Origin of the sequence: Rubrivivax benzoatilyticus JA2 = ATCC BAA-35, from assembly GCF_000190375.1 — a bacterium.
GTDB classification, from domain to species: Bacteria; Pseudomonadota; Gammaproteobacteria; order Burkholderiales; family Burkholderiaceae_C; genus Rubrivivax; species Rubrivivax benzoatilyticus.
The window spans coordinates 1-55,519 of the sequence record NZ_AEWG01000148.1 but is presented as its reverse complement, the minus strand read 5'-3'; the positions used below and the strand labels follow the sequence as shown (position 1 = coordinate 55,519).

The window sequence follows — 55,519 nt, the reverse complement described above, 5'->3', positions numbered from 1 at the left end:
ACCCGGCGCGGGCCGACGAGCGGTACTTCGGCCCGTTCCGCCGCATGTGGCGCGCGGCGCTGAAGCGCCCGTCCGAGGGCGCGCAATGGACCGGCATCACGACGCGGCTGGCCGAGCGCCTGCTGGAGACCGGCGCCGTCGACGCCGTGCTGACGATGGCCCCCGACCCCGAGGACCGCTGGCGCCCGGTGCCCACGCTGGTGACGAAACCCGGCGACCTGGCGCGCTGCCGCGGCATGCGCATGGGCTACGCGCCGCTGCTGTCGCTGCTGGAGCCGGCGGTGGCCGCCGGCCACAAGCGGCTGGCGGTGATCGGCATCCCGTGCCAGGTCTACGCCTTGCGGGCGCTGGAGCAGGAGCTGGGGCTGGAGCAGCTCTACGTCATCGGCACGCCGTGTTCGGACAACACGACGACCGAGAACTTCCACCGTTTCCTCGGCCTGCTGACGCCGAAGCCGGAGTCGATCACCTACCTCGAGTTCCGCGCCGACTACCACGTCGAGATCCGCTTCGACGACGGCCGCCAGCGCCGCGTGCCCTTTCTGCAGCTGCCGCTGTCGCAGCTGCCGACCGACTTCTTCCCGCTGACCTGCCGCACCTGCGTCGACTACAGCAACGTGCTGGCCGACATCACCGTCGGCTACATGGGCGGCGAAGGCGAGCAGTGGCTGCTGGTGCGCAACGAACGCGGCGAGAAGATCCTCGGCCTGCTCGGCGACGAGGTGACGCTGGCCGAACCCGGCAGCGCCGGCAAGCGCGAAGGCCCGGTCAAGGGTTTCCTCGCCAACACCGAACGCGCCGCCGGCGGCCTGCCGCTGCGCCGCATGCCGGCCTGGCTGCGGCCCATCGTCGGCTGGCTGATGCCCAAGGTCGGCCCGCGCGGGCTGGAATTCGCACGCGCGCGGCTGGAGATGAAGGCCGTCGAGACCGTGCTGCACCTGCGCCGCGAGCAGCCGGCGAAGATGAAGAACATGGTGCCGCCGCACGTCTGGGAGCTGGTGCAGCCCTACGGCCTGACGCCGGCGCCGGGCGAGCGCAACGAAGTGCGCCGCTGATCCTTCGAAGAGGGGGTTCCGGGCGGACGATCCCCCTAGAATCCGGACGTGCCCGAACGCTCCGCCGTCGCCGCCTCGTCTGCCGCGACCTCGCACGACCGAGGGCGCCGCCGCGTGCTTGCCGCCGGTGCGGCGCTGGCGCTGGGCTCGTGGTGCGGCGTCGCGGCGGCCCTCGAGGCGCCCGCCGGCGAGGTGGTGCTGACGCTCACCGGGCGCGTGCTGTCGCCGAACGCCGGCACCCGCGCCGACTTCGACATGCCGATGCTCGAGCGCCTGCCGCAGACGAGCTTCGTGACCCGCACGCCCTGGTACTCGACGGCGCGCCGCTTCACCGGCCCGCTGCTGCGCGACGTGCTCGCCGCCGCCGCGGCGCGCGGCAGCCGGCTGCGCGCGATCGCGCTGAACGACTACTGGGTCGACATCCCGTTCGACGACGCCGCGCGCCATGACCTGATCGTCGCCCGGCTGCTCGACGACCGCCCGATGGCGGTGCGCGACAAGGGTCCGCTGTTCGTGATCTACCCGTTCGACTCGGACGAGGAGCTCCGCACGCCCGTCTACTACAGCCGTTCGGCATGGCAGCTGCGCACGATCGAGGTTCGCTAGAACCCACCGTGCCGCATGCGCGGCGCGGCCGCGCGACGTGGCTGGGCGTGCTCGGCGTCGGGCTGATCCTGGCTCTGCTGGCCGTGGCCTGGCTGCAGGTGCGCCAGGCCGCGCTGCTGCGCCAGGCGGTCGAGGTCGCCGACGACGATGCCGTGCTGCTCGTCTACCAGGCCGAGACCGAGTACCTGCGCCTGCGCGACGAATGGGGCCGCTCGGTCGACCCGCGCCGCGTGCTCGACCCGGCGGCGCTGCAGCTGCGCTACGACATCTGGATCAGCCGCGTCGGCCTGCTGCACAACGAGCGCATCGGCCGCATCCTGGCCGACGAGACCGAGTTCGCCGCCACGCTGGCCCGCATGGACGGCTTCATCCGCCGCGCCGACGCGGCCTTCGGCGCCGGCACCGCCGGCGGCCCGACTCGCGAGGCGCTGCGCGAGCTGGAGTCCGAACTGGTCGCGATGGGCCCCGAGATCCACGGCCTGTCGCTGCGTGCCGCGCACCACGTCGGCGAACAGGTGGCGGCACGCAACGCCACGGTGCAGAAGCACAACATGGTCGGCATCGGGCTGACCGTGTCGCTGTCGGCGCTGACGCTGGCCTTCGCGCTGCTGGCGCTGCGCCAGATGCGCCAGCTCGACCGCCGCCGCGCCGCGCTGGAGGAGCTCGCCGAGCACCTGCGCCAGGCCCGGCGCGACGCCGAGGCGGCGAGCGAGGCCAAGAGCGCCTTCCTCGCCAACATGAGCCACGAGATCCGCACGCCGTTCCACGGCCTGCTGGGCATGCTGTCGCTGCTGCGCGAGACCGGGCTGAACCAGCAGCAGGTGAGCTATCTGCGCACCGCCACCGAGTCGGCCGACCATCTGCTGGCCATCCTCAACGACATCCTGGACATGTCGCAGCTCGAGTCCGGGCGCATGGTGCTGATGCCCGCGCCGGTGGAGCTGCGCGCGCTGCTGCGCGACGTCGAGGCGCTGATGCGGCCGCAGGCCCACGCCAAGTCGCTGGCGCTGCACATTGCCGCCGACCCGGCGCTGCCCGAACGTGTGCTGTGCGACGCCACACGCGTCAAGCAGGTGCTGTTCAACCTGCTGTCCAACGCGATCAAGTTCTCCGACCAGGGCGCCGTCGTGCTTGACGTGCAGGCCGAGGGCGGCGACGGCGCGGCCGAGCTGGTGTTCACCGTCAGCGACCAGGGCGTGGGCATCGACGAGGCGACGCTGGCGACGCTGTTCCACCGCTTCGTGCAGGCCGACAGCTCGCGCTCGCGGCGCCACGGCGGCGCCGGGCTGGGGCTGGAGATCTCGCGCAACCTGGCGCGGCTGATGGGCGGCGACATCACCGTCACCAGCCAGCCCGGCCAGGGCAGCAGCTTCCGCCTGCGCATGCCGCTGAAGGCCGTGCCGGCCGGGGCGTCGCCGCGCCCGCTGCCCGGCGACGCGCCGCCGCCGCCTCGTCCGCTGCACGTGCTCGTCGCCGAGGACCACTTCGTCAACCGGCAGTACATGGCGGCGCTGCTCGAGCGCCTGGGGCATGGCGCGGTGTTCGCCACCAACGGCCACGAAGCCGTCGACGCGATGCGCGCCGCCGGCGCCAAACCCTTCGACGTCGTGCTGATGGACCTGCACATGCCCGAGATGGACGGCATCGCGGCCACGCGCGCGATCCGTGCGCTGCCCGATCCGGCCGCGGCCACCGTGCCCATCGTCGCGCTGACCGCCGACGCCTTCACCGAGACCCGCGACCGCTGCCTGGTCGCCGGCATGAACGACTTTTTGACCAAGCCGGTGAGCCCGCCCAAGCTCGCGGCCTCGCTGCGCCGGCTGTTCGGCAACGCGGGCACGGCCGACTTCGGGCCCGAGCCGTCGCCCGGCGAGGCCGAGCCCCAGGCCGACGGCAGCCCGCCGCTGCTCGACGCCGCGGCGATGGCGCTGGCGCTGCAGGCGATGCCGCGCGAACGTTTCGCGGCGATGGTGCACGGCTTCCTCGACCAGGGGCCGCTGCTCGTGCAGCGGCTGCGCGCGGCGATCCGCGACGCCCAGCCGCTGGAGCTGCGGGTCAGCGCGCATGCGGCCCGCGGCGCGGCGCTGAACCTGGGGCTGGCCGCGCTGGCCTCGACCGCCGAGTCGCTGCACGAAGGTGCGACCCACCTGCCGGCGCACGAGATCGCGCGCCACGTGCAGCGCTTCGAGGAGCTGCTGCCGGCCACGCGCGAGGCGGTCATCGCCGCCGGCCTGGCGCAGCCCGCGGACGCCGACGCCAGCGCCTGACAGGCCGCCGACGCCGCGCGGGCGACGGATTCGTCCGCCTCTTGTTTTGCAAATGCGACTTATTCTCATGTAGCATGGTTCATGGCGTCACCGAAGCCGCCAACCCGAACCCTGCCCGCCGGCGTCCAGGCCGGCCCGGTGCCCACCCGCCGAGGAGCTCGCGATGAGCGCATCCGCTTTCCCCACCATCCCACGCCGGAGCCGCTGAGATGTGCCCGGCCGAAACCCAGGCCGCGCTGCGGCATTGGCAGCGCATCGCGATGCACATCCGCCTCGGCCTCGAGCCCGACGAGCCGCGTCTGCTGTGCGCCTTCCACCACCAGGGCGAGCGCCTGGTGGCGGCCTACGGCCAGCGCGCCTTCACGGTGCACGAGCGCATGCTGCGGCTGCTGCTGGACAGCGCCGAGGACACGCTGCTGCCGGTGTGCTGGCGCCTGACCTGCCTGGACGCCGCGAGCCGCCCGCTGGCGCGCCTGGGGCCGCTGGTGGCCGACGACGAGCAAGCCGTGCGGCTGCAGACGCTTGCCGCACGGCTGGCACGCTTCACGCTGCGGCCCCTGGACCGGGCCGAGCCGTGAACAGGGCCGGCACGCGCAGGCTGCTGCGGCCGGCGCAGTGGCTGGGCGTCGTGCTCTGCGCCGCGGGCGCGGCCATCGTGCTGGCCGACGTCTGGCACGCGTTGGCCACGGCGCCGGCGGTCGCCCACGCCGGTGCGCTGGGTGCCGCCGCGGCGCTGGCCACCGCGCTCGGCGCGATGCCGCTGCTGCTGGCCCGCGCGCCGGCCCAGCGCACGCAGGACACGCTGCTCGGCTTCGGCGCCGGCGTGATGCTGGCCGCCACCTGCTTCTCGCTGCTGAACCCGGCGCTGGACGCGGCGCAGGCCGCCGGCCTCGCCCCCGGGCCGCGGGCCGCGGGCATCGGCCTGGCGCTGCTGGGCGGCGCCGCCGTGCTGATGCTGCTGGAACACCTGCTGCCGCACGCCCACGCGCTGGGCCGCGACGCCCGCCCGCGCCGGGTGCTGCTGTTCGTGCTGGCGATCGTGCTGCACAACATCCCCGAAGGCCTGGCGATAGGCGTCGCCGCGGTCGGCGCCGAGGCGGCGCGCGCCACCGCGCTGGCCGGTGGCATCGCGCTCCAGGACGTGGCCGAAGGCCTGGTCGTCGCGCTGGCGCTGCACGCCGCCGGCATGAGCCGCGGCCGCGCCGCGCTGCTGGGTGCGGCCTCCGGCCTCGTCGAGCCGGTGGCCGCCGTGACGGGCGCCGCGGCGGTGGCCGGCGCCGCCATGCTGCTGCCCTGGGCGCTGGCGTTCGCCGCCGGGGCGATGCTGTTCGTCGTCAGCCACGAGGTCATCCCCGAGTCGCACCGCCAGGGCCACGAGCGCTGGGCGACCGCCGGGCTGATGCTCGGCTTCGTGCTGATGATGGGGCTGGACACGGCGCTCGCGTAGAGCGCCGGGCGTTCAGACGATGACCGGCTCGGGCTCCAGGCGGATGCCGAAGCGGCCGTAGACGCTTTCCTGGATCGCACGCGCCAGCGTCACGACCTCGGCGCCGCTGGCGCCGCCGCGGTTGACGAGCACCAGCGCCTGGCGCTCGTAGACCCCGGCCCGGCCCACCGACTTGCCCTTCCAGCCGCAGGCGTCGATCAGCCAGCCGGCGGCCAGCTTGACGCTGCCGTCGGGCAGCGGGTAGTGCACGATCTCCGGGTCGCGGTCGATGATGTCGCGGCACTGCTCGGCGCTGACCACCGGGTTCTTGAAGAAGCTGCCGGCGTTGCCGATGGCCGCCGGGTCGGGCAGCTTGGCGCGGCGGATGGCGCAGACCCAGTCGAAGATCGTGCGTGCATCCGGGTGCGTGTTCCCGGTCTCGGCGATCTTGCGTTCCAGGTCCAGGTAACCCAACGCCGGCACCCAGGGCTTGGGCAGGCGCAGGCGCACGCGGGTGACGACGCTCTTGCCGGCCAGGGCCTGCTTGAAGACGCTGTCGCGGTAGCCGAAGCGGCACATCGCCGCATCCAGCGTGACGCTGCGGCCGGTGACGAGGTCGACGGCGTCCAGCGAGTGGAAGCGGTCCTTCAGCTCGATGCCGTAGGCGCCGATGTTCTGCACCGGCGCCGCGCCCACCGTGCCCGGGATCAGCGCCAGGTTCTCCAGCCCGGGCAGGCCCTGCTCCAGCGTCCAGGCGACGAGGTCGTGCCAGCGTTCGCCGGCCCCGGCCTCGACGATCCAGGCGTCCTCGGTCTCGGCCACCAAGCGCCGGCCCTCGATCTCGATCTTCAGCACGACGGCGTCGACGTCGCGTGTCAGCACGAGGTTGCTGCCGCCGCCCAGGATCAGCTTGGGGGCACGGCCGAACTCGGGGTGGTCGACGACACGGCGCACGTCGGCCTCGCTGCGCACGCGCACCAGGGTGCGGGCGACGGCGGGCAGACCGAAGCTGTTGTGCTCGCGCAGCGACACGCGCGACTCGATCTGCAGCGGGGAGGCGACGGGGGACATGGCAGAATTTTCCCATGCCCAGCTTTGATACCGTCCTCGAGCCCGATCTGGTCGAACTGCGCAATGCACTCGACCAGGCGAACAAGGAAATCGGCAACCGCTTCGACTTCAAGGGGTCGAGCGCGAAGGTCGAACTCACCGAGAAATCGGCCAAGGAGCGCGAACTCGTGCTCTACGCCGACAGCGACTTCCAGATCGAGCAGGTGCGCGACGTGCTGCTCTCGCGCCTGGCCAAGCGCAACGTCGACGTGCGTTTCCTCGACCTCACGGCCAAGCCGCAGAAGCTCGGCGGCGACAAGCTCAAGCTCGCCGTCAAGGTCAAGGCCGGCATCGACGCCGAACACGCGAAGAAGATCCAGCAGGCGCTCAAGGCCAGCAAGCTGAAGGTGCAGGGCGCGATCCAGGGCGACGCGGTGCGTGTCTCGGGCGCGAAGCGGGACGACCTCCAGGCGGCGATCGCGCTGCTGAAGAAGGAAATCTCGGACTTGCCGCTGACCTTCAACAACTTCCGCGACTGATGAACGCCGCCGGCCGTCGCCAGGCGCTGCGCATCGCGGCAACGCTCCTGGCCGCGGCCGTGCTGCCGGCCGCGGCGCAGGACGTCTCGCTGGCCGGCCAGATGGGGCGCAAGGCGCTGCTCGTCATCGGCGGCCAGCCGGTGACGCTGGCCGTCGGCGAGAGCGCGCGCGGCGTCAAGCTGCTGCAGCTGGACGCCGACGCTGCGGTCGTCGAGGTCGGCGGCCAGCGCCTGGTGCTGCGCCCCGGCGGCGGCACCTCGCGTGTGGCCGGCAGCGGCGGTGTCGTCTCCGGCGCGCGCGAGATCGTCATCCCCGCCGGCCCCGGCGGGCATTTCGTCACCCAGGGCGCGATCAACGGCCGCCCGGTGAACTTCATGGTCGACACCGGCGCGACGCTGATCGCGCTCGGCCAGGCCGACGCCGAACGCCTGGGCATCGCCTGGCGCAACGGCGAGCCCGGCCTGGTGCAGACCGCCAACGGCACCGCCACCGCGCACCGCGTGACGCTGTCGCGGGTGCGTGTCGGCGAGGTCGAGATCACCCACGTGCAGGCCGTCGTCGTGCCGCAGGCGATGCCGATGGTGCTGCTCGGCAACAGCTTCCTGTCGCGCTTCAAGATGCAGCGCGACAGCGACGTGCTGCGCCTCGAGGCCCGCTGACCGCGCTGTCCCGGCAGGGACAAGGCGGCCCGAAACCCGCGTGCTACAACGAGCCGGCCACGAGAGCCGGCCGTTCACGGCCGCGAGGAGACGACGATGGACCTCGATTTCACCGAGGAAGAACAGGCCTTCCGCCAGGAGGTGCGCGCCTGGGTCGGCGAGCACCTGCCGGCGGACATCCGCGACAAGGTGCGCGCCGCGCGGGCGCTGACACGCGAGGACAACCAGCGCTGGGCCCGGATCCTGGGCCAGAAGGGCTGGCTGGCCGCCGGCTGGCCGCGCGCCTTCGGCGGGCCGGGCTGGACGGCGGTGCAGAAGCACCTGTTCGAGGAGGAATGTGCGCTCGCCGGCGCGCCGCGCATCCTGCCCTTCGGCCCGGTGATGGTCGCGCCGGTCATCATGGCCTTCGGCACGCCCGAGCAGCAGCGGCGCTTCCTGCCGGCCATCGCCAGCGGCGAGGTCTGGTGGAGCCAGGGTTACAGCGAGCCCGGCGCCGGCTCGGACCTGGCGTCGCTGAAGACACGCGCCGAGCGCCGCGGCGACCACTACGTCGTCAACGGCCAGAAGACCTGGACGACGCTCGCCCAGCACGGCGACTGGATCTTCTGCCTGGTGCGCACCGCCAGCGACGGCAAGCCGCAGGCCGGCATCAGCTTCCTGCTGATCGACATGAAGAGCCCCGGCGTCAGCGTGCGGCCGATCGTCATGCTCGACGGCGAGCCCGAGGTCAACGAGGTCTTCTTCGACAACGTCGAGGTGCCGGCGGCCAACCTGATCGGCGAGGAGAACAAGGGCTGGTCCTACGCCAAGCTGCTGCTGGCGCACGAGCGCACCAACATCGCCGAGGTCAACCGCTCCAAGCGCGAACTCGAACGGCTGAAGGCGCTGGCCCAGGCCGAAGGCGTCTGGGACGACGCCCGGCTGCGCGACCAGATCGCGCTGCTGGAAGTCGACATCGTCGCGCTGGAGATGCTGGTGCTGCGCGTGCTGTCGGCCGAGAAGAGCGGCAAGCAGAGCCTGGACATCGCCGGCCTGCTGAAGATCCGCGGCAGCGAGATCCAGCAGCGCGCGGCCGAACTGCTGATGCTCGCCGGCGGCCCCGGCACCGTGGCGCGCCGCGACGAGGCCGCCGACACCGCGGCGGCCGGCTGGCAGCACGACGCGCTGGCACCGCTGATGGGCAGCTACTTCAACCTGCGCAAGACGACGATCTACGGCGGCTCCAACGAGGTGCAGCGCAACATCGTCGCCCAAACCGTGCTGGGGTGAACTCCATGGACTTCGATATCACCGACGACCAGCAGGCGCTGCGCGAAGCCGTTCGGCGCTGGGTGGACAAGGGTTTCGCCTTCGAACGCCGGCACGCGCTGGCCAAGGCCGGCGGCCGTTCGCGCGCCGTCTGGGGCGAACTGGCCGAACTCGGGCTCGCCGGCCTGGCGGTGCCCGAGGCCCACGGAGGACTGGGCCTGGGCCCGGTCGAGGCGATGCTCGTCAACGAGGAGCTCGGCCGCGGCCTGGTGCACGCGCCGTGGACCAACGCCGCGCTCGCCGTGCCGGCGCTGCTGGCCGCCGCGCCCGAGGCGCTGCAGCGCGAGTGGCTGCCGCGCATCGCCGATGGCTCGGCGCTCGTCGTTCTGGCACAGCAGGAGCGCGCCGCACGCTGGGCGCTGGATCGCCCGGCGACCCGCGCCGAACGCCGCGGCGACGGCTGGGTCGTCACCGGCACCAAGATCGCCGTGCCGGCCGGCGACGAGGCCGACGCCTTCATCGTGCCGGCGCGCATCGCCGGCAGCGACGGCGAACGTGCCGGCATCGGCCTGTTCGTCGTCGAAGCCGGCGCCGCGGCGATCACGCCCTACCCGACGCAGGACGGCGCACGCGCCGCCGACCTGCGCTTCGACGCCGCGCCGGCCGCGCTGATCGCCGAAGACGGCCTCGAGCGCCTGGAACATGCGGTGGACATCGCGCTGGCCGGCATCGCCGCCGAAGGCGTCGGCCTGATGGACCGGCTGCTGGCGATGACCGTCGAGTACCTGAACACGCGCCGCCAGTTCGGCGTGCCGATCGCCAGCTTCCAGGCGCTGCGCCACCGCGTCGCCGACGCCAAGATGCAGCTCGAACTCGCACGTTCGATGAGCTACTACGCGACGCTGAAGCTCGGCGCGCCGGCGGCCGAACGCCGCCGCGCCGTCGCCCAGGCGCGTGTGCAGCTCGGCCAGGCGATGCGTTTCGTCGGCCAGCAGTGCATCCAGATGCACGGCGGCATCGGCGTCACCGACGAATACGCCGGCAGCCACTACTTCAAGCGCCTGACGGTGCTGGAGCTGGCCTTCGGCGACACGCTGCACCACCTCGGCGAAGTCGCCGCACGCATGGAAGACACGGCTGGCGTCTTCGTCTGAAGCGCCGGGGCGCCGGCGGGCCGGCCGCTACAGTCGCGCCATGCCCGCGCCCCTCGACACGCTCGACGCCCTGACCGACGTCGCCGGCCTCGCCGTCGGCCACCACACGCTGGCCGACGGCCTGAGCGGCTGCAGCGTCGTGCTCTGCCCCGAAGGCTCGGTCGCCGGCGCCGACGTGCGCGGCGCCGCGCCGGGCACACGCGAGACCGACCTGCTGCGCCCGGAGAACACCGTCGAGGCCGTGCACGCGCTGCTGCTGGCCGGCGGCAGCGCCTACGGCCTGGACGCCGCCGGCGGCGTGATGCGCTGGCTGGAGGAACGCGGCCGCGGCGTCGCTGTCGGCCCGGCCGTCGTACCGATCGTGCCGGCGGCGGTGCTGTTCGACCTCTGGCTGCGCCCGGCCGCGCGCCCCGACGCGGCGGCGGGTTACGCCGCCTGCGAGGCGGCCACCAGCGGCGCCTTCGCACGTGGCAGCGTCGGCGCCGGAGCCGGCGCCAGCGTCGGCAAGCTCTTCGGGCCGCAGCACGCGATGAAGGGCGGCATCGGCACCGCCTCGCGCCGCGCCGGTGGCGTGACGGTGGCGGCGCTCGTCGCGGTCAACGCCGTCGGCGACGTCGTCGACCCGGAGCGCGGCCGCATCGTCGCCGGCGCGCGCCGCGACGACGGCCGCGGCTTGCGCGACACCGTCGCCAGCTATCTCGCCGGCGAACACGCCGCCGCGCCGCTGGCCGGCGCGACGACGATCGGTGTCGTCGCCACCGACGCGCCGCTCACCAAGGCCCAGGCGCAGCGCCTGGCGACCGCCGGCCACGACGGCCTGGCGCGCACGATCCGCCCGGTGCACACCGCCAGCGACGGCGACACCCTGTTCGGCCTGTCCACCGGCCGCGGCCCGGCGGCGCCGGCCACGCTGCTGCACGTGCTGGCCGCCGAAGCGGTGGCCGCCGCGGTGCTCGACGCGCTGCTTTCGGCCACCGGCCGGCCCGGCCTGCCGTCGGCGCGAGAATTCGCCCCCTGATGAAACTCGAACAAATCCTCTTCACCCAGGGCTTCGGCACACGCCGCGTCTGCGCCGGGCTGGTCGACTGCGGCGCGGTGCGTGTCGGCGGCCAGGTCGTCGACGACCCCTCGGCCGACTTCGACACCGCCGGCCTCGTCTTCGAGGTCGACGGCCGCGAGTGGCCCTTCCGCCAGCCGGCGCTGGTGATGCTGCACAAGCCCGCCGGCTACGAGTGCTCGCAGAAGCCCCGCCACCACCCCAGCGTGATGAGCCTGCTGCCGCCGCCGCTGCGCACGCGCGGCGTGCAGCCGGTGGGCCGGCTCGACGAAGACACGACCGGGCTGCTGCTGTTCACCGACGACGGCAAGCTGATCCACCGCCTCACCAGCCCCAAGCACCATGTGCCCAAGGTCTACGAGGCGACGACCAAGCACCCCGTCGACGAGGCCGTCGTGCAGCGCCTGCTGGCCGGCGTCGTGCTCGACGACGACCCGCAGCCGGTGCGTGCGCTGCAGGCGCAGTGCACCGGCCCGAACACGCTGCGCCTGGTGCTGGCCGAAGGCAAGTACCACCAGGTCAAGCGCATGGTCGCCGCCGCCGGCAACCGCGTCGAGGCGCTGCACCGCAGCGCCTTCGGCGCACTGACGCTGCCGGCCGACCTGGCGCCGGGGCGCTGGTGCTGGGTCGAGCCCGAGGCGATCTTCGCCGGCGCTTGAACGAGAATCCGCGGCCATGCGCGTTTTCAGAGGATTCGACCACCCCGGGCTGCGAGAGGCCGGCTGCGCGCTGACGATCGGCAACTTCGACGGCGTGCACCGCGGCCACCAGGCGATGCTCGCGATGCTGGTCAACGAGGCGCGGCATCGCGGCCTGGCCTCGTGCGTGATGACCTTCGAGCCGCATCCACGCGACTTCTTCGCCCGCCGCGCCGGCGACGCGTCGCGCGCGCCGGCGCGCATCGCGACGCTGCGCGACAAGCTGGCCGAACTGGAGCGCTGCGGCGTCGACCACGTCGTCGTCGCACGTTTCGACGAGCGCCTGGCGTCTCTGGCGCCCGAGGCCTTCGTCGAGCAGGTGCTGCAGAAGAACCTGAACGCACGCTACGTGCTGGTCGGCGACGACTTCCGTTTCGGCGCGCGCCGCGAAGGCACCTACGCAATGCTCGACGAGGCCGGCACGCGGCTGGGCTTCGACGTCGCGCGCATGCTGAGCTACGAGGTGCACGGCCTGCGGGTGTCGAGTTCGGCGGTGCGCGACGCGCTCGCTGCCGGCGACATGAAGCGCGCCGCGGTGCTGCTGGGGCGGCCGTATTCGATCAGCGGCCACGCGATCCACGGCCGCAAGCTCGGCCGCGAGCTGGGTTTCCGCACGCTGAACCTGCGTTTCCCGCACCCGCGGCCGGCGGCCGGCGGCATCTTCGTCGTGCGCGTGTACGGCCTGGCCGAACGCGCGCTGCCGGGTGTCGCCAGCCTGGGCACGCGGCCGACGGTGGAGAACGCCGGGCGTGTGCTGCTGGAGACGCACTGCCTCGAATGGCCGCTGGGCCCGGAGGCCGGCTACGGCCGCGTGCTGCGGGTCGAGCTGCTGCACAAGCTGCACGACGAGCGCCGCTACCCGTCGCTGGAGGCGCTGCGCGAGGGCATCGCCCAGGACGAGGCCGACGCCCGCGCCTGGTTCGCCGCCCAGCCGCGCTGACTCAGAAGCGCCGGCCGAGGCCGAATCCCAGGCTCCAGCCGGTCTTGCCGGTGACCGAGGGCCCGTCGGCCGCCGGCCCGAGCAACCGGCGCAGCGACACCCCGGCCAGTGCCACCCAGTCCTCGGACAGCTGGTGGCGCAGCCCGAGCACCCCCTGCAGGTCGCGCAGCCCGGCGCCGGGCGAGTAGACCGGGTAGCCGCTGGCGGCGGCCTGCTGCTCGTCGATGCCGTAGTAGCTCTGCATGTAGCGGCGGTCGGCCGCCGTCAGCCGCAGCGACGCGTTCCAGCGTGTGCGCGGCGCCAGCGGGCGCTCGCGCGACAGGCCCAGGTCGACGAAGGACCCGCCGCCACGGCCCAGCAGGTCGGGGCTCCAGCCGCCGGACAGGCGCCAGCCGTCGTCGAGCCGCCAGCTCGCGCCCAGCCGGGCCCGCACGGTCGCCCGCACGTCGCCCAGGCCTTCGAGCGCCGGTTCGTCGTCGTCGCGGCCGCGGTCGTAGCGCAGCGAGAGATGGGTGCGCAGCCGGCTGCCGCTCGTCAGGTCGAGCCCCAGGCCGCGTGTCACGTCGTCGGCGCGGCGGGTGGCGAAGGCGCCGGCGTTGCTGACGGTGAGCCGCCCCCAGCGCAGGTAGAAGCCGGGTTCGAGCGAAGCGTCGGGGCCGCCGCGGCCATGGTGCGAACTCCCCCAGGAGGCAAGCACGCCGACGACACCTTCAAACCGCCGCGGCGGCGGGCCGTCGTCGTCCGCTTCGGCCGCCGGGGCGCGGGGTGTCACCGGGGGCTCCGGCGCCTCCTCGCCCCGAGCGGAGGCGGCGACGAGCAGTGTCAGGGCCAGCGCCGGCGGACGGATGCGGAGCTTCAAAGCAGCGCCTCGGTAGAATCGGCTGATGCGATTGTCCATCGTTCGGCTCGACCCGTCGTGGCGGAACACCTCCACGCGGCGGCAGACGACGCGCGACCGAATTACGCGGACGCAGCGCCTTCGCGCCTGACCGCCCCCGCCGTCTCGCGCCGTGCCCGCACGCGCGCCTCGACGACCGCTTATGCACCGCCTCCGCACCGCCCGGTGCCGACCGACATGACCGACTCCACGAACGCCGCCGCGCCCGACTACCGCGCGACGCTGAACCTGCCCGACACCCCGTTCCCGATGCGCGGCGACCTCGCCAAGCGCGAACCGGCGTGGATCAAGCAGTGGCAGGACGAAGGCCTCTACAAGCGCCTGCGCGACGCGCGCTGCGGCAAGCCGCTGTTCGTGCTGCACGACGGCCCGCCGTACGCCAACGGCGCCATCCACATGGGCCACGCGGTCAACAAGGTCCTGAAGGACATGATCGTCAAGGCGCGCCAGCTCAAGGGCTTCGACGCCCAGTACGTGCCCGGCTGGGACTGCCACGGCCTGCCGATCGAGAACGCGATCGAGAAGAAACACGGCCGCCACCTGAGCCGCGACGACATGCAGGCCAAGAGCCGCGCCTACGCGACCGAGCAGATCGCGCTGCAGATGGCCGACTTCAAGCGCCTGGGCGTGCTCGGCGACTGGGAGCACCGCTACGCGACGATGGACCCGGCCAACGAGGCCGGCGAGATCCGCGCCTTCAAGCGTGTCATCGAACGCGGTTTCGTCTACCGCGGCCTGAAGCCGGTCTACTGGTGCTTCGACTGCGGCAGCTCGCTGGCCGAGTTCGAGATCGAGTACGCCGACAAGAAGAGCCAGACGCTGGACGTCGCCTTCCCGGCGGCCGAGCCCGACAAGCTGGCCGCCGCCTTCGGCCTGCCGGCTATCGCCAAGCCGGCCTTCATCGTCATCTGGACGACGACCGCCTGGACGATCCCCGCCAACCAGGCGCTGAACCTGAACCCGGCGCTGGACTATGCGCTGGTCGACACCGAGCGCGGCCTGCTGGTGCTGGCCGAATCGCTGGTCGAGAAGTGCCTGGGGCGCTACGGCCTGCAAGGCACGGTCGTCGCGACGACCAAGGGCGAAAAGCTCGGTGGCCTCAACTTCCGCCACCCGCTGGCCGACACCGACCCGGGCTACGACCGCCTGAGCCCGGTGTATCTCGCCGACTACGCCACCGCCGACGACGGCACCGGCATCGTGCACAGCAGCCCGGCCTACGGTCTGGACGACTTCAACTCCTGCGTCGCGCACGGGATGAAGACCGACGAGATCCTGAACCCGGTGCAGGGCAACGGCTGCTACGCCGCCGACTTCCCGCTCTTCGGCGGCCAGAACATCTGGAAGGCGGTGCCGGTCATCCTCGACACGCTGCAACGCGCCGGCCGGCTGCTCGCCACCGAGACCATCACCCACAGCTACCCGCACTGCTGGCGCCACAAGAGCCCGGTGATCTACCGCGCCGCGGCGCAGTGGTTCATCCGCATGGACGAGGGTGAAGGCGTCTTCACGAAGGACAAGGCGCCGCGCACGCTGCGCCAGATGGCGCTGGACGCGATCGAGGCCACCGGCTTCTACCCCGAGAACGGCAAGGCGCGGCTGCGCGACATGATCGCCAACCGCCCCGACTGGTGCATCAGCCGCCAGCGCAGCTGGGGCGTGCCGCTGCCCTTCTTCCTGCACAAGGAGACCGGCGACCTGCACCCGCGCACGATGGAGATCCTCGACCAGGCGGCCGACATCGTCGAAGCCGGCGGCATCGAGGCCTGGAGCCGCACGACGGCCGAGCAGATCCTGGGCGCCGAGGACGCCGCGCTCTACACCAAGAGCAGCGACATCCTTGAGGTCTGGTTCGACTCCGGCTCGACCTTCTGGCACGTGCTGCGCGGCCAGCATCCCGAGGGCTTCCACAAGCAAGGCCCCGAGGCCGACCTGTACCTGGAAGGCCACGACCAGCACCGCGGCTGGTTCCACAGCTCGCTGCTGCTGGCCTGCGCCTTGTACGGCCGCGCGCCCTACCGCGGCCTGCTGACGCACGGGTTCACCGTCGACAGCCAGGGCCGCAAGATGAGCAAGAGCCTGGGCAACGGCATCGAGCCGCAGAAGGTCTCGTCGACGCTGGGCGCCGAGATCATCCGCCTGTGGGTCGCGGCCTCGGACTACTCGGGCGACATCGCCGGCGACGACAAGATCCTCGCCCGCGTCGTCGACGCCTACCGCCGCATCCGCAACACGCTTCGTTTCCTGCTCGCCAACACCTCGGACTTCGACGCCAAGGCCGACGCCGTGGCGCCCGAGGAGCTGCTGGAGATCGACCGCTGGGCACTGGCCCGCACCGCCGAGCTGCAGGCCGAGATCCTGAAGCACTACGAGGTCTACGAGTTCCACCCGGTGGTCGCCAAGCTGCAGGTCTTCTGCAGCGAGGACCTGGGCGCCTTCTACCTCGACGCGCTGAAGGACCGGCTGTACACGACGGCGCCCAAGTCGCTGGCGCGCCGCAGCGCCCAGACCGCGCTGGTCACGATCACCCAGGCGATGCTGCGCTGGATGGCGCCCTTCCTCAGCTTCACTGCCGAGGAAGCGTGGAAGATCGTCGGCACGACCGAGTCGATCTTCACCGAGACCTACCTCGACTTCCCCGAGCCCGACGCCGCGCTGCTGGCGAAGTGGGCGCGCATCCGCGCCGTGCGCGAACGCGTCAACAAGGAGATCGAGGCCGTGCGCACCACCGGCGCCGTGGGCTCGTCGTTGCAGGCCAACGTGACGATCGGCGCGCCGGCCGAGGAACACGAGCTGCTGGCCTCGCTCGGCGAGGACCTGCGTTTCGTGCTCATCACCTCCAAGGCGCTGCTGGCCGCCGCCGACGAGCTGCAGGTGACGGTAACGCCGTCGACCGACACCAAGTGCGAGCGCTGCTGGCACTGGCGCGACGACGTCGGCCACGACCCGGCGCACCCGGGCCTGTGCGGGCGCTGCACGAGCAACCTGTACGGCGACGGCGAGGCCAGGCGCGTGGCCTGACGCCCGATCCCCGGGGGATGTCTCCGGGGGGCCTCCGTGCCGGCGCGCCGGCCCTGTGCTAGAAACGCGTCGCCGCCAAGCGCATCAGCGCACAAGGGAGGCGGTGTCGAATGGCGGAAACCAGCAGCGGCCGGCCCACCGGCTCGTCCCGACATCCCGGCGCCCGCGGCATCGTCTGGCGGACGGCGCTGGCATTCCTGGTGCTGGCCGCCGCGACCGCGGTACTGGTCCTGCGCGAGTTCCGCATCGGGCGGGAACTCGCCGCGGCGGAGCTGAAGGCCGTCGCCCGGCTTCGATCGGAACAGATCGACGACTGGCTGAACGAACGGCTGGCCCTGGGCCGCCTGCTCGAGCCCAGCCCCTCGCTGGCCCAGTTCCACCGCCGCGCGCTCGCCGGGCCCGATGCCGCGGAACGCCGCGAACTCGAGCAACGCCTGCAGCATCTGCGCGACAGCACCCGCAGCGTCAACGTCCTGCTGCTGGACGCCGACGGCCAGTTGCTCGTCTCGGCGACACCCGACGAAGCCCCGACAGCCGCCCTGCGCGACACCGTGCGGCGCGCCATCACGACCGGCCAGGCACAGCACACCCCGATGTACCGCAGCGGCGCCGATGCACAGGCGCTGCGGCTGGACATCGTCTTCCCGCTGAAGCTGAGCGGCACGCCGGCGCGCGCCGCCGTCGCGCTGCGCCAGGACCCGCAGCAGACGCTGCTGCCGGGCCTGACAGGCTGGCCGCTGCCGCGCGACGGGGCGCTGGCACTGCTGTGGCAGCGCCAAGGCGATGTCATGCATCCCTGGGCCGGGTTCACGCCCGAGTTGCAGGGGCGGCTGCCGGCGACCGTCGCCGTCACCGAAGCCGGGACGCTGCCGCTGGCTGCGCTGCGCGGCGACCCCTCGGCGCTGCAGCCGCAGCGCGCCACCGACTTCCGCGGCGAGGCCGTGACCGGCATCGTGCTGCCGCTGGGCGCGGGCGACTGGTGGCTGTCGCTGCAGGTCGACCAGCAGGCGATCGACGCGCCGGCGCGGCAGTCGGCGCTGGCCGGTCTGGCGCTGCTGGCGGTGACGCTGCTGGCGCTCCACGCCATCGGACGCAGCCTGTCCAACCGCCGCGCGCTCGCCGATGCGGAACGCGAACGCGCCGAGGAACGCGAGCGCATGCGCGCGCTGCAGCTGCTCGATACCGTCGCCGAGCACGCGGGCGAGGCGATCTTCGCCAAGGACCTCGACGGCCGCTATCTGTTCGTCAACCGCATCGCCTGCGAGCGCAGCGGGCTCAGCCGCGAGCAGTTGATCGGACAGCGTGACGTCGACGTCTTTCCGCCCGACACCGCCGCCGCCTACGCCGCCGACGATCGGCTCACGCTGCGCGACGGCAACGCCATGACCTTCGAGCAGACGATGCCGACGCCGAACGGCGTGCTCCATCTGGCGGTGACGAAGGCGCCGCTGCGCGACGGCGACGGGCGCATCGTCGGCCTGGTCGGCGTGGCCAGCGACCTCACGGCACTGCGCCGCGGCGAACAGGCCCTGCGCGAGAGCGAGGCCCGCTTCCGCTCGGTCTTCGAGGTGCTCAACGAGGGCATCGTCGTGCGCGCCCCCGACGGCAGCATCGTCGACGCCAACCCGGCAGCCGAACGGCTGCTGCTGCAGCCGGTTCAGGCCCTGCGCGGGCGCCGGCTCGACGAGCTGGGCTGGGAGCCGGTGAACGAGAGCGGCGAGCCGTCGCCCGAGGGCCTGCAGCGCCTCACCGAGGTCATCACCGCCAGCGGGGAGTGCCGCGACGCCGAGGTTCGCGTGCGCGCCCCCGACGGCCGGCAGCGCTGGCTGCGTGTCAACGCCGAGCCGGTGCGCGACCCCGACGACGGCCGGCTGATCGCCGTCGTCGCGTCCTGGGACGACGTCACCGAGCGCCGCGAGACCACCGAGGAGCTGCGTCGCCACCGGCTGCACCTGCAGCAGCTGGTCGAGGAACGCACGCTCGAGCTCAAGCACGCGATCGCCGGGCTGGCCGAAGCCGAACGTTCGGCGCGCATGATCGCCGACAGCCTGCCCGGCCTCGTCGCCTACTGGGACCGCCAGATGCGCTGCCGCTTCGCCAATCGCGGCTACTGCGACTGGTTCGGCATGAGCCAGGAGCAGATCATCGGCCTGTCGATGACGGAGCTGCTGGGCCCCGAGTTCGTGCGGACGCAGGCCGACCTGATCCGCGCCGCATTCGGTGGCGAGCTGCAGCAATACGAACGCAGTGCGCCGAGCCGCGGCGGCGAGCCGCAGGACCTGCTGGTGCACTACGTGCCCGACCGGCGCGCCGACGGCCAGGTCGACGGCTTCTACGTGATGGCGATCGACATCTCGGCGCAAAAGCGCGCCGAGGCCGGGCTGCAGCGCGCCAACGCCGAACTCGTCGTCGAACGCGACCGCGCCGAAGCCGCCAGCCGTTCCAAGAGCGCCTTCCTGGCCAACATCAGCCACGAGATCCGCACGCCGATGAACGCCATCATCGGCCTGGCGCACCTGATGCTGCGCGACGCGCACGCGGACACCGAACGCGAACGGCTCCTGAAGATCCGCGGCCAGGCCCAGCACCTGCTGCAGATCCTCAACGACGTGCTGGACCTGTCCAAGATCGAGGCCGGGCGGCTGGAGCTCGAGGCGATCCCGTTCTCGCTGGACACGCTGCTGGCGCGGGCCTTCCAGACCGTCGCGACCGAGGCCCAGCGCAAGGGGCTGGAGCTGGTGCTGGACACCGACGCGGTGCCCGACCGTCTGGTCGGCGACCCGACGCGGCTGCTGCAGGCGCTGCTGAACCTGCTGTCCAACGCGGTGAAGTTCACCGAGAAGGGCTGGGTACGGCTGCAGGCTCGACAGGCCGATCACGCCGAGGGCCGCGTGCTGCTGCGCTTCACCGTCACCGACACTGGCGTCGGCATCCCGCCCGACCGCCTCGGCGCCCTGTTCCAGGCGTTCGAGCAGGTCGACAGCTCGACGAGCCGGCGCCACGGCGGCACCGGCCTGGGCCTGGCGCTGACGCGCCACATGGCGTCGATGATGGGCGGCGAGGTCGGCGCCGACAGCACGCCCGGGGCCGGCAGCTGCTTCTGGTTCAGCGCCTGGCTGGCGCTCGAAGGGGAGCAGCCCGCGCCGGTGCCGAAGATGGCGGGCCTGCGCGTGCTGCTGGCCGACGACCTGCCCGAGGCCCGCGAGGCGCTGGCCGACCGGCTGCGGCACCTGGGCATGCAGGTCGATGCCGTGTTGTCGGGCGAAGCCGCACTCGAGCAGGCGGCGGCGGCCGGCGCCGCCGACCAGACCTACGACCTGCTGCTGCTGGACTGGCGCATGGAGGCGCTCGACGGCATCGAGACCCTCGCACGCCTGCGCGCCCTGCCAGCCGCGGCCAAGGCCCCGGCGCTGCTGGTCACGGCCTTTGACGACGACGGCATGCGCGAGCGGGCCGAGGCCGCCGGCTTCGCGTCGGTGCTGCTCAAGCCGGTGGCGGCCTCGACGCTGCACGACACGCTGCAGCGTGTGCTGCGGCACTCCGGGGCGGCCTCCGAGGCCGTGATGCCGCCGCCGCACGGCAGCGGCCAGGCCGAGGCCGCGCTGCGCGCGCGCGGTTGTCGCCGGCCGCTGCTGCTGGTCGAGGACAACCCGATCAACCAGGAAGTGGCGCTGGAACTGCTGCGCGCGGTGGGGCTGGAGGTCGATCTGGCCGTCGACGGCCGCGAGGCGCTGCGCATGGGACAGGCGCGCGACTACGCCGCGGTGCTGATGGACATGCAGATGCCGGAGATGGACGGGCTGGAAGCCACGCGCGAGCTGCGGCGCACCGGGCTGGCCGTGCCGATCCTGGCGATGACGGCCAACGCCTTCGGCGAAGACCGCGCCGCCTGCCTGGCCGCGGGCATGAACGACCACATCGCCAAGCCGGTGGACCCGCAGACGCTGTACGCCACGCTGCTGCGCTGGCTGCCGCCCGCGACGCCGGACGGCGCCAGTGCGCCGGCGGGGCCGCCGTCCGGCGCCGGGTTCGCCGAACGCCTGGGCGCGCTCGGCGAGATCGACGTCGACGCCGCGCTGCGGCTGGTCGGCGGGCGGCCCAACGTGCTGCAGCGGTTGATGCGACGTTTCGCCGAGGTCTACGCGCTCGGCGTGCCGGCGCTGGTGGCCCCCGGCGGCGACGAACGGCTCGCGGCCTGGAAATGCGCGGCGCACTCGCTGCACGGCGCCTGCGGCGCAATCGGCGCGCGCGCGCTGCAGGCCCATGCGCGCGAGCTGGAGCACGACACCGCCAGCGCGACGCAGGCCGAGCCTCTGGCCGAGCGGGCGCGCGAGCTGCACGAACGCGTGAGGGCGGTGGCAGCCCAGCTGGAGGCCCTGCTCGACTGAGGCCGCCGCGCGGGGGCCGGCGACGGCCTCGCGCTACAGTAGCGGCCCGCCCGCCGGCCCCGGCGGTCCACCCGCATCACGACTTCATGGCCACGTCTTCGCGCACGTCCAACCGCCTGCCCTTCTGGCTCGGCCTCGCCTTCATCGTCGTCGTCCTGGACCAGTTCACGAAGACGCTGATCCTCGGTTACTTCCAGGACGGCGAAGCCCGCGTCGTCACGAGCTTCTTCAACATCGTGCGCGTGCACAACAGCGGTGCGGCGTTCTCGTTCCTGGCCGACGCGGCCGGCTGGCAGCGCTGGTTCTTCGTCGGGGTCGGCGTCGCCGCCTCGGCGGTCATCGTCTGGATGCTCGCCAACCATGCGTCGCAGCGGCTGTTCAGCTTCGCGGTGACGATGATCCTCGGCGGCGCGGTCGGCAACGTCATCGACCGGCTGCTGCACGGCCACGTCATCGACTTCCTGCAGTTCCGCTTCGGCTTCCTCGAGCCGATGTTCCGCGGCGGCTACTTCCCCAGCTTCAACGTTGCCGACGCGGCGATCACGCTGGGCGCCGTGTGCCTCGTGCTCGACGAGATCCTGCGCGTGCGCCGCGGCGGCAAGTAAGGCACCCGCACCGCCACCCGGGCACGGCGAATCGCCCCGCGCCGGCCGGCGCAGGCTCAGGGAAGCAGCACCGTCGAGCCGGTCGTGCGCCGGGCTTCCAGCGCGCGGTGCGCCTCGGCCACGTCGGCGAGCGCCCAGCGCTGGTCGATGCGGATCCGGACCTCGCCGCTGGCGACGACATCGAAGAGCTCGTCGGCCATCTCCTGCGTTCGCTCGCGCGTCGCGATGTGGGTGAAAAGCGTCGCGCGGGTGACGTACAGCGAGCCCTTGGGGCCCAGCGTGCCGATCGCGAACGGCGGCACCGGCCCCGACGAGTTGCCGAAGCTGGCCAGCAGGCCGAACGGCCGCAGGCAGGCCAGGCTGCCGTCGAAGGTGTCGCGGCCGACCGAGTCGTAGACGACCTTGACGCCGCGCCCGCCGGTGATGTCCTTGACGCGGGCGACGAAGTCCTCGCGCGTGTAGTCGATCATCGCCGCCGCGCCGTGTTCGAGCGCCAGCTGGCACTTGGCCGCGCCGCCGGCGGTGCCGATCAGGCGCAACCCCAGCGCACGCGCCCACTGGCAGGCGATCAGGCCGACACCGCCGGCGGCGGCATGGAACAGCACCCAGTCGCCCGGCTGCAGGCCCTCGACCGGCAGCGTCTTCTTCAGCAGGTACTGCGCGGTCAGGCCCTTGAGCATCATCGCCGCGCCGGTCTCGAAGTCGATGCCGTCGGGCAGCTGCACGACCTGCGTGGCCGGCATCACGCGCAGCTCGCTGTAGGCGCCCGGCGTCCCGGCGGCGTAGGCCGCGCGGTCGCCCGGCTGCAGGTGCGACACGCCGTCGCCGACGGCCTCGACGATGCCGGCGCCTTCCATGCCCAGCACCAGCGGTAGCGGGTTCTGGTAGAGGCCCGTGCGCTGGTAGACGTCGATGAAGTTGAGCCCGCAGGCGTGGTGGCGGATGCGCACCTGGCCGGGTCCGGGTTCGCCGACCGGCAGGTCGACGGACCGCAGCACCTCGGGGCCGCCGAAGGCGGAGATCTGGATCGCGCGCGGCATCGTGTTCTCCTCGTGACGAGCGCGCAGGTTAAGCGATGCCGAACCGCCACACCGGCGGTGGCATGATCGCCCGCCCGATGAGAAGACTGATCCAAGCCCCCAACCTCGTGCTGGCCACCCTCTGGGCCGACCAGCTCGGCGCCGCCGGCATCGCCGCCAGCGTGCAGCGCGCCTTCGCCAGCGGCATCGCCGGCGAGATCCCGCCCGACCAGAGCCTGCCGGAGGTCTGGGTGCCCGACGACGAGCACGCCCGCGCGCAGACGCTGCTCGACGAGTGGCGGCACCCGCCGCACCACACCTGGGCCTGCGCCCGCTGCCACGAGATCGTCGAGGGGCCGTTCGAGCAATGCTGGAGCTGCGGCGCCGAGAGGCCCGCGGCATGACGCTCACACCCCGGATCGCGGCACTGCTGACCGTGCCGCCCATGCTGTGGGCGGGCAACACGTTGCTCGGCCGCCTGCTGGCGCCGGTGATGCCGCCGCTGCTGCTGAACTGCCTGCGCTGGTGGCTGGCACTGGCCATCCTGCTGCCGCTGGGCTGGCGCGCGATCGGCACACCCGAGCGCCGCGCCGAGATCCGCGCCCGCTGGCGGCCGCTGGCCGGCCTCGGGCTGCTCGGCGTGGGCGCCTACAACGCGCTGCAGTACCTGGCGCTGCACACCTCGACGCCGATCAACGTCACGCTGATCGCCTCCAGCATCCCGCTGTGGATGATGCTCGTCGGCGCCCTCTTCTATCGCGAGCGCCCGCGGGGCGGGCAACTGGCCGGCGCGGTGCTGTCGCTGGCCGGCGTGATGGTGGTGCTGCTGCGCGGCGACCTGTCCAGCCTGGGCACGATCCGGCTCGTCGCCGGCGACCTGTGGATCCTGGTCGCGGCCCTCGCCTGGGCCGGCTACAGCTGGCAGCTGGCGCGGCCGGCGGCGTCGATGCGCGGCGAGCAGCGGCCCGACTGGAACTGGGCCGAGTTCCTGCTCGTCCAGGTGATCTTCGGCGTCGGCTGGGCGACCTTGTCGGCCGTCGGCGAGGCGATCTGGATGCCACAGCCGGTGCAGTGGTCGCCGATGGCCGTCGCGGCGCTGGTCTTCATCGCCGTCGGGCCGTCGGTGCTGGCCTTCCGCCTCTGGGGCCGCGGCGTCGCCGAGGTCGGCCCGGCGATCGCCGGCTTCTTCGCCAACCTGACGCCGCTGTTCACCGCGCTGTTGTCGGCAGCGCTGCTGGGCGAGCCGCCGCACCCGTACCACGCGCTGGCCTTCGCGCTGATCGTCGGCGGCATCGTGGCGTCGAACCGGCGCTGACACTCGCCGCGCGCAGACGAAGAAAAACCTCGGTCGCTTGCGCGGCCGGGGTTTCGGTTTGGATGGGGACCGGGGTCACTCGAATTCACGAGGGAAGCCGTCTCAAAATTGCAACGAGTTACACCAAAAGTTATACACACGGTGTGCCGCGTGCATTGGCCACCGAGCATCCTCGGCCAGGCTTGCAGGCGTTCGGCAGCAGCGCAGCCACAGGGCAGAGCAGCATCGCCACGGCACCGCCCGCGGGGTCGGCCGGGCATTCGCCGCGCAGCACGAAGCGCTCGGAGCGTCGTGGCCGGAGATCAACGCCAGCCATTGCGCCGACACCGCCGACGCGCCGCTCTCCAGCGCCAACTCAGGCTTCAGCGCGGCGCGCACCGGGCGCTAGTGCATCGTGAGTGCTGCCCGACGACGTCAGGCCAGCACTCACCGCCACCCGCGTGCCGAACTTCCCGATGCCTCACGCTCGTGATGCGCGAGACGGTGCGGTCGCCGCCGTCCTGTGCGAGACTACTGACGTCGTCCAGCTTGCTGGCGGCTGGAGAGGCATCCGACGCGGGCTCATTCCCTGCACCACCGGGTGCCTCTCTTCTTTTTCAAGCGTCGGCGCGTGCGTGCTGCAGGCCGTAGACATGCTCTCGAGGCACTCGCCGCCTCCTCGATCGTCACGCAGTTGCTGGTGTCGGCGACGGTGTCATGGAAGTCGACCTTCGGCGCAGCCTCGTCCAGCGCCTCGGCCTGGGCCTTGTTCTCCAGCGCCAGGCGCTGGCGCTCCTCGAACTGTTCCGCCCACGCGCGCGCCGCGGCGGCGGGGTTGCTGAAGTCCGGCAGCGCGGCGACCTGGCGCCCGCCGCCGGCCTCGTGCTCCTTCAGGCGCTTCTCGCACTCGATGAAGTAGCGCCGCGCCTCCCGGCCCTTCGCGTTGCGCTCGACCATGGCCAGCTCTTTCGCCGTGTCGAGGGTCAGGTGGTAGTCGATGCGTGTCGTGCGGCGGGTTCCGCCTTGGTGCGGAACTTGGATTCCCGTTTCGGAAATCAAGTAGTCGACCTCGTTGGAGAACCCGTACTGGTCGATGCGCTCCTTGATCCACGCGCCGAACACCTTCCCGACCTCCAGGAACGCATGCAGCGCGCGGGCGTCGACGGTCTGCACGGTGGAGCCGGCGATCTCGTGCTGGGCCAGCGGGATCAGCTGCTGGCGGCCGGGCTCGACGTCGTTGGCGACGTGCTGGGACCGGGCCGCGGCCGGCACCGTGGCGGCGGGGTCGACCAGCGGGAGCTGGCGGTGCGGGCGGCGGTAGGGCGTCGCCGACGTGTGCAGCTCGGCGATGGCCGCGTCGACGATCTGCTCGGCAGCTTCGAGCGCGCCGGCGAAGCGGTCGGCCGGGATCGACTCGACGTAGCGCACGCTGAACCGGCTGGCCAGCTCGGACTTCGCCCGCTCGATGAACTTGCCGCGCTGGCCTTCGGGCATCGCGCACCAGCCGCGCATGAGGCGCACGTTCAGTGCGGCGAGCTGGCGCTCGTTGATGACGTGGATCTTCGCTTGTTGTGCCATGGTGGTCTCCGTTCTCAGGCGGCGTTGGGGGTTCTGAAGGCCACGGCGAGCTTCGCCAGGCCCTTGGGCGTCACGAGGAGGTTCTCGACGACCTTGTCGGTGCCGTCCGGCCGCTCGACCGTGTGGACCTTGTGCTCCAGCAGGCCGGCCTGGATGCGGTCCTGATACGCCAGCCAGCCCGAGCCGCCGGGGCGGCGGTAGATCCAGCGGTTCGCGCTCAGCCAGGAGAAGAGGTCTTTCGGGCGCACCTGCAGATCCTTCGCCGCGTCGGTCACGCAGCGCGAGCCGGCGCTGGCCTTGGCGATGCGGTGGTGCGCGTCGACGGCGACCTGCATGGTGTCGACCTTGGCCTGAAGGTCGCGGTTCACCTCGACGAGCTGCAGCGCGACGATGGCGAGCTGCTTCGGGTCGCGGATGTCGATCGCGCCGGGGTGCGGCTGCTGCGTGACCAGCGCGTCGTAGGCGCGGATGACCTTCAGATGGAAGGCCGGGCTGATCCACATCGCGTAGGCGTAGACCAGCTCCTTGGCGACGTAGGTGCCGTTGTTGCGGCCGTCGTTGACCGTGGCGAGAGGGGTCACGGAATTCCGTGAGGCCCCATCGGCGGCCAGTTCGGACACCAGCGCCTGCGTCTGCTGGTTCTGCAGCCAGGTGCTGGGGCGATGCTTCGTCTCCGCGCCGGAAGCGCGGTGGAGGTCGTTGAGGCAGTAGCGGCCGGCCGAGTCGGTGCGGATGGCGGTGTCGGCGATGACGAGGTCACGCATGGCGTTCTCCTTCGGTGGCGCCGGGCTGGCGCTGGTGCGTGGAGGGGACGGCGGAAGCCGCCAGCTCGGCGAGGCGCAGTTGCAGCGCTTCCTTCGCGGTCTCCGCGGCCACGAGCGCCTGCAGCGCTTCGCGGTAGGTCTTCGGCAGGGCCGGTGTTGCGACGCGCGGTCGCTTGACGTTGCCCTATGGATGGGCCCCGCCTGCCGATCGATTCATACCGTATACGGTATATGAGATACGTTAGAGTTCTCGCGCCGACTTCGAACGCGAACCGTGCTCAAGGCTGCGGCGGCCTTGAGCCAAGGCGGTTGACCGAGAGGTGCTGCGCCCATCGGTCTGACCACAACGCCCAACCCCGCACCTCCCAACATGTTGACGTTGCCGCACCGAGACCGCTCTGCTGATCCGACGCTCGATCACCTGCTGGTAGCACCTGCGCCCTACGTCCGGATCCCGCTGGCCGCGCACATCACTGGCTACACCGAGAAGGCGATCCGCCGGAAGATCGACGAAGGCGTCTGGCGCGTCGGGAAGGAGTACCGAAAGGCGCCAGACGGCTCGGTGCTGATCAGCATCGCCGGCTACGCTCGGTGGGTCGAGACCGAGAAGAGGCGCTGAAGCTGGCGGATTGCTTGGTCGGGCGGCCCTGACCCTTTTCGCCGTAACTGGCGAAAAGGTGCACCACGTAGTCCTGCCCCTCGGAAAAGCGTACTGCGCGATCCGATCCTTGACCCAGTTGGAGAAGTCCTTCCCGACCTCCAGGAACGCATGCAGCGCGCGGGCTTCGGGAGTGCGAATGCCGGCTGCGTCCGACCGTAGACGTCGGGGAGATCAACGCAAAACTGCGACGATGTCTTGCCGACCTGGCGCCCGCCGGACGCCTCGGCTTCCAGCCAGGTGGCGATGACGGCAGCTCGGCCGTCATCGCGCCATGTTGGGTGTTCAGCGCCTCAGCTCCGGCCGTGAAGCGCCAAAGTTCCCGCGCCAGCGACGACGAAGGGACCGATCGCGCGCCTGGTGACATCCAGGGCCGCAATGCCCGAGGTCTTTACTCCCCGCCTCCAGTCGGCTCGCTCGTCTCGGAGGTGGGATCGGGGATCCCGTTTCCTTCGGCGCGCCCCCGATCGCTGGCCACGCGGGACGTTCGACCTCGCTTCGGCCGCACCAGCCCGGGTATACGGCCCTTGAACTCCTGGAACGCCACGTCTCGGGCCGCCTTCCAGGCGCGGTCGGCTTCGCGCTGGCCATCGGGCGACGCGAGGCGGATCGCTTCAGCGAGTTCGCGCTTCTTCAGGAGGATGGCGTGTTGGTCGGGGTCGAGCCTGTCGTTGTAGTCGCAGCGCACGCACCACCAGTCGAGGTCAGGGTAGTTCCTGCGGGGGCCCTTAAGGCCGTCGGGGAGCGCGCGGGTCAGGCGGAAGCGGAAACTACCGGACCGCCAGTAGTATTGACCGGCCCCTTCGGGCCACGTCACGCCCGCAGGGAACTCGATTCCTTCGGCTTCGAGTTGTGCTCGGCTGCCCTCGATCTCCCAGTAGTTGAGGCCATGGGGCTGGATGTAGACCTTGAGCTCGCGCTCGGCGGACTGTTCGGTGGCGGAAATTGCGGCGGCGCGCGCCTGGGTGTGACGGTCGAGCATGGAACGCTCCTTTTCGAGACGTTGAGAACGTCTTGCCGGAGCGTTTCCACGCGCGCACGGCAAGATGGCCGAGAGGTTGGAAACCTGGGAAAAGCCAGGCGGGCGTATTCCCCATCGCTGGGTTTTGTATTTCGAGGAGGTTCGCTCCCCCGCCACGGGTTGCCCCGTGACAACCGCCCTCTCGGCCATCCAAAAATGAATGGCACGGACGCAAAAAAGCCGCGTGACTGACGGGTGCGGCCTCCGCTTTTCCTTGGGGTTTCCACGCCCCACCTCTTTCGAGGCGCGTTCACTTTGCCAGAGGGAGGCCGAAGCTGTCAACGCGACGCCGCGAGCGCTGGGCCAATGCGTAGACTGCCGGGGAACCATGCGCCGGGGCGCGGTCAGCGCTCTGCAGAGCAGCTCACAGAGGAAAGCGATGAACGAAGCAGGCCAGGGCTCAACCGGCCGTGATGCCGTGTTCCCGAGCGTGATCCTGTCGACCGAGGAGATCGCCGCCTTGACCGGCTTCCGTCAGCCGGCGAAGCAGCTCAAGGAGTTGCACAAGCACGGGTTCTGGAGGGCGCGACGCCTTCCGACCGGCGCCATCATCCTCGAGCGAGCCCACTACGAGGCGGTCTGTCGAGGGCACTTGGGCAGCCCGAACTCTGCCGAGGAGGCGAGGCAACGTGAGGCGGACGCGGCAGACGTCGAGGCTGAGCTTGCGCTTCAGCGATGGGCGGAAAAGCGGCGCCTGCGACTGGAGCAACTTGCCGCCGATCGCGCTCGAAAGGCTGCAGAGCTAGCCGCAGAGAGTGCCCGCAAGGCGGAGCAGCGTGCCCGCAAGGCATCCCAGAAGGCACAAGGCAGCGGGCCACGCCCACCCAGCGCCTCATCGCGATCCGGGTAGCGGCCGTACACCTGGCCGCCATCCAACGGTCAGCCGAGGTGCTGGCGAAACGAACGCGAGTCGAGCAACCGTCTGCCCGAGGTCCGACGCAGCTGCGGCCGCCAACGCGCCGCGCGTGCCGGGCGGTTCAGTTCACGCTCGAGTGCTGGCACCACCCCTGGCACCTTCTGGCACGCGTAGTTGGCGCGGCCACCTAGCCAGAAAGCCGACCGTCGTGATCCGTCCCCGCCAGCGCCGGAAAGCGGCCCCACCAGGCGAGGTGTCAGGTCGGAACATGCGACGCGCGCACCGCGCCCACCCCGATGCGGGCCGCGGCGCCGCCCCTCGTACACGAAGGACATCACATGAACGACCGCATCAAGTCGGACGCCTCCGGCCTGCTCGTTGGCACCCCGATCGACACCACCGCCGAGGAAGACAGCGAACTGCTCGGCGACATCCGGGACAACACCGGAAAGATCCTCGACGTCCTGCAGCGCCGCCCCGATGGGCATGGCACCTCCAGCCGCCAGCCCGTGGCGCCCGTGTCGCGCTCGGCTGACCGCGCCGCGCGCGCACCGTCGGTTGACTCACCCACGGCGCCACGCAAGATCGCCACGCCTGTTCCGCGCTCGGAACGAGCTTGGGGCTACCGCAACCTCGCAAGAGGAGAGGACCGCAGATTCGCGCCGCGCCGAGGCGCGGACACGTCCAGCGCTGCCGACTCGCGCGCTGCTGGCGCGGTCGCGCGCTCCGCCGAGCAGATGGCACGCACCGCGGAGGCGGCGCGCAAGGACGCCAAGGCCGACGCGCGGCGCGACCAGGCGCGCGACGCCCGCGGACGGTTCGGCGGTGGCCAGAAGGACGGCTCCGGCGTCATCGCAACGGTCGGCCGGCTCGCCGGCGGCCTGACCTCCGGCGCTGGCGCCGCCGTCACCGGCGTCGAACGCATCGACCCGATCGTGGGCGCCGCCGCCGAGGTGCGTGATGTCGTCGCGCCGCTGGGCCGCGCCGCCAGCTACTTCGCCGGCCGCCGCCGCGAGCGCGACGATCCCAGCGTTCCCTGGCTGCGCAAGCTCTGGCGCGAGATCCGCGGCGCCAGGCGCGACGACGCCGCCACCGCGCGCTCGATGCAGCGCGGGCTCAAGGACGTCAAGGACGCCGCCGGCGCCGCGCGCGGGGAGAGTGGCGGCCTGCTCTCGGCGATCGGGTCGCTGCTGCCGGCGGCTGTGGCACCCGTCATCGCAACCGTCGCCGGCATCGGGACGAAGATCAGCGGCATGCTGGGTGGGATCCGTGCCGCACTGTCGAAGCTGCCGCTCCTCGGCCCGACGCTGGCCAGTGCCGGGGACGCAGAAGCAGCGAAGGCTGCGACGTCCAAGCCCGGCGGATTGCGAGGGCTTCTCGGGAAGCTGCCGCTGATCGGCACGATCGCCACGGCTGCGCTGGCGCTGGCGGAGGACCGCCGAATCGCGAACGACGCCGGCTTGACCGACGACGAGCGTGCGCGAAAGCGGGCCGAGAACGTCGGCGGCTTCACGGGGGCCGTCGGAGGAGCTTCTGCCGGCGCTGCGTTCGGCACGATGATCGCGCCTGGCCCTGGCACCCTGGTCGGCGGTGTCCTCGGGGCCTACCTCGGCAGCAAAGCCGGCGAGATGGTTGGCGAGAAGGCTGGTCAGCTCGGCTGGGTCAGCGAGCGCTTCGAGTCCGGTGGGCGCGGTGTCGGGACTATCTCGAGCGGCAGAGGCGACCGCGGCGGTGTCAGCTACGGCAAGCACCAGCTCGCGACGAACACAGGGACGATGGCCGAGTTCCTTCGGTGGGCTCCGGAGTACGGCGCGCAGTTCGCCGGGCTGACGCCGGGAACGCCCGAGTTCAACGCCAAGTACCGTCAGGTCGTCGAGCGCGATGAACAGGCCTTCGGCGACGCACAACGGCGGTTCATGATCGCCACGCACTACGAGCCGGAGATGGCGAAGCTGAAGGCTGCGGGCTTCGACCTGTCCGGCCGCGGCGCATCGGTTCGCGAAGCGGTGTTCTCGACCGCCACGCAGTTCCGAGGCGATGCCTCGAAGATCATCGCCGCCTCGCTGAAGGGGCGCGATCTCGCAAGCATGACGGACGCGCAGATCACCGACGCGATCCAGGATCGCAAGATCCAGTTCAACGACGCCTACTTCCGCAGCAGCAGCCCGGCGGTGCGGGCCAGTCAGCTCCACCGGGCGATGTCGGAGAAGGAGTTGCTGCGTCAGGCCGCCGTGCCGTCGGTTGCTTCGCCCGCCGTCGCCCGGAGCACGGTTCAGGTGACGACGGCCTACTCGCCGACCGTGCCGCGTGTGCCGGCCGTGGCGGCGGTTCCGCCAGCGCCGACGGTGGAGCCGATTCCGGAGCGTGTCAGCAGCTCGGCGCCGGCGCCCACGACGGTCGTCGCCCAGGCCCCGCTGACGCAGGACGTGCGGGATCGATCGATCGCGCACATCTGCTGCGGCGGCATCGGGTCGCCGACAACCCACTATCACTGACGGCCAGCCGACTCAGCTTCAGCGCGACATCCAGCGTTGCAGTCGCCCTCAAGCTGCGTCGTCGGCGCCGCATCGTTCGTCCATCGTCTCAATCCGCACCGCGCCCAGGTCGCGGATGACCTGACGCGCCACCTCGTTCTCGATCGCGCCCGTGTCGCGCGTCAGCGGGTCGAACCCGTGCGCGCTGTCCAAGTCCCAGAGCTCCGCGTGCTCGTTCAACTCGTCGGGCTCGCAGGACATCCACAGCATCACACGCTGACGGCGGTCGAGTGTGGCGACGGCCCGCCGCGCCGCCATCTGCAGCTCGCTGACCAAGGTCTCGAACAGCAGGTGGCCGTCGGCCTGAACGATCATGGCCGCCTCGACCCACGCCGTCGCGGCGTCGCTCCCTGACCGTCGATCGTTGAAGTGCATCGCGGGCGTCGATGTCCCCGGAGATGCGGAAATCCTCCCCAAATCCTCACCTGAGGCGGGCACCGCTGGGGACGCGCGAATGCGGGGCGGCATCCCCAGAGGGGTCGACCCAGGATGCATCGCGCGGGAGGATCAGCGGGGCGCAGCCCCGGCTGTGCCGCAAAGGACTTGCGGTCTTGGCCGTCACCACACGGCGCGAAGCGACGCGCCGCGAGTTCCGCCCTGCGTCGTGCCTACAGGTCGCGGAGATCGCCGGCGGCGGCGCGTCTGCAGTCGAAGTCCGGCATGGGCCTGAGCTTCACCTGGCCGCTCAGGGCCGGCGGTCGCCGACGGGCACGCGTGGCCTCGAGCATGCGCGCTGCGGCGTGCCCACGGATGAGCGTGCGCCACACCGCCGTCGACATCGCTGCGTCGAGGTCTACGGGGATGCGCGGCGAGCGCCGACGCAGCTCGGCCAGCGATGTGGCGAGCTGCTCGCGCGACAACTCGGGGGCGCGGTCGCTGGACATGTCCTACTCGCCTTGAACGGGCTGCTCGCCGGCCGCGTCAAGCCACCGCGCAATGTCCTCGCGGCGGAACCGCCGACCACGAAGCCCGGCGATCACCACCGGCTCCGGGAACCTCCCGGCGGCATTCAGCCGGCGCAGCGTCCTTGCGGACAGCCCGATGACAGCCGCGGCTTCAGTCCACGTCAGAAGATGCCCCGTCAACGCGACCAGGGGCGGGCCCGAGCCGATGGCGACTTGCTTGGGCATCACGGCTACTCCACGTCTTCCGGGTCTGGAAACGCCGAGAGGGGGATGCCCCCCCACGGCGCTGATCCGAGCTCGCGTGCCTTCTGCTCGAGCTGCGCTCGCAACGACGGCTCCAAGCGCTCGAGCTGCATGTGCGGATCGCGAAGGAGCCGGGCGAGCGCCTGGCTGCATCGCGCCGCCTCTTGCACCTTGTTCGCGTGCTGGGCGACCTTGTTCGCGTGCTGGGCGAGCTTGTCGGCGCAGGCGCGATAGGAGGCTGAGTCTCCGCTGACCTGGGGGGGCCGTAGCTCACCGACGGCGGCGCGCTCCAGAACGGACTCGAACTTCCAGAACAGCGCGTACGCAGCGCGCTCGTACAGTTCCCTGTCGATCTGGCCATCGGCCGCAGAAGTGGCGCCGCGACTATGTGACGTCGTCATCTGGTCGTCCTTTCAGCCCATGGTGCCGTGGCCGCTGGCCTTGCGCTGCTCGCAGCGGAGGCGTTGACGTTCCTCGACCGCGGTCCGCGTGCTCTCGTCGAGTTGCTGCACGCGCCGCAGCGGATCGCGAAGAAAGGCATGGAGGACGTCGTACCTACGCGAGGCCTCGTTGATGCGCATCTCGGTCTGCGCGCGCTGGTCAGCGTTCTTCTCGGTCACGATGCGGTCGATCTCCGCGCTGGGAACGCCGGCCTCCCGGAGGGCCCCGCGCATGTACTTCTCGCCAGCGTCGATCACGTCGCGCATCGTCTTCGTCAGCGTGGCGAGCTCGGCATCGGCCGCGAACATCAGCTCGGTGACGGCACCGTCCAGCGCATTGCGCTGTACCGCGTCTTGCCGGCACAGCTCGTCCAGGGCGCACTTCTCGTTCTGCAGTTCGCTCCGGAGCGATTCCGCATCGGCGATCAGCGCGCGCAGCCAGCGTTCGCCGTCGTCCATGAGGGCAACGCGCAACCGCAGGTCGGACGGCTTCAGCTGCGAAACCAGCGCGCCGAGGGAGTGGATCGCGCGCCTGACCAGCATGCGGATGTCGTCGCCTTGCTGGAGAAGGAGGGTGGGTGCCTCCGGAGGAATGGGGCCGAGGGGCTCGATTTCGAATTTCATGATGTCGGTCCTTTGTGTGCAGCACGGGACTCCGTGTGACTGCGCGTGACATCCTGGGTGCTGTTCCGAGCCCGCTTTCGCGGTCTTACCGATCGCCGCACCGCGAGCCGCCCCGAGATCCAAGGGACGGCGCACGCGGCAGGGCCCGCGCTTCTTGACACGGCTCGCCGGTTGGCCAGAAGATCTAGGCCACGCTGGTGACGCGCGAAGCGAGAAGGTTCCGAACCCTCGCCGTTGGAAGTCGTCTCAGGAAGCAGCCCCTCGCGGGGCTGTTTTCCTTTCTGGGCTGCCAGCGCCGCAGCCAGGTGCTCTACACGCGCCGCGGCGGCGGGGTTGCTGAAGTCCGGAAGCGCGGCGACCTGGCGCCCGCCGGCGGCCTCTCGCTCCTTCAGGCGCTTCTCGCACTCGATGAAGTAGCGCCGCGCCTCCCGGCCCTTCGCGTTGCGCTCGACCATGGCCAGCTCCTTCGCCGTGTCGAGGGTCAGGTGGTAGTCCTTCTGGATGACGTTGGAACGGATTCCAGTTTTGGAAACCGTCACCACGTAGTCCTGTCCCTCGGTGAAGCCGTACTGCTGGATCCGCTCTTGGACCCAGGCCGCGAACACCTTCCCGACCTCGAGGAACGCATGCAGCGCGCGGGCGTCGACGGTCTGCACGGTGGCCCCGGCGATCTCGTGCTGGGCCAGCGGGATCAGCTGCTGGCGGCCGGGCTCGACGTCGTTGGCGACATGCTGGGCCCGGGCAAGCGTCGCTCTCGGCATGCCGCCGCGCATGGAGCTCACCGCCGAGGCGGCCTGGCGCTGGGCCGGAACGGGCCCGGCTGGAACTCCGACGTCACGCTGTCGGGCTCTGTCAGCCGTCCGCGGCCGGTTCCCGGAGACCTGCCGCCTCTGCCGCGATCGCCCTGCCGCGCGCCCGAGCACGTTCGCCGGCCTCGCGAGACTTGCGCATGGCCTCGTCGTAGAAGGCGTCGAGCTCGGCGACGTCGACCGTGAGGTTCAGGTCGCGTGCGTTGTCCTGCTCGAAGAAGTTGACGTGCCGGGCGAGCTGCATCAGCGCGTGGTCGCGGTCGGCCAGCTTCACCTCGATCCCCTCCTTCGTCTCCTTCACCCCACCGAACAGCGCGATGGCGCCCTCGCTGTAGGTTTCGGAGTCGCGCAGCCGCACGCGGGCCTCGCCGTCACCGCCGCACGTCGGGCAGTCGGCATTGGGCTTCAGCGCCCGCGAGTAGCCGCCGCCGCCGCGCTCGTCGAACTCGCCGGGGTCATCCTTCCCGGCCGCCACGCAGGCCGCGCGCAGGTCGTCGTGCCGGGCGCGGGCGTCTTCGAGTTCGCCGTCGGTGAACTGCCGTCGGTGGCCAGCGCCCCAGCAGTACCGGCACGCCGACACCCGGATCTCGGTCAGCTCGCGCGGGTCGGCGCGCAGCCGGGTCAGATACTCCTTCAGGACCAGCGCGACGTCGACCTCGTTGGCCTTGGCCGCGGCGGCCATGAGGTAGTGCACCCGCTCACGGATCTGGGCGGAGCTGGCCAACTCGTGAGCGCGCGTCCAGACCGTCTTGCGCTTCCAGGTGCGCGAGCGGGGGAACACCTCGAGGTAGGCGTCGGTCTGGTTTCGACCCTTTGCGAGCAGCGTCGCGAACGCCTCTTCACGCGGCGGCAGCAGCGCAGCGGTCGGTACGTCGTCGCGTCCGCCAGCGGTCGGGGCTGGCGGGCTGCCTGGGGGCTCTTGAGTCGGCAGCACCACGTCCGTGGTGGCCTTGCGCGCGGTCTTCCTCATTCACTGCTCTCTGCGGCGGGCGCCGCGTTCGTGTCGTCCGGAAGCATCGCCTGTTCACGCCGGCCCCACGCCTTGGCCTTTCCGCCTGACGTCGAAGGAGACCGGTTCCGTCGGGAGAAACTTACGCGGCTGCCCGCCGTAACTTTCCCCTGCTGCACCTGTCGCGCGCGTGAGCGCGCGCCTAGAGCAGGCCGAAACGGGCCGCTCATACAGAAGGAAATCGGCGTCCCGGGGTGCGTGTCTGCCGCGCCACTATCGCGGCCTCAGCCGTCGGGCATCTGCCTAGCCGCGCCGTCTCCAACGCTCGGTTCTTCGTCATCATCTTCTTCGCCGACGTCGTCCAAGCTGCCAGGCTCTGGAGGCAGCCAGTGCAGGTACCAGTCGAGGTTCAAGCCGCCGACGGCAGCCAGCACGGAGCCAAGGCCCCGCCGACGCACCTGGCGCTCGCGACGCTCCAGAGCCGCCATCTCAGCCTTCGCTGCATCCGCGGCCTCTCTCAGTGCCTGCACCAGCAGCGACCCGCCGCGAACCTCCTCGTCGAAGGTGGGAGCAACCGACCGAACGCGTTCCAGTTGGCCTTGCGCCTGAAGCACGAGGCTCGCGAGCCGGCGCAGCCTCGCCGCGTTGGGCCCTATCGCTCGCGCCACGTTGACGGACGCTGACGACATCGCTTCCACGACCCGGCGCAGCTCCGCCGACAGCCCGGCAGCGAGTTGCCGTTGAATGCCGAGAGCCGGGTCGCGGTCGGAGTCCGGCGCGAGCCCGCACAGGAAATCCATCGTGGTGCCGTAGAGCTGCGTGCACGCCAAGAGCACGTCCAAGGGAGGCATGCGCTGCCCCGACTCCATCAGCGAGAGCTGCACCTGCTGGCTGTACCCCAGACGGTGCGCGGCCTCGGTCTGCGACAGCCCGGCATCCTCGCGGGCCTCGGCCAGGCGGCGGCCCCACGCGCGCTTCTCGTCGGTCGGCGTGTCGTAGGCGGTCTTGCCCCTGCGGCGCTTGCGATGCGGCGGCCGCGGCGCCAGCTCGGCCTCCGCCGGCGTGGGCTGGTTCTGCACGAAGTCCAGCTGCATGGTCTCAACAGCGATGGGCGTCATCTGGTCTCCTCCCTGACCGGTTCCGCATACGCGTCCGCCGCACGACGGGCGCGACCTCGAAGCTCTGACGTTCTGCGGCGCCATCGTGGACGGGCTCGCCGGCCCCCTCGTCGCGTGCGCAGAGCCGCCATCAGTCGTACCTCCTTCGCGTGCCTGCCGCCGGCAGGGCGCAGCGGGCACGGACCTGCTCGATGGTCTCCGCCGCATGCTGAAACTCGTAGCGGGCGCCGTCGAAATAGGTCAGCCAGCGCGGCTTGGGCCCGTGGCGGTTCTTGTCGACCTTCCAGCCGATCGGACGGTTCTGCGCGTCGGCTGTCTTCACGACCTCCCACAGCAGCACGGCGACGTCCAGATCCTGCTCGATGGCACCGGAGTCGCGAAGGTCCGCCATGACGGGCTCCTTGTCGCCCCGCTGCTCGACCTGCCGGTTCAACTGGCTGAGCACGACGACGGCAATGCCCAGCTCCATCGCTATCCGCTTCAGGCCCTTGCTGAGTTCGGCCACCTGATCGTTCGTCGTCGCGCCCTTCAGGGTGCTGGCGGCCAACTGCAGGTAGTCGACGACCAGCACCTTGAGCCCCTTCACGTGCCGCGCCTTGCCTGCGATCGCGGCCAGGGTCAGGCCGGGCTCGTCGTCGATCCACAAGGGCGCGTCCTGCGACACCTCGGCGAAGTCCAGCATTCGGTTCCAGTCCTCGGACTCGAGCCTGGCGCTTCGGATCCGCATCGAGTCGACGCGCCCGAACTGCGCGATCAGCGCGCCTGCCACCTGCCGAATCGGCATCTCCATGCTCAGCACCAGCGTCGGCGTGCCCGCCCGAGCGATTCGGTATGCGATGGTCCGCGCGACACTTGACTTGCCGATGCCTGGGCGCGCGGCGATGCCGTACAGCTCCCCGGGGCGCAACCCTCCTGCCAGTGCGTCGTCCAGCGGGCCGATACCGGTGGCCCAGCCGACTTCTTCGCCTTCGCCGCGCTGCATCGCGTCGCACTGGTCGAGGACTCGCTGCACCGCCTCCGCGAGCCGAATCGGCGCCCGACGCATCTGCGTGCGCTGCACGGCCGCCAGGCGGGCGCCGATACGGTCGAGCTTCTCTCCGAGGTCGCTGGACGGCTCCCGCGCGATGTCGAGAGCCTCGCCGGCCGCGGCGATCAGTTCGCGCTGCGCCGCCTTGGCTGCAACGATCTCAGCGTGCCGCCGGGCATGGGATGCCGAAGGCACTGCGACGGACAGCGCGGCGATGTACTCGCGGTCGCCAGCGAAGACGAGCGTTCCTCGCGCCCGAAGCGCCTCAACGAGCGAGACCGCGTCGAGGCCGGCACCCTCGGCCCGCAGCGCGGTCATGGCAGACCAGATCGCCGCGTGGCGCCCGGAGTAGAAGCTCTCGGGCCGCAGCAGGCCGGCGACGCTGTCGAAGCACGCAGGTTCGACCAGCACCGCAGCGAGAACGCTCTGTTCCGCCTCGTCCGAGTGCGGCGGCACGAAGGCCGACCGGGGTTCTGAGACGTCGACGTCGTCCGGCCTCATGCGGCGGCTCCTTCGCACTCGAACTCGCGTTTGACCTGCTCGCCGACCGTAGTGAGTCGGTACTCGTGGCCGTCAAGCCACCACAGCTTCAGCCAGTTCCCCCGCAGCGCGAGGCGGAAAGTGACCCGCCAGTCGGTGTATCGCTTGGTCGACCGATCCTCTAGGTAGAGCCTCTTGAACGCTCGCCAGCCAAGCTCGACGAACTCGCTCGGCAGCCCGACTTTCTCCGCCCAATCCTGCACGGGGTCGTCTTCGGGAATCGCCGGTTCGCCCCGGGCTCGCACAGCTTCGAGCCATGACCTGAGAGTAACCTTCGGCGCCTTCGGGCCGGCTTTGGTCTCGGAGTCCGGCTCGGGGGCGGCGCCCCCCTGGGGGGCTACAGGGGGGATACCTGAAGAAGAAGATGAAGAAGACGGGCCTGCGCGTGGCGCCCGCGCGCGAGGTGGGTGCTCATCCAAGCCCTCACCAAAGGGGGGCTTGGGTGCGCCCTTCGGTGTCGCCTTCAGTGCGGCGCCGTTGCCGCCGCCTTCGCCGCGGACGGCGCGCACGTACTCGTCCTTAACCATGCGGCTGCTGTACCAGATGGGACCAGGCTGGGCCTCGATCAGGACGACCGGCGGGCCGTCCTTTCGGCCGCTCCTGGGCACGTAGACGTAGGGCTCGGCGAGGAAGTCCTCGGAACCCTTGAGCACGCCCTTGCGGGCCAGCTCCCGCAGGTCCGCAGCTCGACACCTGACGGCCTGTGCGATGTCCTTCAGCGGCCAGCGCAAGATGCCGTAAGGTTCCTGGTCGTGCATGAGGCACAGCACCGCGAGCCAAACACCACGCTCGGCGAACGAGCACCGCTGGAGATTCGGATTCGCGATCCAGTCAGCCGGGTAGAACTGGAAGCTCGGGCGCCTCATGCTAGAGCCACCGCTTTCCCCTGGTCCCGGCGCACCCCCACGCGCGCCAGCGCGGCACGCACGTCGTCGAGGTCGGCGCAGTCGATCGCGCGCCCCCAGCGACTCAGGACGAACTGCCGCCGGCCAATCGGCGCGCTGCTGCTCGTGAGCCTCCAGCCCGCTCGCGCGGCGAGCGCCTGCAGCTCGGCGAGCGTCTGGGCGCTGGTGGCCGGTGGGCGAGCTTCACTCAGCCACGAAATCGGCCCGGGCGAGACGGAAAGGTGGGTGTGCACTGCCCTCCGCGGTCCTGCACCATTCCCCTCGTTCGTTCGTGTCCTCGGGCCCTTGGAAGGGGGGCTCTTCGCCCCCAGCGCTTCGACACGCTGGGGGCCTTTTTCCTTGTGCGTCGTCATGGCGGCGCACCTCACGACGTGGACGGTGCTGCCTGCTGACGACGGCGGCGGGCCCCCTCGGCGCCAGCTCGAGCAGCGCGATCGACCTTCTCGGCGGCGCTCGCGTCAACGGAGCGCGCCAACAGCCAGTCGCGGATGTCGGCCACACGCCAACGAGTACAGCGCGGCGCGCGCATGACCGGCTGCGGCGCCTTGCCGGTGCGGACCAGCTCATGCCAGGTGGACACGCTCACGCAGGCAGCGGCGACGATCCCCTTGGCATCGATCAGCGCCACGTCGACCAGCGGGGCGGGCACCGCGTCCAGCGCGTGCGCAGAGTGAGTCGGAAGAGTCGGGCGGGCGCTCCCGGTCGTTTGTGGCCCGATATGGTGCGGTTGCGTCATGCCGGCCAGTGGACCGGCGGGGCGGCGCGACGCGAAGTCATCTGTCCGGCGGCATCCTCGGGCGTCCTCGGGCGTCCGAACTCGTCCGGCTACGGGCCGGGCGCCGTCCGTCCCATACGCTTGCGAAACGCCTCGCGCGTCAGCTTTCGCGCCGGGTCCACGCCGTAAAAGACCACCCCGTCCTTTACGTCGGCCAGGGGGGGCGTTGGGCTCTCCGACTGCGCGTCCTTCACCAGTTCATCCCAAACCACCGACCAGGCGGCGCCCGGTCCGGCTTTGGCCCGCGCCTTCTCGAACGCGGGGTCCAGCGGGGCGGCTCGGCGCTTTATCTTGTGCCTCGTCACAGACGTGGGTACCCGCTGCTCTTCCGTCTCGATCGCCTCGCATGGCGCCACAGTCACCGAGGGTGGGCAACTGGTCGCCGCCTGAGGATCGTTCGCCGGATCGCCTTTCTGGAAGCGGCCCTCCACCGGCGCCGCCGTATCAGCGAGTTCCTTCAGTCCATGGGGAATCGTCCACCCCTGCGACGCCGCCCACCGCGCAAAGTCTCGCAGTACTACCGAGGTACGCCAACGCTCCTCGGCGATCGTGCCGACGGCCAATAGAGCGCCGTCCCGCGGCGTTTCCGACAGGAAGAATCGGCTCGCGATGTTCAAGCGATCACTGAACTCGACCAGCTGTCGAAGCGTGCGAAGGCGGGGAAACCAGTCGGGCTCGTTGATCCAGCGCGGATCTTCGACTTTGTTCACCAACGCAGACGCGACAACGCGGGTGAACGGCATGAAGCCAAGGCTAAGGGCAACCGCCTGCCACAGCTCCAGGCGCCCTGTCCCTTTCCACGAGTCTGCCCCCCACTTCGCCTGCTGCAGGCCCCAGGGCTTGCCGCTAGGGTCTGACGCGTCCAGTGCGTCCTGAATACGTCGGCGCGACCACTGCAGCGCTTCGTCCAAGTCGTCCATCTCTTCATCCTCAAGACTGGCACCGGCAGCCGCCCAGTGCGCATCGCCAAACCCGAACGGCAGGCTCGCATTGCGCGGTTCGGCAGGGGTGCCGGTGCCAGCGTTCCCGGCTGGCGCGGTTCGTCATCCTGTGGAGCGAGCCGGCAGCGTGATCACCTGCGCCCCGTCGCGCAGGCGGTCCAGGTAGTCGGCCCATCGAACCATCAGCTCGCGCCGCTGGTCGACGAACTGCGTCCGGTCATAGGCACGCCCGAGGGGGCCGGCGACCGCGTGCGCCAGTTGTGCCTCCACGACTTCCGGCGCCACGCCCAGCCGCTCCACGGCCATCGTTCGAGCCATCGCCCGGAAGCCGTGCGCGGTCGCCGTCTCGCGGTCGAAGCCGAGCCGGCGAAGTGCCACGTTCACCGTGTTCTCACTCATCGGCCGATCCTTCGTCTGCAGACTCGGGAAGCAGTAGCGGCCGGCGCCGGTCAGGGGATGCAACCCGCGGAAGACCGCCAGCGCCTGGGGCGCCAGCGGGACGACGTGCGGCGCCCCGCTCATCTTGTCGGCCTTCTTCCGCTTCATCAGCGCGGGCGGGACGGTCAGCGTCGCCGCGTCGAAGTCGACCCAGGCCCATTCGAGCTGGCGCAGCTCGCCTGGCCGCAGCATCAGCAGCGCCGACAGCGCCAGCGCCGCGCGGGTGATGGGGTGCCCGTGGTAGTCGGCCATCGCGCGCAGCAACTCGCCGGCCTTCGCGGGCTCGATGACAGCGGCATGGTGGCGCGTCAGCACCGGCGGCAGCGCATCGCGGAGATCCGCCGCCGGGTTGCGGCCGCATGCCCCGGTCGCGATGCCGTAACGGAACACCTGCCCGCAGGCGTCCTTCAGCCGGTGCGCGGTCTCGACTGCGCCCCGATCGACGACACGGCGCAGGGTCTTCAGCAGTTCGGGCGCCTCGATCTCTGCGATCGGCCGGCGACCGATCCAGGGGAAGGCGTCTTGCTCAAGCCGGATCCGGGTTCGCTCGGCGTGCCCTTCGCTGCACTTCACCGCATGGACCAGCTCCAGCCACTCGCGCGCGACTGCCTCGAAGCTGCCGGTCGGCGGCAAGCCGGCGTCCTCCAGCGCATGCGCGGCTGCGAGCTCGGCGCGCTCGACCTTCTCGGCCTTGCGCTGCGCGCTGGGATCGCGGCCGGCGGCCAGCACCGCGCGCGCTTCGTCGCGCCGCTGCCGAGCCAGCGCCAGAGGCACCTCAGGGTAGACGCCGAGCGACAGCATCCGCGGAGCGCCGCCGAAGCGGTAGCGGAACCTCCACCAGCCGGCGCCGGTGGGTTGCGCGTCGAGGCGCAGCCCCGCACCGTCGGGCAGTCGTTCGAGCTTGCCGGACTCGGCCGCGCGCTTCAGCGCGGCGCGGATAGCCTTGTCGGTCAGGGTATCGGTAGCCATGCGTGTAACTCTACCGGAGAGCTACACACACCGGGCCCAGTTACACCAGAAGCTACACACACGATGCCCGGCTGCAAGCGGGCTCGTCCGGTCTCATGCGGACATGAAAAAGGCGCTAAGTCGTTGATTTACTTAGCGCCTTCTTGCTTTGCGGCCCCTTGCGGAGCCTTAGATGGTGGAACCGGGGGGAATCGAACCCCCGTCCGCAAGCCATCGCCGGACGGTTCTACATGCGTAGCTGGCTGATTTGAGTTTGAGGGCCCGGATCGCGCAGCAGCACGCTATCCGTTCCCCGAGTCACTTGGTTTTAGGCCCGCACCGAGTGACCCGGCGCGGGACGAGCCAATGTGAATGACCTCGCAGTCTTCGGCGTTGCCGCCTCAGACCCAGCCCATCGGCCAACTGTTGCGAGGCTCACCGGTGTTAAGCGGCGAGGGCGAAACGTTCGTCGTTCGCAGTTACTTTGTTTCCAGTGGATTTACGAGCGAACTGGTGCTCGGCATGCCCCGCGCCGACTCCGCACCCACGTCGAAGCCAGGTCGGTCCCTGAGGTGCCTAGTTTAGGCCAGATCCAGCCAGTTCAAGAGCGCGAAGGGTTCTTCGAGCACCGCATCGGCGCCCCAGGCGTGAATCGGCTCGCCGCAACCCAGGTAGCCCCAGCCGGCGGCCAGCGTGTGCATGCCGGCGGCGCGGCCGGCGACGATGTCGCGGTGGTCGTCGCCGACGTAGACGCAACGCTCTGGCGCGACGCCCAGGCGGCGTGCCGCCTCCCACAGCGGCTCGGGGTGAGGCTTGGCGTGAGGCGTGGTGTCGCCGGCGATCAGCGCTGCAGCACGGGCCTGCAGCGCCAGCCCGCGCACGACGGGCTCGGCGTAGCGCATCGCCTTGTTCGTCACGATGCCCCAGCGCAGGCCGGCGCCGTCGAGCGCCGCGAGCACCGGCTCGACGTGCTCGAAGACGCAGGTGGCCTGCAGCAGACGCTCGGCGTAACGCGCGAGAAAGGCGTCGCGCAGGGGCTCGAAACCTTCGTCACCAGGCGCCAGGCCGAAGGCGGCGCCGACCATGCCACGCGCGCCGGTGCCGACCATCGGCCGCAGGCGCTCGTACGGCAGCGGGGCGAGCCCGCGAGCGATGCGCAGGTCGTTGGCCGCGCCGGCCAGATCGGGCGCGCTGTCGACCAGGGTGCCGTCGAGGTCGAACAGCACCACCTCGGCACGCGCCATCAGCCGGGCTTCCGCGTCGCGACGAGGTAGTTGACGCTGGTGTCGTCGGACAGCCAGTAGCGCTTGGTCAGCGGGTTGTATTGCAGGCCTCGGCTTCCGGCCGGCGTCAGGCCGGCGTCGCGGCACCAGCGCGCGAGTTCGCTCGGGCGGATGAAACGTTCGTACTCGTGCGTGCCGCGCGGCAGCATCTTCAGCACGTACTCGGCGCCGACGATCGCGAACAGGAAGGCCTTGGGGTTGCGGTTGAGCGTCGAGAAGAACACCCAGCCGCCGGGCTTGGCGAGCCTGGCGCAGGCCTCGATGACCGACGCCGGATCGGGCACGTGCTCGAGCATCTCCATGCAGGTGACGACGTCGAAGCTCCCCGGGCGCTCGGCAGCCAGCGCCTCGGTCGCGATCTCGCGGTACTCGAGGTTCATCACCTCGGACTCGAGCGCATGCAGGCGCGCGACACCGAGCGCCTTGGTCGACAGGTCGATGCCGGTCACGTGCGCGGCACGGCCGGCCATCGACTCCGACAGCACGCCGCCGCCGCAGCCGACGTCGAGCACGGTCTTGCCGCGCAGCCCGGCCAGGCTGTCGATCCAGTCCAGGCGCAGGGGGTTGATCTCGTGCAGCGGCCGGAATTCGCTCTCCGGGTCCCACCAGCGGTGGGCGAGATCGCTGAACTTGGCCAGTTCCTGGGCGTCGGCGTTGACGGTCATGCTCGAATCCTAAGCGCAACAAACGGAAAACCCCGCCGAGGCGGGGTTTCATGCGGGGAACCCGATGGGTTCCGGGCGATTACTTCTTGGTACGCGTACCGACCACTTCGATTTCCACGCGACGGTTCTTCGCGCGGCCTTCGCGGGTCTTGTTGTCGGCGACCGGCTGCTTCTCGCCCTTGCCTTCGGTGTAGACGCGGTTCTTCTCGATGCCTTGATCGACCAGATAGGCCTTCACGGCGTCGGCGCGCTTGACCGACAGCTTCTGGTTGTAGCCATCCGGACCCGTGGCGTCGGTGTGACCCACGGCGATGACGACTTCCAGGTTGACGGCCTTGGCCTTGGCGGCCAAGTCGTCGAGCTTCGCCTTCGCTTCGGGCTTCAGGATAGCCTTGTCGAAGTCGAAGAACGCGTCAGCGGCGAAGGTGACCTTCTCGCTGACCGGAGCCGGCGGCGGCGGGGGCGGCGGCGGGGGCGGCGGGGGCGCCACGACCTTGGGCGCCGGGGCCGGCGCCGGGGGCTTCAACGCACCATCGCACTCGGCCGCGGCAGTGGCCGGGGTCCAGTTGCTGTCACGCCAGCAGAGCTCGTTCGTCCCGTTCTTCCAGACGGTGCCGTCCGAGGCGCGCCAGTTGTCGATCGTCTTATCCTGGGCCAGGACCGCGATCGGGGCGGCGAGCGCAGCGGTTGCAAAAAGCACCGCCACCCTGTTCAGTTTCTTCATGTTTCTCCTCTCGAGGAAAGCCGCAGCAGAACTGCGATACGTCCAAACCGAAAGCCTGAACTCCGGGCAAATCCCGACACGCCGGGTACTTACCACCTGCGAACGATTGTGCCATAGGGCACGGACGCGCCTGCATTCTCACCCCTGTGCTTGGGCGTGCTCGACCCGCTGTTGCGCTGCCACGACAAGCGCCGCACCGTAGAATCTCCCGTCCCGTGCCAGGCCGCTCCGGCCCGGCCGCTCTTGCTCGCGCGCCGCGCGGTTACGCATGTCCCAGTTCGCCAAGGAAACCCTGCCGATCAGTCTCGAAGAGGAGATGCGGCGTTCGTACCTCGACTACGCGATGAGCGTGATCGTCGGACGCGCCCTCCCCGACGCCCGGGACGGCCTCAAGCCCGTGCACCGTCGTGTCCTGTACGCGATGCACGAGCTGTCCAACCACTGGAACCGGCCGTACAAGAAGAGCGCGCGCATCGTCGGCGACGTCATCGGTAAGTACCACCCGCACGGCGACACCGCGGTCTACGACACCATCGTGCGCATGGCGCAGGACTTCAGCCTGCGCCACATGCTCGTCGACGGCCAGGGCAACTTCGGCTCGGTCGACGGCGACAGCGCCGCGGCGATGCGCTACACCGAGATCCGCCTGGCGAAGATCGCCCACGAGATGCTCGAGGACATCGACAAGGAAACGGTCGATTTCGCCCCGAACTACGACGGCTCCGAAAAGGAGCCGACGGTGCTGCCGGCGCGGCTGCCGAACCTGCTCGTCAACGGCTCGGCCGGCATCGCGGTCGGCATGGCGACCAACATCCCGCCGCACAACCTCAACGAGATCGTCGACGCCTGCCTGCACCTGCTGAAGGTGCCCGAGGCGACGATCGAGGAGCTGATGGAGATCGTGCCGGCGCCGGACTTCCCGACCGCCGGCATCATCTACGGCCTCGAAGGCGTGCGCGAGGGCTACCGCACCGGGCGCGGGCGCGTCGTGATGCGCGCCAAGTGCCACTTCGAGGACATCGACCGCGGGCAGCGTCAGGCGATCATCGTCGACGAGATCCCGTACCAGGTGAACAAGAAGACGCTGCTCGAGCGCATCGCCGAGCTCGTCAACGAAAAGAAGATCGAAGGCATCAGCCACATCCAGGACGAGAGCGACAAGTCCGGGATGCGCGTGGTCATCGAGCTCAAGCGCGGCGAAGTGCCCGAGGTCGTCCTCAACAACCTCTACAAGCAGACCCAGCTGCAGGACAGCTTCGGCATCAACATGGTCGCGCTGGTCGACGGCCAGCCGCGCCTGTGCAACCTGAAGCAGCTGCTCGACATCTTCCTCGAGCACCGCCGCGAGGTCGTCACCCGCCGCACGGTCTACGAGCTGCGCAAGGCGCGCGAGCGCGGCCACGTGCTCGAAGGCCTGGCGGTGGCGCTGGCCAACATCGACGAGTTCATCGAGACCATCAAGACCAGCCCGACGCCGCCGGTGGCGAAGGCCGCGCTGATGTCCAAGGCCTGGGACAGCTCGATGGTGCGCGAGATGCTCGCGCGTGCCGAGGAGTCGACGGCCGGCGGCCGCGCCGCCTACCGCCCCGAGGGCCTGCCCGCGGGCTACGGCCTGCAGGCCGACGGCCTGTACCGGCTGTCCGAGGACCAGGCGCAGGAAATCCTGCAGATGCGGCTGCAGCGCCTCACCGGCCTGGAGCAGGACAAGATCATCGGCGAGTACCGCGAGGTCATGTCGCAGATCGCCGACTTGCTGGACATCCTCGCCCGTCCCGAGCGCGTGACCGCGATCCTCGTCGAGGAGCTGAACGCGCTGCGCCAGGAGTTCGGCCAGGCCAAGGTCGGCGCGCGCCGCAGCGTCATCGAGCGCAACGCCCTCGAGCTCGGCACCGAGGACCTGATCACGCCGACCGACATGGTCGTCACGCTCAGCCACACCGGTTACATCAAGAGCCAGCCGCTGACCGAGTACCGCGCCCAGCGCCGCGGCGGCCGCGGCAAGCAGGCGACGCAGACCAAGGACGACGACTGGATCGACCAGCTCTTCATCGCCAACACGCACGACTGGATCCTGTGCTTCTCGGATCGCGGCCGCGTCTACTGGCTCAAGGTCTGGGAAGTGCCGCAGGGCTCGCGCAACTCGCGCGGCAAGCCGATCGTCAACATGTTCCCGCTGCAGCCCGGCGAGAAGATCACCGTCGTGCTGCCGCTGACCGGCGAGTTCCGCAGCTTCCCGGCCGACCACTACGTCTTCATGTCGACCGCGCTGGGCACGGTGAAGAAGACGCCGCTGGACGAGTTCAGCAACCCGCGCAAGGCCGGCATCATCGCCGTCGGCCTGGACGAGGGCGACTACCTGATCGGCGCCGCGCTGACCGACGGCCGCCACGACGTGATGCTGTTCTCCGACGGCGGCAAGGCCGTGCGCTTCGACGAGGACGACGTGCGCCCGATGGGCCGCAACGCCCGCGGCGTGCGCGGCATGGCGCTCGAGCCCGGCCAGAACGTCATCGCGATGCTGGTGTCCGACCGCGGCGACGAGGCCCGCGACGTCGGCGAGGACAGCACGCGCGTCAGCGTGCTGACCGCCACCGAGAACGGTTTCGGCAAGCGCACGCCGATCGGCGAGTACACCCGCCACGGCCGCGGCACCAAGGGCATGATCGCGATCCAGCAGAGCGAGCGCAACGGCAAGGTCGTCGCCGCGACCCTGGTGCGCGAGACCGACGAGATCATGCTGATCACCGACCGCGGCGTGCTCGTGCGCACCCGGGTCGCCGAGATCCGCGAGATGGGCCGCGCCACGCAGGGTGTGACGCTGATCGCGCTGGACGACGGCGCCAAGCTATCCGGCCTCCAGCGCATCGTCGAGAACGACGCCCAGACCGACGTCGCGGCCGGCGACGACACTGCCAACGACAGCGCCGGCGACGCCGGCACGGAGAACGCGTGATGACCCAACGATTCGTGCTTGCCCTGGCGCTTGCCGCGGCCCTCCCGGCCATGGCGCAGAAGGCGCCAGCGCCCGCCTCCACCGCGCCCGCGGCATCGGCCACCGCCCCGTCGAGCCCGGCGAAGAAGGCCCTGGTCGCCAAGATCCTGCAGATCCAGCAGCCGGCGATCGAGAACATGGCGCGCCAGCTCGCCGAGCAGCCGGCGCTGGCGATGATGCAGCAGGCGGCGATGGCGCTGCAGCGGCTGCCCGCCGAACAGCGCACGGCGCTGGCCCAGGGCCTTCAGGCCGATGCCAAGAAGTACGCCGACGAGGCGGCGCCGATCGTGCGCGACCGCGCCGTCAAGCTCGCGCCGAGCACCGTCGGCGCCATCCTCGAGCAGCGCTTCAGCGAAGAAGAGCTCAAGCAGCTGGTCACCATCCTCGAATCGCCGGTGAACCGCAAGTTCCAGTCGATGAACGGCGACATGCAGCGCGCGCTGGGTGAGAAGCTGGTCGCCGAGACCAAGCCGCTGGTCGAACCCAAGGTGCGCGCGCTGGAGCAGGCCGTGCGCAAGCGCTTCGAGGCCATCACCCCCGCCGCGGCGGCCAGCGCACCGAAGTGAAGACGCCCAAGGTCGAGTCCTCCGACGAGCTCGTCGGCCTGCGCCAGCAGATCGACGCGGTCGACCGCGAACTGCTCGAGCTGCTCAACCGCCGCGCCGGCCTGGCGCTGGCGGTGGGCGAGCTGAAGAAACGCGAGGGCTCGGTCGTCTTCCGCCCCGAACGCGAGGCCCAGGTCATCGACGGCATGAAGGCCGTGAACCCGGGGCCGCTGCAGACCGCGAGCATCGCGCCGATCTGGCGCGAGATCATGTCGGCCTGCCGCGCGCTGGAGACACCGACCCGCGTGGCCTACCTGGGCCCGGCCGGCACCTTCAGCGAAGAGGCGGCGATCGGCTACTTCGGCAGCTCGCTGCTGCGCGTGCAGTGCGCGAGCATCGACGAAGTCTTCCACGCCGTCGCCTCGGGCGCGGCCGACTTCGGCGTCGTGCCGGTCGAGAACTCGACCGAAGGCGTCGTCGCGCGCTCGCTCGATCTCTTCCTGCACACGCCGCTGTTCATCATCGGCGAGACCAGCCTGTTCATCCGCCAGAACCTGCTGCGGCGCGAGAACTCGCTGGACGGCATCCGCGCCGTCTGCGCCCACCCGCAGGCGCTGGCGCAATGCCACGGCTGGCTCAGCCACCATCTGCCCGACGCCGAGCGCCGCCCGGCGTCAAGCAACGCCGAAGGCGCGCGCCTGGCCTCGCTGGACACCAGCGTCGCGGCCATCGCCAGCGTGCGCGCGGCCAGCGAGTTCGGCCTGCACGTGCTGGCCCCGGCGATCCAGGACGATGCCCACAACCGCACACGCTTCGCGATCGTCACCCACCCCGACCGCCACCCGGTGCCCAAGCCTTCGGGCCACGACTGCACGAGCCTCGTGCTGTCGGTGAAGAACCGGCCGGGCGCGGTGCACGACATGCTGGTGCCGCTCAAGCGCCACGACGTCTCGATGTCGCGCTTCGAGTCGCGCCCGGCGCGTTCGGGCCAGTGGGAGTACTACTTCTACATCGACGTGCAGGGCCACCCCGACGAGCCCAAGGTCGGCGCCGCGCTGCGCGAACTGCACGACGCCTGCGCCTTCTTCAAGATCCTCGGGGCCTACCCGGTGGACGTGCACTGATGTTCCAGCAACTCGGCGTCATCGGCTGCGGCCTGATGGGCGGCTCCTTCGCGCTGGCGCTCAAGCGCGCCGGTCTGGTCAAGCGTGTCATCGGCTACAGCAAGAGCCCGTCGACTACCGAACGCGCGAAGAAGCTCGGCGTCATCGACGTCGTCGCCGAATCGGCGCTGCTGGCCGTCGCCGGCTCGGACATCGTGCTGCTGTCAGTGCCGGTGGCCGCCACCGAGGCGACCTTCAAGGCCATCCGCCACCTCGTCGAGCCGGGCGTGCTGTTCATGGACGTCGGCAGCACCAAACGCGATGTCGTCGACGCCGCGCGCCGCGTGCTGCGCGAGCGCCTGCCGTCCTTCGTGCCGGCGCACCCGATCGCCGGCAAGGAACTGGCCGGCATCGGCCACGCCGACGCGGCGCTGTACGCCGGCCGCCAGGTCATCCTGACGCCGCTGCCGCAGACCGCGCCCGACCTGGTGCAGAAGGCCACCGACGTCTGGTCGGCGATCGGCGCGCAGGTGCTGAAGATGACGCCGGAGAACCACGACGCCGCCTTCGCCGCCGTGAGCCACCTGCCGCATTTGCTGGCCTTCGCCTATTTCTCGGCGGTGGTCGGCCAGCCCGCCGGGCGCGACTTCCTGTCGCTCGCCGGCCCCGGCTTCCGCGACTTCACGCGCATCGCCGCCAGCAACCCCGAGATGTGGCGCGACGTGCTGACCGCCAACCGCGAAGAGATCCTCAAGCAGTCGCAGCGCTTTCGACAGTCGCTCGACGCCTTCGAGCAGCTGATGCTGAACGGCAACACCGACGCGCTGGAGGCGATGATCCGCGCCGCCGCCGAAGGCCGTGCCGGCTGGCAGATGGGCGCGCCGCGATCGGCCCAGCGCTGACGTTTTCCGACCCGATGTTCCGCACCCCCTTCCTCGACCTGCCGCCGATGGCAGGCGCGGCCGGCACCGTCCGGCTGCCCGGCTCCAAGAGCATCTCCAACCGCGTGCTGCTGCTCGCCGGCCTGGCCGACGGCACGACACGCGTGCACGACCTGCTGGCCAGCGACGACACGCGCGTCATGCTCGACGCGCTGCGTGCGCTGGGCTGCGGCATCGCCCACGACGCCGACGGCACGCTGGCCGTCACCGGCCTGGGCGGCCGGCTGTCGGTGCACGAGGCCAGGCTGTTCCTCGGCAACGCCGGCACCGCGATGCGGCCGCTGGCCGCGGCGCTGGCCGTGCTGGCGACGCTGCAGGGAGGCGACTTCGAGCTCTCCGGCGTGGCGCGCATGCACGAGCGCCCGATCGGCGACCTGGTCGACGCGCTGCGCCCGCTGGGCTGCACGATCGAGGACCTGGGCACGCCGGGCTACCCGCCGCTGCGCCTGCGCGGCAGCGCCGGCGGCCGGCTGGCGCTGGAGCGGCCGATCCGCGTGCGCGGCGACGTCTCCAGCCAGTTCCTGACCGCGCTGCTGCTGGCCCTGCCGCTGGCCGCCGGCGAACGCGATCTCGTCGTCGAGGTCGACGGCGAACTCATCTCCAAGCCCTACGTCGAGATCACCGTCAACCTGCTGGCGCGCTTCGGCATCGCCGTGCGGCGCGAAGGCTGGCAGCGTTTCACGATCCCGCAGGGCAGCCGCTACCGCTCGCCGGGCGACATCCACGTCGAGGGCGACGCCTCGTCGGCCTCGTACTTCGTCGCGCTGGGCGCGATCGCCGCCACCGGTGGCGACGCGGTGCGCATCGAAGGTGTCGGCAGCGACTCGATCCAGGGCGACATCCGCTTCGTCGAGGCCGCCCAGGCGATGGGCGCCGACGTGCGCACCGGCCCCGGCTGGCTGGAGGTGCGCCGCGGGCGCTGGCCGCTGGCCGGCATCACGCTGGACGCCAACCACATCCCCGACGCCGCGATGACGCTGGCGGCGATGGCGCTGTACGCCGAAGGCCCGACCCGCATCGAGGGCATCGCCAGCTGGCGCGTCAAGGAGACCGACCGCATCGCCGCGATGGCCGCCGAGCTGCGCCGCGTCGGCGCGACGGTCGTCGAAGGCGCCGACTTCATCGAGGTCCGCGCGCCGCAGGCCTGGCAGCCGGCCGAGATCCGCACCTACGACGACCACCGCATGGCGATGTGCCTGTCGCTGGCGGCGTTCAACCCGACCGTCGGCGCGCGCGTGCCTGTGCGCATCCTCGAGCCGCACTGCGTCGCCAAGACCTTCCCCGACTACTTCGAGGCCTTGTTCGGCCTGGCGCGCGCCGAGCCGGCCGAGGTGCCGGTGATCACGATCGACGGCCCGACGGCCTCGGGCAAGGGCACGCTGGCCGCCGAGGTCGCCGCGGCGCTGGGCTACGCGCTGCTGGACTCGGGCGCGCTGTACCGCGCCACCGGCATCGCCGCGCTGTGGGACGGCGTCTCGCCCGAGGACGAGCCGGCGCTGGCGGCGCTGGCCGCCGGTCTGGACCTGCGTTTCGGCGACGGCGCCGACGCCGGCCGCACCTGGCTGCGCGGGCGCGACATCACCGACGAGCTGCGCCTGGAGACCAGCGGCCTGATGGCCTCGCGCGTGTCGGTCTGGCCGGCGGTGCGCGCGGCGCTGCACGAGCTGCAGCTGTCGTTCCGCCGCGCGCCGGGCCTGGTGGCCGACGGCCGCGACATGGGCACCGTGATCTTCCCCGACGCGCCGCTGAAGGTCTTCCTCACGGCCAGCGCCGCCCAGCGCGCCGAGCGGCGCTATAAGCAACTGATTTCCAAGGGAATTTCTGCTAATATCGACGACCTTCGCGCGGACCTCGAGGCGCGGGACTTGCGTGACCGATCGCGCAGCGTCTCGCCGTTGAAGCCGGCCGAAGACGCGCTGGAACTCGACAACTCGGCACTGTCCATCGAAGCCTCGGTGGCCCAGGTGCTGGCTTGGTGGCAACAGCGCCGCCCGTTCGGCCGCACGGCCTGACGCGCGTTCTCCCCAGGTTCCGCTGCGCTCCCCTTCCGGCCGTCAGGCCACCGGGCGCGGCGGGTGTGTCCAACGAACCCCGCAGCCCCCGCTGCAAGCACCGCCCGGCTCTGCCTTCAACTCCTCCGGGCACAGGAACCACATGTCCGTATCCACTACCGTCATCGCCAAGAGCGGCGCTGATGCCTTCGCCGCCCTGTTCGAGGAATCGCTGAAGAGCTCCGACATGCGTGTCGGCGAGGTGATCTCCGCCGAAGTCGTGCGCATCGAGTTCAACCACGTCGTCGTCAACGCCGGGCTCAAGAGCGAGTCCTACGTGCCCATCGACGAGTTCAAGAACGACCAGGGCGAGCTCGAGGTCCAGGTCGGCGACTTCGTCGCGGTGGCGATCGACGCCGTCGAGAACGGCTACGGCGACACCATCCTCAGCCGCGACAAGGCCAAGCGCCTGGCGTCGTGGATGGCGCTGGAGAACGCGCTGGAGTCGGGCGACTTCGTCACCGGCACGGTCAGCGGCAAGGTCAAGGGCGGCCTGACGGTGCTGGTCAACGGCATCCGCGCCTTCCTGCCGGGTTCGCTGCTCGACACGCGTCCGGTCAAGGACATGAGCCCGTTCGAGGGCAAGACCATGGAGTTCAAGGTCATCAAGCTCGACCGCAAGCGCAACAACGTCGTGTTGTCGCGCCGCGCCGTCGTCGAGGCTTCGATGGGCGAAGAACGCGCCAAGCTGCTCGAGACGCTGACCGAAGGCGCCATCGTGCACGGCGTGGTCAAGAACATCACCGAATACGGTGCGTTCGTCGACCTCGGCGGCATCGACGGCCTGCTGCACATCACCGACATGGCGTGGCGCCGCGTGCGTCACCCGAGCGAGGTGGTGCAGGTCGGTCAGGAACTGTCGGCCAAGGTCCTCAAGTTCGACGCCGAGAAGAACCGCGTCAGCCTGGGCATCAAGCAGCTGGGCGACGACCCGTGGCTGGGCGTCTCGCGCCGCTACCCGAACGGCACGCGCCTGTTCGGCAAGATCACCAACATCGCCGACTACGGCGCGTTCGTCGAGATCGAGCCGGGCATCGAAGGCCTGGTGCACGTCTCCGAAATGGACTGGACGAACAAGAACGTCGCCCCGTCCAAGGTGGTCTCGCTGGGCGAGGAAGTCGAAGTCATGGTCCTCGAGATCGACGAAGACAAGCGTCGCATCTCGCTGGGCATGAAGCAGTGCAAGCCGAACCCGTGGGAAGAGTTCGCTTCCAACGTCAAGCGCGGCGACAAGGTCAAGGGCCCGGTCAAGTCGATCACCGACTTCGGCGTCTTCGTCGGCCTGTCCGCGGGCATCGACGGCCTGGTGCACCTGTCCGACCTGTCGTGGCACGAGCCGGGTGAAGCCGCCGTGCGCAACTACAAGAAGGGCCAGGAAGTCGAGGCCATCGTGCTGGCCGTCGACGTCGAGCGCGAGCGCATCAGCCTGGGCATCAAGCAGCTGGACGTCGATCCGTTCACCAGCTTCACGACGCTCAACGACCGCGGCGCCATCGTCACCGGCAAGGTGAAGACGGTCGACCCGCGCGGCGCCGAGATCCAGCTCAACGACGACGTCACCGGCTACCTGCGTGCGTCCGAGATCAGCCGCGACCGCGTCGAAGACGCGCGCAACGTGCTGAAGGAAGGCGACGAAGTCTCGGTCATGATCATCAACGTCGACCGCAAGCTGCGTTCGATCCAGCTGTCGATCAAGGCCAAGGACAACGCCGACGAGCAGCAGTCGATGCAGGCCCTGCGCCAGACCAACGAGCGCGAGAACGCCGGCACGACCAGCCTGGGCGCCCTGCTGCGCGCCAAGCTCGACAACCGCGAGTAATTCGCCGTTGCACGGCCCGCGCGCCCCTTCCAGGCGCGCGGGCCTTTTCGCGTTTCCAGCCGCTTGCGATCCGTCCCTGCCATGACCCGATCCGACCTCGTCGCCCGTCTTGCCGAGCGCTTCTCGCAGCTGACGCAGCGCGACACCGAGTTCGCCGTCAAGACCATCCTCGACGCGATGACCGACGCGCTGGCCCGCGGCCACCGCATCGAGATCCGCGGGTTCGGCAGCTTCTCGATCAACCGCCGTCCGCCGCGCATGGGCCGCAACCCGCGCAGTGGCGAACAGGTCGTGATCCCGGAGAAGCTGGTCCCGCACTTCAAGCCCGGCAAGGCGCTGCGCGAAGCCGTCGACGCGCGCCAACCGGCCGACCGGGATACCGACGCCGCCTGACCGGGCGGCTCCTAGAATCGGCGCCGTGCGCCTTCTCCTCTGGCTCTTCCGGGCCTTCGTCTTCTTCACGCTGTTCGCGTTCGCGCTGAACAACCAGCAGAACGCGACCGTGCGCTGGTTCTTCGGCGCCGAGTGGCAGGCCCCGATGGTCATCGTCGTGCTCGCGGCCTTTGCCGCAGGCGCGGCCGTCGGCGTGCTGGCGATGCTGCCGAGCTGGTGGCGCGAACGCCGCAAGGCGCGGCTGCAGGCCCCCGCCCCGGTGGCGCCGGCCCCCGCCCCGGCGCCGGCCTCCGAGCTGCCGCTGGAACACCCGCCGCGCGAGGGGCTGTGAGCGCCCGGCGCACCGTTGCGGCCTGATCGGGCCGCCCGATTTCCCGTCCGAGAACCCCGACGCCCGATGGACTTCGACTTCCAGTGGCTGCTGATCGGCCTGCCGGTGGCCTTCGCGCTGGGCTGGCTCGCGTCGCGCTTCGACCTGCGCCAGGTGCGCCGCGACAACCGCGACGCGCCGCGCGCCTACTTCAAGGGCCTGAACCTGCTGCTCAACGAACAGCAGGACAAGGCCATCGACGCCTTCATCGAGGCCGTGCAGCACGACCCCGACACGACCGAGCTGCACTTCGCGCTGGGCAACCTGTTCCGCCGCCGCGGCGAGTTCGAGCGCGCGGTGCGCGTGCACGAACACCTGCTGTCGCGCGCCGACCTGAAGACCGGCGAACGCGACCGCGCCCAGCACGAGCTGGCCCAGGACTACATGCGCGCCGGTCTCTTCGACCGCGCCGAGCAGGCCTACCGTGCGCTCGAGGGCACGGCCTTCGAGACCGAGGCCTGGCTGGCGCTGCTGGCGCTGCAGGAACGTTCGCGCAGCTGGCGCGCCGCGATCGACATCGCCACCCGCCTGGACAAGGGCGGCACCGGCTCGTACGCGCCGCGCATCGCCCACTACTGGTGCGAGCTGGCCGAGGAAGCCGACGCCGCCGGCAACACCGCCGACGCCGACACGGCC

General features: G+C 70.9%; 51 protein-coding genes, 1 other RNA gene and 2 pseudogenes (1 of these 54 cut by a window edge). 29 read left to right on the top strand and 25 right to left on the bottom strand.

Annotated elements, in window-relative coordinates:
* The 5 genes from RBXJA2T_RS16485 to RBXJA2T_RS16465 all read left to right on the top strand — a co-directional run.
* Positions 1-1,055 carry the 3' portion of a Coenzyme F420 hydrogenase/dehydrogenase, beta subunit C-terminal domain gene (locus RBXJA2T_RS16485; RefSeq protein WP_009858555.1) on the top strand. It extends 160 nt beyond the left edge of the window, so the window shows 1,055 of its 1,215 coding nt (coding positions 161-1,215); its start codon lies off the left edge, out of view; the stop codon is at positions 1,053-1,055.
* A 48-nt stretch (positions 1,056-1,103) separates the two neighbouring features.
* Positions 1,104-1,661 carry a putative pterin-binding protein gene (locus RBXJA2T_RS16480; protein ID WP_009858554.1) on the top strand — a complete coding sequence of 186 codons (558 nt, stop codon included), beginning with the start codon at positions 1,104-1,106 and terminating at the stop codon, positions 1,659-1,661.
* Entirely contained in the window at positions 1,631-3,928 is a 2,298-nt protein-coding gene (locus tag RBXJA2T_RS16475; protein WP_206026543.1) for an ATP-binding protein, read from the top strand. Before RBXJA2T_RS16480 ends, RBXJA2T_RS16475 begins: the two co-directional genes overlap by 31 nt.
* 209 nt (positions 3,929-4,137) lie before the next feature.
* Positions 4,138-4,506, top strand: coding sequence for a hypothetical protein (locus RBXJA2T_RS16470; RefSeq protein WP_009858552.1), 369 nt, complete (start codon positions 4,138-4,140; stop codon positions 4,504-4,506).
* Complete coding sequence (locus RBXJA2T_RS16465; protein ID WP_009858551.1) at positions 4,503-5,375, top strand: ZIP family metal transporter; 873 nt, start codon at positions 4,503-4,505, stop codon at positions 5,373-5,375. The genes RBXJA2T_RS16470 and RBXJA2T_RS16465 overlap by 4 nt, the downstream gene beginning before the upstream one ends.
* A 12-nt stretch (positions 5,376-5,387) precedes the next feature.
* On the opposite strand, the gene murB is transcribed toward RBXJA2T_RS16465, so the two are convergent.
* On the bottom strand, positions 5,388-6,404 hold the full coding sequence (gene murB, locus RBXJA2T_RS16460; RefSeq protein ID WP_029718759.1) for a UDP-N-acetylmuramate dehydrogenase: 1,017 nt from the start codon (positions 6,402-6,404) through the stop codon (positions 5,388-5,390).
* Positions 6,405-6,439: 35 nt separating this feature from the next.
* Here murB and RBXJA2T_RS16455 point away from each other — a divergent pair, with 35 nt between their 5' ends.
* The 7 genes from RBXJA2T_RS16455 (at position 6,440) to RBXJA2T_RS16425 (ending at position 12,699) form a co-directional block, all read left to right on the top strand.
* On the top strand, positions 6,440-6,943 hold the full coding sequence (locus RBXJA2T_RS16455) for a YajQ family cyclic di-GMP-binding protein (RefSeq protein WP_009858549.1): 504 nt from the start codon (positions 6,440-6,442) through the stop codon (positions 6,941-6,943).
* Entirely contained in the window at positions 6,943-7,602 is a 660-nt protein-coding gene (locus tag RBXJA2T_RS16450) for a retropepsin-like aspartic protease family protein (RefSeq protein ID WP_009858548.1), read from the top strand. Before RBXJA2T_RS16455 ends, RBXJA2T_RS16450 begins: the two co-directional genes overlap by 1 nt.
* A 96-nt stretch (positions 7,603-7,698) precedes the next feature.
* Complete coding sequence (locus tag RBXJA2T_RS16445; protein WP_009858547.1) at positions 7,699-8,871, top strand: acyl-CoA dehydrogenase family protein; 1,173 nt, start codon at positions 7,699-7,701, stop codon at positions 8,869-8,871.
* A gap of 5 nt (positions 8,872-8,876) precedes the next feature.
* Complete coding sequence (locus RBXJA2T_RS16440; protein WP_009858546.1) at positions 8,877-10,004, top strand: acyl-CoA dehydrogenase family protein; 1,128 nt, start codon at positions 8,877-8,879, stop codon at positions 10,002-10,004.
* A 40-nt stretch (positions 10,005-10,044) separates the two neighbouring features.
* Positions 10,045-11,022: a P1 family peptidase gene (locus RBXJA2T_RS16435; protein WP_009858545.1), complete on the top strand. Its 978-nt coding sequence runs from the start codon at positions 10,045-10,047 to the stop codon at positions 11,020-11,022.
* Entirely contained in the window at positions 11,022-11,720 is a 699-nt protein-coding gene (locus RBXJA2T_RS16430) for a pseudouridine synthase (RefSeq protein WP_009858544.1), read from the top strand. The genes RBXJA2T_RS16435 and RBXJA2T_RS16430 overlap by 1 nt, the downstream gene beginning before the upstream one ends.
* Before the next feature lie 16 nt (positions 11,721-11,736).
* The gene (locus RBXJA2T_RS16425; RefSeq protein WP_009858543.1) at positions 11,737-12,699 is read left to right on the top strand and encodes a bifunctional riboflavin kinase/FAD synthetase; all 963 of its coding nucleotides are present in this window, start codon (positions 11,737-11,739) and stop codon (positions 12,697-12,699) included.
* Position 12,700: 1 nt separating this feature from the next.
* Here RBXJA2T_RS16425 and RBXJA2T_RS16420 read toward each other — a convergent pair whose 3' ends face one another.
* Positions 12,701-13,471 (bottom strand): MipA/OmpV family protein, encoded by a 771-nt coding sequence (locus RBXJA2T_RS16420; RefSeq protein WP_237704897.1) that lies wholly within the window; start codon positions 13,469-13,471, stop codon positions 12,701-12,703.
* 303 nt (positions 13,472-13,774) lie between these two features.
* Here RBXJA2T_RS16420 and ileS point away from each other — a divergent pair, with 303 nt between their 5' ends.
* The 3 genes from ileS (at position 13,775) to lspA (ending at position 21,611) form a co-directional block, all read left to right on the top strand.
* Positions 13,775-16,618: an isoleucine--tRNA ligase gene (gene ileS, locus RBXJA2T_RS16415; RefSeq protein WP_009858541.1), complete on the top strand. Its 2,844-nt coding sequence runs from the start codon at positions 13,775-13,777 to the stop codon at positions 16,616-16,618.
* A 110-nt stretch (positions 16,619-16,728) separates the two neighbouring features.
* Positions 16,729-21,006 carry a PAS domain-containing protein gene (locus tag RBXJA2T_RS16410; RefSeq protein WP_009858540.1) on the top strand — a complete coding sequence of 1,426 codons (4,278 nt, stop codon included), beginning with the start codon at positions 16,729-16,731 and terminating at the stop codon, positions 21,004-21,006.
* Positions 21,007-21,092: 86 nt separating this feature from the next.
* Positions 21,093-21,611, top strand: a complete 519-nt coding sequence (lspA, locus tag RBXJA2T_RS16405; RefSeq protein WP_009858539.1) for a signal peptidase II — start codon at positions 21,093-21,095, stop codon at positions 21,609-21,611.
* A 56-nt stretch (positions 21,612-21,667) separates the two neighbouring features.
* Here the strand turns inward: lspA and RBXJA2T_RS16400 are convergent, their stop codons facing one another.
* Entirely contained in the window at positions 21,668-22,651 is a 984-nt protein-coding gene (locus tag RBXJA2T_RS16400; protein ID WP_009858538.1) for a quinone oxidoreductase family protein, read from the bottom strand.
* A gap of 77 nt (positions 22,652-22,728) precedes the next feature.
* On the opposite strand from RBXJA2T_RS16400, the gene RBXJA2T_RS16395 reads away from it, so the two are divergent.
* Together RBXJA2T_RS16395 and RBXJA2T_RS16390 are read left to right on the top strand one after the other, a co-directional pair.
* Positions 22,729-23,034: a putative signal transducing protein gene (locus RBXJA2T_RS16395; RefSeq protein WP_029718760.1), complete on the top strand. Its 306-nt coding sequence runs from the start codon at positions 22,729-22,731 to the stop codon at positions 23,032-23,034.
* A complete protein-coding gene (locus RBXJA2T_RS16390) occupies positions 23,031-23,945 on the top strand; it encodes a DMT family transporter (protein ID WP_029718761.1) in 915 nt (304 codons plus the stop codon). The genes RBXJA2T_RS16395 and RBXJA2T_RS16390 overlap by 4 nt, the downstream gene beginning before the upstream one ends.
* A 561-nt stretch (positions 23,946-24,506) precedes the next feature.
* Here the strand turns inward: RBXJA2T_RS16390 and RBXJA2T_RS19615 are convergent.
* Together RBXJA2T_RS19615 and RBXJA2T_RS19610 are read right to left on the bottom strand one after the other, a co-directional pair.
* Positions 24,507-25,502: an antA/AntB antirepressor family protein gene (locus RBXJA2T_RS19615; protein ID WP_009858535.1), complete on the bottom strand. Its 996-nt coding sequence runs from the start codon at positions 25,500-25,502 to the stop codon at positions 24,507-24,509.
* Between the two features lie 14 nt (positions 25,503-25,516).
* Positions 25,517-26,266: a phage antirepressor KilAC domain-containing protein gene (locus RBXJA2T_RS19610; protein ID WP_009858534.1), complete on the bottom strand. Its 750-nt coding sequence runs from the start codon at positions 26,264-26,266 to the stop codon at positions 25,517-25,519.
* 370 nt (positions 26,267-26,636) lie between these two features.
* On the opposite strand from RBXJA2T_RS19610, the gene xisR reads away from it, so the two are divergent.
* Positions 26,637-26,885: an excisionase family protein gene (xisR, locus tag RBXJA2T_RS16370; protein ID WP_009858532.1), complete on the top strand. Its 249-nt coding sequence runs from the start codon at positions 26,637-26,639 to the stop codon at positions 26,883-26,885.
* A gap of 87 nt (positions 26,886-26,972) precedes the next feature.
* On the opposite strand, the pseudogene RBXJA2T_RS21055 reads toward xisR, so the two are convergent.
* A pseudogene (locus RBXJA2T_RS21055) lies at positions 26,973-27,041 on the bottom strand (antA/AntB antirepressor family protein); the annotation flags it as partial.
* Between the two features lie 274 nt (positions 27,042-27,315).
* Positions 27,316-27,906: a hypothetical protein gene (locus tag RBXJA2T_RS16365; RefSeq protein WP_009858531.1), complete on the bottom strand. Its 591-nt coding sequence runs from the start codon at positions 27,904-27,906 to the stop codon at positions 27,316-27,318.
* 418 nt (positions 27,907-28,324) lie between these two features.
* Between RBXJA2T_RS16365 and RBXJA2T_RS19880 the strand changes: the two genes are divergently transcribed.
* Together RBXJA2T_RS19880 and RBXJA2T_RS19600 are read left to right on the top strand one after the other, a co-directional pair.
* A complete protein-coding gene (locus tag RBXJA2T_RS19880) occupies positions 28,325-28,795 on the top strand; it encodes a DUF4224 domain-containing protein (protein ID WP_009858530.1) in 471 nt (156 codons plus the stop codon).
* A 344-nt stretch (positions 28,796-29,139) separates the two neighbouring features.
* Positions 29,140-31,296: a VgrG-related protein gene (locus RBXJA2T_RS19600; protein ID WP_009858529.1), complete on the top strand. Its 2,157-nt coding sequence runs from the start codon at positions 29,140-29,142 to the stop codon at positions 31,294-31,296.
* 48 nt (positions 31,297-31,344) lie between these two features.
* Here the strand turns inward: RBXJA2T_RS19600 and RBXJA2T_RS16350 are convergent, their stop codons facing one another.
* The 18 genes from RBXJA2T_RS16350 to ompA form a co-directional block, all read right to left on the bottom strand.
* Complete coding sequence (locus RBXJA2T_RS16350; RefSeq protein ID WP_009858528.1) at positions 31,345-31,710, bottom strand: hypothetical protein; 366 nt, start codon at positions 31,708-31,710, stop codon at positions 31,345-31,347.
* A 233-nt stretch (positions 31,711-31,943) separates the two neighbouring features.
* A complete protein-coding gene (locus tag RBXJA2T_RS16345; protein WP_009858527.1) occupies positions 31,944-32,219 on the bottom strand; it encodes a hypothetical protein in 276 nt (91 codons plus the stop codon).
* A gap of 3 nt (positions 32,220-32,222) precedes the next feature.
* Positions 32,223-32,465, bottom strand: a complete 243-nt coding sequence (locus RBXJA2T_RS16340) for a helix-turn-helix transcriptional regulator (protein ID WP_009858526.1) — start codon at positions 32,463-32,465, stop codon at positions 32,223-32,225.
* 5 nt (positions 32,466-32,470) lie between these two features.
* Positions 32,471-32,884 carry a hypothetical protein gene (locus RBXJA2T_RS16335; RefSeq protein WP_009858525.1) on the bottom strand — a complete coding sequence of 138 codons (414 nt, stop codon included), beginning with the start codon at positions 32,882-32,884 and terminating at the stop codon, positions 32,471-32,473.
* Positions 32,885-32,896: 12 nt separating this feature from the next.
* A complete protein-coding gene (locus RBXJA2T_RS16330) occupies positions 32,897-33,547 on the bottom strand; it encodes a hypothetical protein (RefSeq protein WP_009858524.1) in 651 nt (216 codons plus the stop codon).
* Complete coding sequence (locus RBXJA2T_RS19875) at positions 33,544-34,320, bottom strand: antA/AntB antirepressor family protein (protein WP_202796742.1); 777 nt, start codon at positions 34,318-34,320, stop codon at positions 33,544-33,546. The genes RBXJA2T_RS16330 and RBXJA2T_RS19875 overlap by 4 nt, the downstream gene beginning before the upstream one ends.
* A gap of 79 nt (positions 34,321-34,399) precedes the next feature.
* On the bottom strand, positions 34,400-35,326 hold the full coding sequence (locus RBXJA2T_RS19595) for a terminase small subunit (RefSeq protein WP_051141713.1): 927 nt from the start codon (positions 35,324-35,326) through the stop codon (positions 34,400-34,402).
* Between the two features lie 263 nt (positions 35,327-35,589).
* Complete coding sequence (locus tag RBXJA2T_RS16315; RefSeq protein ID WP_009858521.1) at positions 35,590-36,423, bottom strand: helix-turn-helix domain-containing protein; 834 nt, start codon at positions 36,421-36,423, stop codon at positions 35,590-35,592.
* Positions 36,424-36,553: 130 nt separating this feature from the next.
* Entirely contained in the window at positions 36,554-37,951 is a 1,398-nt protein-coding gene (locus tag RBXJA2T_RS16310) for a replicative DNA helicase (RefSeq protein ID WP_009858520.1), read from the bottom strand.
* Entirely contained in the window at positions 37,948-38,856 is a 909-nt protein-coding gene (locus RBXJA2T_RS20805) for a hypothetical protein (RefSeq protein WP_009858519.1), read from the bottom strand. Before RBXJA2T_RS20805 ends, RBXJA2T_RS16310 begins: the two co-directional genes overlap by 4 nt.
* A complete protein-coding gene (locus RBXJA2T_RS16295; protein ID WP_009858518.1) occupies positions 38,853-39,128 on the bottom strand; it encodes a hypothetical protein in 276 nt (91 codons plus the stop codon). Before RBXJA2T_RS16295 ends, RBXJA2T_RS20805 begins: the two co-directional genes overlap by 4 nt.
* Positions 39,129-39,259: 131 nt before the next feature.
* Positions 39,260-39,631 (bottom strand): helix-turn-helix transcriptional regulator, encoded by a 372-nt coding sequence (locus tag RBXJA2T_RS20245; protein ID WP_157998584.1) that lies wholly within the window; start codon positions 39,629-39,631, stop codon positions 39,260-39,262.
* Positions 39,632-39,720: 89 nt separating this feature from the next.
* A complete protein-coding gene (locus RBXJA2T_RS16290; protein WP_009858516.1) occupies positions 39,721-40,590 on the bottom strand; it encodes a hypothetical protein in 870 nt (289 codons plus the stop codon).
* Positions 40,591-40,713: 123 nt separating this feature from the next.
* Positions 40,714-42,018, bottom strand: coding sequence for a tyrosine-type recombinase/integrase (locus RBXJA2T_RS16285; RefSeq protein WP_009858515.1), 1,305 nt, complete (start codon positions 42,016-42,018; stop codon positions 40,714-40,716).
* A gap of 173 nt (positions 42,019-42,191) precedes the next feature.
* Positions 42,192-42,565: a transfer-messenger RNA gene (ssrA, locus tag RBXJA2T_RS19870) on the bottom strand.
* Between the two features lie 13 nt (positions 42,566-42,578).
* A complete protein-coding gene (gene gph, locus RBXJA2T_RS16280) occupies positions 42,579-43,241 on the bottom strand; it encodes a phosphoglycolate phosphatase (RefSeq protein ID WP_009858514.1) in 663 nt (220 codons plus the stop codon).
* Positions 43,241-43,945: a bifunctional 2-polyprenyl-6-hydroxyphenol methylase/3-demethylubiquinol 3-O-methyltransferase UbiG gene (gene ubiG, locus RBXJA2T_RS16275; protein ID WP_009858513.1), complete on the bottom strand. Its 705-nt coding sequence runs from the start codon at positions 43,943-43,945 to the stop codon at positions 43,241-43,243. Before ubiG ends, gph begins: the two co-directional genes overlap by 1 nt.
* 79 nt (positions 43,946-44,024) lie before the next feature.
* Positions 44,025-44,669, bottom strand: a complete 645-nt coding sequence (gene ompA, locus RBXJA2T_RS16270; protein ID WP_009858512.1) for an outer membrane protein OmpA — start codon at positions 44,667-44,669, stop codon at positions 44,025-44,027.
* 268 nt (positions 44,670-44,937) lie between these two features.
* Here ompA and gyrA point away from each other — a divergent pair, with 268 nt between their 5' ends.
* The 9 genes and pseudogenes from gyrA to RBXJA2T_RS16225 form a co-directional block, all read left to right on the top strand.
* The gene (gyrA, locus tag RBXJA2T_RS16265) at positions 44,938-47,622 is read left to right on the top strand and encodes a DNA gyrase subunit A (RefSeq protein WP_009858511.1); all 2,685 of its coding nucleotides are present in this window, start codon (positions 44,938-44,940) and stop codon (positions 47,620-47,622) included.
* Complete coding sequence (locus tag RBXJA2T_RS16260; protein ID WP_009858510.1) at positions 47,622-48,227, top strand: hypothetical protein; 606 nt, start codon at positions 47,622-47,624, stop codon at positions 48,225-48,227. Before gyrA ends, RBXJA2T_RS16260 begins: the two co-directional genes overlap by 1 nt.
* A complete protein-coding gene (gene pheA / locus RBXJA2T_RS16255; protein ID WP_009858509.1) occupies positions 48,224-49,330 on the top strand; it encodes a prephenate dehydratase in 1,107 nt (368 codons plus the stop codon). The genes RBXJA2T_RS16260 and pheA overlap by 4 nt, the downstream gene beginning before the upstream one ends.
* Complete coding sequence (locus RBXJA2T_RS16250) at positions 49,330-50,211, top strand: prephenate dehydrogenase (protein WP_009858508.1); 882 nt, start codon at positions 49,330-49,332, stop codon at positions 50,209-50,211. Before pheA ends, RBXJA2T_RS16250 begins: the two co-directional genes overlap by 1 nt.
* A gap of 14 nt (positions 50,212-50,225) precedes the next feature.
* On the top strand, positions 50,226-52,262 hold the full coding sequence (locus tag RBXJA2T_RS16245; protein WP_009858507.1) for a bifunctional 3-phosphoshikimate 1-carboxyvinyltransferase/cytidylate kinase: 2,037 nt from the start codon (positions 50,226-50,228) through the stop codon (positions 52,260-52,262).
* 142 nt (positions 52,263-52,404) lie between these two features.
* Positions 52,405-54,120: a 30S ribosomal protein S1 gene (gene rpsA, locus RBXJA2T_RS16240; RefSeq protein WP_009858506.1), complete on the top strand. Its 1,716-nt coding sequence runs from the start codon at positions 52,405-52,407 to the stop codon at positions 54,118-54,120.
* 63 nt (positions 54,121-54,183) lie between these two features.
* A complete protein-coding gene (locus RBXJA2T_RS16235; protein WP_476748679.1) occupies positions 54,184-54,513 on the top strand; it encodes an integration host factor subunit beta in 330 nt (109 codons plus the stop codon).
* Between the two features lie 25 nt (positions 54,514-54,538).
* Entirely contained in the window at positions 54,539-54,844 is a 306-nt protein-coding gene (locus RBXJA2T_RS16230; RefSeq protein ID WP_009858504.1) for a lipopolysaccharide assembly protein LapA domain-containing protein, read from the top strand.
* A gap of 66 nt (positions 54,845-54,910) precedes the next feature.
* A pseudogene (locus RBXJA2T_RS16225) lies at positions 54,911-55,519 on the top strand (lipopolysaccharide assembly protein LapB); the annotation flags it as partial.

What these genes read in the sequence shown, in the direction of transcription:
- rpsA (WP_009858506.1), top strand. Translation starts at nt 52,405, where the DNA reads ATGTCCGTATCCACTACCGTCATCGCCAAGAGCGGCGCTGATGCCTTC.
- RBXJA2T_RS16365 (WP_009858531.1), bottom strand. Translation starts at nt 27,906, where the DNA reads ATGCTCGACCGTCACACCCAGGCGCGCGCCGCCGCAATTTCCGCCACC.
- gph (WP_009858514.1), bottom strand. Translation starts at nt 43,241, where the DNA reads ATGGCGCGTGCCGAGGTGGTGCTGTTCGACCTCGACGGCACCCTGGTC.
- RBXJA2T_RS16250 (WP_009858508.1), top strand. Translation starts at nt 49,330, where the DNA reads ATGTTCCAGCAACTCGGCGTCATCGGCTGCGGCCTGATGGGCGGCTCC.
- RBXJA2T_RS16440 (WP_009858546.1), top strand. Translation starts at nt 8,877, where the DNA reads ATGGACTTCGATATCACCGACGACCAGCAGGCGCTGCGCGAAGCCGTT.
- RBXJA2T_RS16400 (WP_009858538.1), bottom strand. Translation starts at nt 22,651, where the DNA reads ATGCCGCGCGCGATCCAGATCTCCGCCTTCGGCGGCCCCGAGGTGCTG.
- RBXJA2T_RS16455 (WP_009858549.1), top strand. Translation starts at nt 6,440, where the DNA reads ATGCCCAGCTTTGATACCGTCCTCGAGCCCGATCTGGTCGAACTGCGC.
- RBXJA2T_RS16425 (WP_009858543.1), top strand. Translation starts at nt 11,737, where the DNA reads ATGCGCGTTTTCAGAGGATTCGACCACCCCGGGCTGCGAGAGGCCGGC.
- RBXJA2T_RS16410 (WP_009858540.1), top strand. Translation starts at nt 16,729, where the DNA reads ATGGCGGAAACCAGCAGCGGCCGGCCCACCGGCTCGTCCCGACATCCC.
- RBXJA2T_RS16450 (WP_009858548.1), top strand. Translation starts at nt 6,943, where the DNA reads ATGAACGCCGCCGGCCGTCGCCAGGCGCTGCGCATCGCGGCAACGCTC.
- RBXJA2T_RS19880 (WP_009858530.1), top strand. Translation starts at nt 28,325, where the DNA reads ATGAACGAAGCAGGCCAGGGCTCAACCGGCCGTGATGCCGTGTTCCCG.
- gyrA (WP_009858511.1), top strand. Translation starts at nt 44,938, where the DNA reads ATGTCCCAGTTCGCCAAGGAAACCCTGCCGATCAGTCTCGAAGAGGAG.
- RBXJA2T_RS19595 (WP_051141713.1), bottom strand. Translation starts at nt 35,326, where the DNA reads ATGAGGAAGACCGCGCGCAAGGCCACCACGGACGTGGTGCTGCCGACT.
- RBXJA2T_RS20245 (WP_157998584.1), bottom strand. Translation starts at nt 39,631, where the DNA reads ATGACGCAACCGCACCATATCGGGCCACAAACGACCGGGAGCGCCCGC.
- RBXJA2T_RS16330 (WP_009858524.1), bottom strand. Translation starts at nt 33,547, where the DNA reads ATGAAATTCGAAATCGAGCCCCTCGGCCCCATTCCTCCGGAGGCACCC.
- RBXJA2T_RS16260 (WP_009858510.1), top strand. Translation starts at nt 47,622, where the DNA reads ATGACCCAACGATTCGTGCTTGCCCTGGCGCTTGCCGCGGCCCTCCCG.
- xisR (WP_009858532.1), top strand. Translation starts at nt 26,637, where the DNA reads ATGTTGACGTTGCCGCACCGAGACCGCTCTGCTGATCCGACGCTCGAT.
- RBXJA2T_RS19875 (WP_202796742.1), bottom strand. Translation starts at nt 34,320, where the DNA reads ATGCGCGGCGGCATGCCGAGAGCGACGCTTGCCCGGGCCCAGCATGTC.
- RBXJA2T_RS16350 (WP_009858528.1), bottom strand. Translation starts at nt 31,710, where the DNA reads ATGCACTTCAACGATCGACGGTCAGGGAGCGACGCCGCGACGGCGTGG.
- RBXJA2T_RS19610 (WP_009858534.1), bottom strand. Translation starts at nt 26,266, where the DNA reads ATGCGTGACCTCGTCATCGCCGACACCGCCATCCGCACCGACTCGGCC.
- RBXJA2T_RS16290 (WP_009858516.1), bottom strand. Translation starts at nt 40,590, where the DNA reads ATGGACGACTTGGACGAAGCGCTGCAGTGGTCGCGCCGACGTATTCAG.
- RBXJA2T_RS16390 (WP_029718761.1), top strand. Translation starts at nt 23,031, where the DNA reads ATGACGCTCACACCCCGGATCGCGGCACTGCTGACCGTGCCGCCCATG.
- RBXJA2T_RS16445 (WP_009858547.1), top strand. Translation starts at nt 7,699, where the DNA reads ATGGACCTCGATTTCACCGAGGAAGAACAGGCCTTCCGCCAGGAGGTG.
- RBXJA2T_RS16315 (WP_009858521.1), bottom strand. Translation starts at nt 36,423, where the DNA reads ATGACGCCCATCGCTGTTGAGACCATGCAGCTGGACTTCGTGCAGAAC.
- lspA (WP_009858539.1), top strand. Translation starts at nt 21,093, where the DNA reads ATGGCCACGTCTTCGCGCACGTCCAACCGCCTGCCCTTCTGGCTCGGC.
- RBXJA2T_RS16430 (WP_009858544.1), top strand. Translation starts at nt 11,022, where the DNA reads ATGAAACTCGAACAAATCCTCTTCACCCAGGGCTTCGGCACACGCCGC.
- RBXJA2T_RS19600 (WP_009858529.1), top strand. Translation starts at nt 29,140, where the DNA reads ATGAACGACCGCATCAAGTCGGACGCCTCCGGCCTGCTCGTTGGCACC.
- RBXJA2T_RS16475 (WP_206026543.1), top strand. Translation starts at nt 1,631, where the DNA reads ATGGCAGCTGCGCACGATCGAGGTTCGCTAGAACCCACCGTGCCGCAT.
- RBXJA2T_RS16335 (WP_009858525.1), bottom strand. Translation starts at nt 32,884, where the DNA reads ATGACGACGTCACATAGTCGCGGCGCCACTTCTGCGGCCGATGGCCAG.
- RBXJA2T_RS16310 (WP_009858520.1), bottom strand. Translation starts at nt 37,951, where the DNA reads ATGAGGCCGGACGACGTCGACGTCTCAGAACCCCGGTCGGCCTTCGTG.
- RBXJA2T_RS16470 (WP_009858552.1), top strand. Translation starts at nt 4,138, where the DNA reads ATGTGCCCGGCCGAAACCCAGGCCGCGCTGCGGCATTGGCAGCGCATC.
- ubiG (WP_009858513.1), bottom strand. Translation starts at nt 43,945, where the DNA reads ATGACCGTCAACGCCGACGCCCAGGAACTGGCCAAGTTCAGCGATCTC.
- RBXJA2T_RS16435 (WP_009858545.1), top strand. Translation starts at nt 10,045, where the DNA reads ATGCCCGCGCCCCTCGACACGCTCGACGCCCTGACCGACGTCGCCGGC.
- ompA (WP_009858512.1), bottom strand. Translation starts at nt 44,669, where the DNA reads ATGAAGAAACTGAACAGGGTGGCGGTGCTTTTTGCAACCGCTGCGCTC.
- RBXJA2T_RS20805 (WP_009858519.1), bottom strand. Translation starts at nt 38,856, where the DNA reads ATGAGGCGCCCGAGCTTCCAGTTCTACCCGGCTGACTGGATCGCGAAT.
- RBXJA2T_RS16395 (WP_029718760.1), top strand. Translation starts at nt 22,729, where the DNA reads ATGAGAAGACTGATCCAAGCCCCCAACCTCGTGCTGGCCACCCTCTGG.
- RBXJA2T_RS16345 (WP_009858527.1), bottom strand. Translation starts at nt 32,219, where the DNA reads ATGTCCAGCGACCGCGCCCCCGAGTTGTCGCGCGAGCAGCTCGCCACA.
- RBXJA2T_RS16245 (WP_009858507.1), top strand. Translation starts at nt 50,226, where the DNA reads ATGTTCCGCACCCCCTTCCTCGACCTGCCGCCGATGGCAGGCGCGGCC.
- RBXJA2T_RS16340 (WP_009858526.1), bottom strand. Translation starts at nt 32,465, where the DNA reads ATGCCCAAGCAAGTCGCCATCGGCTCGGGCCCGCCCCTGGTCGCGTTG.
- ileS (WP_009858541.1), top strand. Translation starts at nt 13,775, where the DNA reads ATGACCGACTCCACGAACGCCGCCGCGCCCGACTACCGCGCGACGCTG.
- RBXJA2T_RS19615 (WP_009858535.1), bottom strand. Translation starts at nt 25,502, where the DNA reads ATGGCACAACAAGCGAAGATCCACGTCATCAACGAGCGCCAGCTCGCC.
- RBXJA2T_RS16285 (WP_009858515.1), bottom strand. Translation starts at nt 42,018, where the DNA reads ATGGCTACCGATACCCTGACCGACAAGGCTATCCGCGCCGCGCTGAAG.